General features: G+C 64.1%; 41 protein-coding genes and 1 tRNA gene. 22 read left to right on the forward strand and 20 right to left on the reverse strand.

Translation table 11 applies throughout. From position 1 onward, the window contains the following. Positions 1-173: 173 nt before the first annotated feature. Entirely contained in the window at positions 174-1,322 is a 1,149-nt protein-coding gene (locus AC3WJD_RS14360) for an IS30 family transposase (RefSeq protein WP_492747371.1), read from the forward strand. Positions 1,323-1,428: 106 nt separating this feature from the next. On the opposite strand, the gene murJ is transcribed toward AC3WJD_RS14360, so the two are convergent. Further along, entirely contained in the window at positions 1,429-2,985 is a 1,557-nt protein-coding gene (gene murJ, locus AC3WJD_RS14365) for a murein biosynthesis integral membrane protein MurJ (protein WP_492747372.1), read from the reverse strand. Between the two features lie 144 nt (positions 2,986-3,129). Then, complete coding sequence (gene secB / locus AC3WJD_RS14370; protein ID WP_492747373.1) at positions 3,130-3,642, reverse strand: protein-export chaperone SecB; 513 nt, start codon at positions 3,640-3,642, stop codon at positions 3,130-3,132. Between the two features lie 191 nt (positions 3,643-3,833). On the opposite strand from secB, the gene AC3WJD_RS14375 reads away from it, so the two are divergent. From AC3WJD_RS14375 to AC3WJD_RS14390, 4 genes are all read left to right on the forward strand, one after another. Further along, complete coding sequence (locus AC3WJD_RS14375) at positions 3,834-4,487, forward strand: Tim44/TimA family putative adaptor protein (RefSeq protein ID WP_492747374.1); 654 nt, start codon at positions 3,834-3,836, stop codon at positions 4,485-4,487. Positions 4,488-4,489: 2 nt separating this feature from the next. Beyond that, a complete protein-coding gene (gene mltA, locus AC3WJD_RS14380; RefSeq protein WP_492747375.1) occupies positions 4,490-5,725 on the forward strand; it encodes a murein transglycosylase A in 1,236 nt (411 codons plus the stop codon). Continuing rightward, positions 5,700-6,260: a Smr/MutS family protein gene (locus AC3WJD_RS14385; RefSeq protein WP_492747376.1), complete on the forward strand. Its 561-nt coding sequence runs from the start codon at positions 5,700-5,702 to the stop codon at positions 6,258-6,260. Before mltA ends, AC3WJD_RS14385 begins: the two co-directional genes overlap by 26 nt. A 90-nt stretch (positions 6,261-6,350) precedes the next feature. Further along, positions 6,351-8,030 carry a putative bifunctional diguanylate cyclase/phosphodiesterase gene (locus AC3WJD_RS14390; protein ID WP_492747377.1) on the forward strand — a complete coding sequence of 560 codons (1,680 nt, stop codon included), beginning with the start codon at positions 6,351-6,353 and terminating at the stop codon, positions 8,028-8,030. A gap of 2 nt (positions 8,031-8,032) precedes the next feature. Here AC3WJD_RS14390 and dapE read toward each other — a convergent pair whose 3' ends face one another. Beyond that, positions 8,033-9,181 (reverse strand): succinyl-diaminopimelate desuccinylase, encoded by a 1,149-nt coding sequence (gene dapE, locus AC3WJD_RS14395; RefSeq protein WP_492747378.1) that lies wholly within the window; start codon positions 9,179-9,181, stop codon positions 8,033-8,035. Between the two features lie 48 nt (positions 9,182-9,229). Here dapE and AC3WJD_RS14400 point away from each other — a divergent pair, with 48 nt between their 5' ends. Continuing rightward, a complete protein-coding gene (locus AC3WJD_RS14400; protein WP_492747379.1) occupies positions 9,230-9,679 on the forward strand; it encodes a cupin domain-containing protein in 450 nt (149 codons plus the stop codon). A 74-nt stretch (positions 9,680-9,753) separates the two neighbouring features. Further along, on the forward strand, positions 9,754-10,470 hold the full coding sequence (locus AC3WJD_RS14405; RefSeq protein WP_492747380.1) for a response regulator transcription factor: 717 nt from the start codon (positions 9,754-9,756) through the stop codon (positions 10,468-10,470). Between the two features lie 33 nt (positions 10,471-10,503). Here the strand turns inward: AC3WJD_RS14405 and AC3WJD_RS14410 are convergent, their stop codons facing one another. From AC3WJD_RS14410 to AC3WJD_RS14445, 8 genes are all read right to left on the reverse strand, one after another. Then, positions 10,504-11,175 carry a glutathione S-transferase family protein gene (locus tag AC3WJD_RS14410; RefSeq protein ID WP_492747381.1) on the reverse strand — a complete coding sequence of 224 codons (672 nt, stop codon included), beginning with the start codon at positions 11,173-11,175 and terminating at the stop codon, positions 10,504-10,506. Positions 11,176-11,307: 132 nt separating this feature from the next. Further along, positions 11,308-11,613, reverse strand: coding sequence for a GIY-YIG nuclease family protein (locus AC3WJD_RS14415; RefSeq protein ID WP_492747382.1), 306 nt, complete (start codon positions 11,611-11,613; stop codon positions 11,308-11,310). A gap of 131 nt (positions 11,614-11,744) precedes the next feature. Beyond that, the gene (yihA, locus tag AC3WJD_RS14420) at positions 11,745-12,389 is read right to left on the reverse strand and encodes a ribosome biogenesis GTP-binding protein YihA/YsxC (RefSeq protein WP_492747383.1); all 645 of its coding nucleotides are present in this window, start codon (positions 12,387-12,389) and stop codon (positions 11,745-11,747) included. A gap of 121 nt (positions 12,390-12,510) precedes the next feature. After that, positions 12,511-14,220, reverse strand: coding sequence for a membrane protein insertase YidC (gene yidC, locus AC3WJD_RS14425; protein ID WP_492747411.1), 1,710 nt, complete (start codon positions 14,218-14,220; stop codon positions 12,511-12,513). Positions 14,221-14,253: 33 nt separating this feature from the next. Further along, on the reverse strand, positions 14,254-14,466 hold the full coding sequence (gene yidD / locus AC3WJD_RS14430) for a membrane protein insertion efficiency factor YidD (protein ID WP_492747384.1): 213 nt from the start codon (positions 14,464-14,466) through the stop codon (positions 14,254-14,256). Beyond that, complete coding sequence (rnpA, locus tag AC3WJD_RS14435; protein ID WP_492747385.1) at positions 14,463-14,732, reverse strand: ribonuclease P protein component; 270 nt, start codon at positions 14,730-14,732, stop codon at positions 14,463-14,465. Before rnpA ends, yidD begins: the two co-directional genes overlap by 4 nt. Before the next feature lie 56 nt (positions 14,733-14,788). Further along, a complete protein-coding gene (gene rpmH, locus AC3WJD_RS14440; protein ID WP_119763803.1) occupies positions 14,789-14,923 on the reverse strand; it encodes a 50S ribosomal protein L34 in 135 nt (44 codons plus the stop codon). Positions 14,924-15,013: 90 nt separating this feature from the next. Beyond that, positions 15,014-15,349 carry a hypothetical protein gene (locus tag AC3WJD_RS14445; RefSeq protein WP_492747387.1) on the reverse strand — a complete coding sequence of 112 codons (336 nt, stop codon included), beginning with the start codon at positions 15,347-15,349 and terminating at the stop codon, positions 15,014-15,016. 95 nt (positions 15,350-15,444) lie between these two features. On the opposite strand from AC3WJD_RS14445, the gene AC3WJD_RS14450 reads away from it, so the two are divergent. From AC3WJD_RS14450 to AC3WJD_RS14470, 5 genes are all read left to right on the forward strand, one after another. Next, on the forward strand, positions 15,445-16,953 hold the full coding sequence (locus tag AC3WJD_RS14450) for a YifB family Mg chelatase-like AAA ATPase (protein ID WP_492747388.1): 1,509 nt from the start codon (positions 15,445-15,447) through the stop codon (positions 16,951-16,953). 153 nt (positions 16,954-17,106) lie between these two features. Then, complete coding sequence (locus tag AC3WJD_RS14455) at positions 17,107-17,487, forward strand: DUF805 domain-containing protein (RefSeq protein ID WP_492747389.1); 381 nt, start codon at positions 17,107-17,109, stop codon at positions 17,485-17,487. 53 nt (positions 17,488-17,540) lie between these two features. Beyond that, a tRNA-Leu gene (locus AC3WJD_RS14460) sits at positions 17,541-17,625 on the forward strand. Positions 17,626-17,787: 162 nt separating this feature from the next. Continuing rightward, on the forward strand, positions 17,788-19,014 hold the full coding sequence (locus AC3WJD_RS14465; RefSeq protein WP_492747390.1) for a tyrosine-type recombinase/integrase: 1,227 nt from the start codon (positions 17,788-17,790) through the stop codon (positions 19,012-19,014). A gap of 468 nt (positions 19,015-19,482) precedes the next feature. After that, positions 19,483-20,007, forward strand: coding sequence for a hypothetical protein (locus tag AC3WJD_RS14470; protein WP_492747391.1), 525 nt, complete (start codon positions 19,483-19,485; stop codon positions 20,005-20,007). Positions 20,008-20,639: 632 nt separating this feature from the next. On the opposite strand, the gene AC3WJD_RS14475 is transcribed toward AC3WJD_RS14470, so the two are convergent. The 5 genes from AC3WJD_RS14475 to AC3WJD_RS14495 all read right to left on the reverse strand — a co-directional run bounded on the left by AC3WJD_RS14475 (position 20,640) and on the right by AC3WJD_RS14495 (position 26,609). Further along, on the reverse strand, positions 20,640-21,272 hold the full coding sequence (locus tag AC3WJD_RS14475) for a 2-dehydro-3-deoxy-6-phosphogalactonate aldolase (RefSeq protein WP_492747392.1): 633 nt from the start codon (positions 21,270-21,272) through the stop codon (positions 20,640-20,642). Position 21,273: 1 nt separating this feature from the next. Continuing rightward, positions 21,274-21,681 (reverse strand): 2-dehydro-3-deoxygalactonokinase, encoded by a 408-nt coding sequence (locus AC3WJD_RS14480; RefSeq protein ID WP_492747393.1) that lies wholly within the window; start codon positions 21,679-21,681, stop codon positions 21,274-21,276. Then, positions 21,678-22,538, reverse strand: coding sequence for an SMP-30/gluconolactonase/LRE family protein (locus AC3WJD_RS14485; protein ID WP_492747394.1), 861 nt, complete (start codon positions 22,536-22,538; stop codon positions 21,678-21,680). The genes AC3WJD_RS14480 and AC3WJD_RS14485 overlap by 4 nt, the downstream gene beginning before the upstream one ends. A 306-nt stretch (positions 22,539-22,844) precedes the next feature. Beyond that, positions 22,845-23,750: an alpha/beta hydrolase fold domain-containing protein gene (locus AC3WJD_RS14490; protein WP_492747395.1), complete on the reverse strand. Its 906-nt coding sequence runs from the start codon at positions 23,748-23,750 to the stop codon at positions 22,845-22,847. Positions 23,751-23,810: 60 nt separating this feature from the next. Next, positions 23,811-26,609, reverse strand: coding sequence for a hypothetical protein (locus tag AC3WJD_RS14495; protein WP_492747396.1), 2,799 nt, complete (start codon positions 26,607-26,609; stop codon positions 23,811-23,813). Positions 26,610-27,076: 467 nt separating this feature from the next. Between AC3WJD_RS14495 and AC3WJD_RS14500 the strand changes: the two genes are divergently transcribed. The 6 genes from AC3WJD_RS14500 to AC3WJD_RS14525 all read left to right on the forward strand — a co-directional run bounded on the left by AC3WJD_RS14500 (position 27,077) and on the right by AC3WJD_RS14525 (position 34,956). Then, a complete protein-coding gene (locus AC3WJD_RS14500) occupies positions 27,077-29,842 on the forward strand; it encodes a TonB-dependent receptor (RefSeq protein WP_492747397.1) in 2,766 nt (921 codons plus the stop codon). A gap of 80 nt (positions 29,843-29,922) precedes the next feature. Then, entirely contained in the window at positions 29,923-30,309 is a 387-nt protein-coding gene (locus AC3WJD_RS14505) for a c-type cytochrome (protein WP_492747398.1), read from the forward strand. Between the two features lie 208 nt (positions 30,310-30,517). Then, positions 30,518-31,855 carry an MFS transporter gene (locus tag AC3WJD_RS14510; protein WP_492747399.1) on the forward strand — a complete coding sequence of 446 codons (1,338 nt, stop codon included), beginning with the start codon at positions 30,518-30,520 and terminating at the stop codon, positions 31,853-31,855. Next, positions 31,852-32,409, forward strand: a complete 558-nt coding sequence (locus tag AC3WJD_RS14515) for a gluconate 2-dehydrogenase subunit 3 family protein (RefSeq protein WP_492747400.1) — start codon at positions 31,852-31,854, stop codon at positions 32,407-32,409. The genes AC3WJD_RS14510 and AC3WJD_RS14515 overlap by 4 nt, the downstream gene beginning before the upstream one ends. Next, the gene (locus tag AC3WJD_RS14520) at positions 32,406-33,248 is read left to right on the forward strand and encodes a sugar phosphate isomerase/epimerase family protein (RefSeq protein WP_492747401.1); all 843 of its coding nucleotides are present in this window, start codon (positions 32,406-32,408) and stop codon (positions 33,246-33,248) included. Before AC3WJD_RS14515 ends, AC3WJD_RS14520 begins: the two co-directional genes overlap by 4 nt. A gap of 25 nt (positions 33,249-33,273) precedes the next feature. Beyond that, a complete protein-coding gene (locus AC3WJD_RS14525) occupies positions 33,274-34,956 on the forward strand; it encodes a GMC oxidoreductase (RefSeq protein WP_492747402.1) in 1,683 nt (560 codons plus the stop codon). A 48-nt stretch (positions 34,957-35,004) separates the two neighbouring features. Here AC3WJD_RS14525 and AC3WJD_RS14530 read toward each other — a convergent pair whose 3' ends face one another. The 3 genes from AC3WJD_RS14530 to AC3WJD_RS14540 are packed head-to-tail and all read right to left on the reverse strand — an operon-like array spanning position 35,005 to position 37,975. Beyond that, on the reverse strand, positions 35,005-35,736 hold the full coding sequence (locus tag AC3WJD_RS14530; RefSeq protein WP_492747403.1) for an SDR family NAD(P)-dependent oxidoreductase: 732 nt from the start codon (positions 35,734-35,736) through the stop codon (positions 35,005-35,007). Between the two features lie 38 nt (positions 35,737-35,774). Continuing rightward, positions 35,775-37,025, reverse strand: coding sequence for an MFS transporter (locus AC3WJD_RS14535; protein ID WP_492747404.1), 1,251 nt, complete (start codon positions 37,023-37,025; stop codon positions 35,775-35,777). After that, positions 37,022-37,975 (reverse strand): 2-dehydro-3-deoxygalactonokinase, encoded by a 954-nt coding sequence (locus tag AC3WJD_RS14540; RefSeq protein ID WP_492747405.1) that lies wholly within the window; start codon positions 37,973-37,975, stop codon positions 37,022-37,024. Before AC3WJD_RS14540 ends, AC3WJD_RS14535 begins: the two co-directional genes overlap by 4 nt. A gap of 156 nt (positions 37,976-38,131) precedes the next feature. Between AC3WJD_RS14540 and AC3WJD_RS14545 the strand changes: the two genes are divergently transcribed. The 3 genes from AC3WJD_RS14545 to AC3WJD_RS14555 all read left to right on the forward strand — a co-directional run bounded on the left by AC3WJD_RS14545 (position 38,132) and on the right by AC3WJD_RS14555 (position 41,069). After that, a complete protein-coding gene (locus AC3WJD_RS14545; RefSeq protein ID WP_492747406.1) occupies positions 38,132-38,854 on the forward strand; it encodes an IclR family transcriptional regulator in 723 nt (240 codons plus the stop codon). Between the two features lie 103 nt (positions 38,855-38,957). Beyond that, positions 38,958-39,884, forward strand: coding sequence for a dihydrodipicolinate synthase family protein (locus AC3WJD_RS14550; RefSeq protein ID WP_492747407.1), 927 nt, complete (start codon positions 38,958-38,960; stop codon positions 39,882-39,884). Between the two features lie 15 nt (positions 39,885-39,899). Further along, positions 39,900-41,069: a mandelate racemase/muconate lactonizing enzyme family protein gene (locus tag AC3WJD_RS14555; RefSeq protein ID WP_492747408.1), complete on the forward strand. Its 1,170-nt coding sequence runs from the start codon at positions 39,900-39,902 to the stop codon at positions 41,067-41,069. 45 nt (positions 41,070-41,114) lie between these two features. On the opposite strand, the gene AC3WJD_RS14560 is transcribed toward AC3WJD_RS14555, so the two are convergent. Next, positions 41,115-41,456 carry a hypothetical protein gene (locus AC3WJD_RS14560; protein WP_492747409.1) on the reverse strand — a complete coding sequence of 114 codons (342 nt, stop codon included), beginning with the start codon at positions 41,454-41,456 and terminating at the stop codon, positions 41,115-41,117. 600 nt (positions 41,457-42,056) lie between these two features. Between AC3WJD_RS14560 and AC3WJD_RS14565 the strand changes: the two genes are divergently transcribed. Then, entirely contained in the window at positions 42,057-42,446 is a 390-nt protein-coding gene (locus AC3WJD_RS14565) for a hypothetical protein (protein ID WP_492747410.1), read from the forward strand. Positions 42,447-42,829: the final 383 nt, after the last annotated feature.

The following is a 42,829-nucleotide window of genomic DNA, read 5'->3' on the forward strand; positions in this document are numbered from 1 at the left end:
ACCCTCCTGCATTGAAGCGTTCGCGACTTCGTACCATCCAGGAGGGTGACTACATCAATTACGCGGTGTCCGGATTTTGGTTCACTGCCGAACCCTCAATTGACCGAAAGTGGGTGGCGGGTTCAACTGGTCATCGCAACACCTTCTAATCATGCTGATGGAGGAGGTGTCCTATGGTGACGTCGCGGATCTGGTTCACGTCAGCGCAAAAGGCAGAGCTGTGGGAGCGCTGGAAGCAGGGTCAGAGTATTTCCTCGATTTCGCGGGCGCTGGATCGCAGGAACAAGACGGGTGTCCAGCGGATCGTGTCTTTGCACGGCGGCATCGCGCCGCCAGTCAGGCGCCGGGCGGTGTCGGCGCTCAAACTGGAGGAGCGTGAAGAGATTTCTCGCGGGATCGCGGCGGGACTTGCGGTTCGCGCTATCGCACGGGATCTCGGGCGCTCCCCCTCGACGATATGTCGCGAGATCGCGCGCAATGGCGGTGCGCCGGGCTACCGTGCGGCCCGGGCCGACAAATATGCCTGGCAGCGAGCGCTGCGGCCGAAGCGGTGTCGCCTAGCATGCAATGGACGGCTACGATGGCGCGTGGCGCAAAAGCTGGCGTTGCAGTGGTCGCCGGAGCAGATAGCGGGCTGGCTGAGGCGACAGTACCCGGACGATCCAGGCATGCGGATATCTCACGAGGCGATCTATCGCAGTCTCTTCATCCAGGCACGCGGCGTGCTGAAGAAGGAGCTGGCCGCGCATTTGCGCACCAGGCGCCAGATGCGCCAGGCCAAAGGCGCCAAGGGCCGGCATGGTCACGGGAAGATCGTTGATATGGTGTCGATCCGCGAACGCCCTGCCGAGGCCGAGGATCGCGCCGTGCCGGGCCATTGGGAAGGAGATCTTCTGACCGGCGCCAACGATACGCAGATCGCCACCCTCGTCGAGCGCCACAGCCGCTTCACCATGCTCGTCAAAGTGCCGAGGAAGGACTCGGCAACGGTCGTGACCGCGCTTGCCAGGCACATCCGCAGACTGCCGGAGGAGTTGCGGCGCTCTCTCACCTGGGACCAGGGCAGCGAAATGGCGCGTCACAAGACCTTCAGCGTCGCCACCAATGTGCAGGTTTACTTCTGTGATCCGCGCAGCCCCTGGCAGCGCGGCAGCAACGAAAATACCAACGGTCTTCTCAGGCAATACTTCCCTCGCGGCACTGACCTTTCCAGCATCTCGCAAGCTCAGCTCAACGCCGTTGCCCTGCGCCTCAATCAACGCCCCCGAAAGACCTTGGACTTCGAAACACCCGTCGATAAACTACGAGAGGTGTTGCGGTGACCGGTTGAACCCGCCACCACATTTCCGACATTCGGGCTCGGGGTTTGCTGGCAGCCCTCCGTGAAATTGGCTCAAGCGATTTCGGATCGGCGACGCTTCCCGCGCTTCAGGCTGCTTTCTTCTTACGCATGAGGACGAGGATCGCGTCGCGGTCCATGCCGCCGACGAGGAACACAACCACGAAATAGACGACCCCACCGGTGCCGACGAGCGCCATCACGCCCGCGAGCCGTTCCGCGACAGAGCCTGCAAACCAGCCGGCGAGCACGATGCGGACGCCCCAGAGCGCGGCGACCATCGCGAGACCGGCGGCGAACTGGCGTGCGATCCGGCCCCAGAGCCAGGGCTCGATGCGGAAATGCCCGCGCTTGCTCAGGATGACATAGAGCATCACGCAGTTGAGCCAGGAGCAGAGCGAGATCGCGGCGGCGAGGCCATAGATGCCGAAGGGGGGGATCAGCGCAAAGTTGAGAGCGATATTGGCGACGAGCACGATGCCTGCGGTCTTGACCGGGGTTTTGGTATCCTCGCGCGCATAGAAACCGGGCGTGATCACCTTGACGAGCACATAGGCGGGCAGGCCCGAGGCGATGATTGCAAGCACATTGCCAGTGACATAGGCGTCCTGGGCTGTGAAGCGGCCACCCTGGAAGAGGGCTGCGACAAGCGGGCCGGCCGCGACCGCGAGCGCAAGCGCGGCGGGCAGGCAGAGCAGCATCGAGAGGTCGACGGCGTTACCCTGAACCTTTGCGGCCTCCTCGGGCTCTCCTTTGGCGATGAAACGGCTGATGTGCGGCAGGATCGCGGTGCCGAGCGCGGTGCCGATCACGGAGAGCGGCAGCTGGTTCAGACGGTCCGAATAGTTGAGATACGACATCGAGCCTTCGGGCAGCCGCGTGGCGAAGAAAGTGTCGATCAGCTGGCTGATCTGGTAGACGCCCGCGCCCAGGGTCGCCGGGATCACGACGACAAAGAACTGCTTCACGCCCGGGGTCATGCGCGGCTTGCGGAGGCGCAGCGACACCCCTGCCTTGCGTGCGCCATGCCAGAGCAGGCCGAGCTGGAGAAAGCCGCCGACGGTGACGCCGACGGCAAGCGCGGTCGCGCTCTTCACCCCGCCATCGGGGACGATGAGCAGCGCCGCGAGCATCGCGAAATTGAGCAATGCTGGCGCGAAGGCGGCGGCCGCGAACTTCGTCAGCGAGTTGAGGATGCCCGAAAAGAAGGAGACGAGGCTGATCAGCAGCAGATAGGGAAAGGTGATGCGGCTGAGGAAGACCGTCAGCGCGAATTTTTGCGGCTCATCGGCATAGCCGGAGGCGATCGCCCAGACGAAGGCGGGCATCGCGATCTCGAAGAGCAGCGTGAACACGAGCAGCGTGGGAACGAAGAAGGCCAGCACCTCTTCAGAGAATTTCTTCGCCTCCTCCATCCCGCCGGGGCCGTGATAGCGCTGGCTGAACAGCGGGACGAAGCCGGCCGAAAAGGCACCCTCGCCGAACAGGCGGCGGAATGTGTTGGGAAGCCTGAAGGCGACGAGAAACGCGTCGGCCGACCCGCTGGCGCCCATGATGCGCGACATCAGCATCTCGCGCGCAAAACCGAAGACGCGGCTGACCATCGTCAGCCCGCCGATCGTGCCCATCGATTTGACGAGATTCATGGGCTTTCCTGTCCGGTCAGGCTTGCGACAACGGCGTCATTGCGAGCGAAGCGAAGCAATCCGGTGCGATGCCTGACGCTCGCTGGATTGCTTCGTCGCCTTGCTCGTCGCAATGACCGACAATCATGGGTGTAATGCCCGATATCAGGCCTGGCCCGCGGTCTCGATCTCGGCGAGCTGTTCGCCCTGCGCCTGGAGCTGGCTCATATAGAGCGCGCCGAAGTCCAGCGGCTCGAGCATCAGCGGCGGGAAGCCGCCATCGCGGACGGCATCAGCGAGGACGCGGCGCGCGAAGGGGAAAAGGATGCGCGGCGCTTCGGCGAGCAGGAAGGGCTGGAGCTGTTCCTCGGGCACGTTGCGCAGGCCGAAGAGCCCCGCATAGGCGAGCTCGACCTGGAACGCGACCTTGTCGGCGGCGGTCGCCTTCACGTCGATCTTGAGCATGACCTCGAAGACGTCGTCGGCGATCTTTTGCGGGCCGATGTTGAACTGGACGTCGATCTGCGGCTGCCCCTGCCACTGATAGACCGCCGGCGCGTTCGGATTTTCGAAGGAAAGGTCCTTAACATACTGCGAGATAATCGAAACCTGCGGAAGATCGTCCACGCCATTCGCCTGGGTCGCTTCGTTTTCCGCCGTGCCAAGTTCTTCGGCCATCATGTCCTGCCTTGATCGTATGAGAATTGGGTGCCGCGCCGCAGCGCGGAGCGTGCCGGGCGACTAGCAGGGGGCGCGGACAAGGGCAATGCCGCGCGCTCTCGCTTTTGCGTAAACCTACGCGTATGGCGGCCATTTGAAACAGTAGCGCGGAGCGCCTATATCGGGCGCACGGTCTGGACGGAGGTTGCGTGGTTACGGTTGTCATCCTGGCGCTTGTGTCGGTTTTCCTTGCCTTGCGGCTCTATTCGGTGCTCGGGAAGCGGACGGGGCATGAGCAGCACCCGCTGCCGCGCGCAGCCGAGGAGCGGCTTGGCCCCGCGCCGACCGGGGGCACCGTGACCGATATCAGCCCTGAAGCCTGCGTTGCGAGCGATCCCTCGATCGGTCCGGCCGCACAGCGCGGCGTCAAGGCGATCATGGGCGCCGATTCCTCGTTCGATCCCCCGCGCTTCCTCGAAGGAGCCAAGGCGGCGTATCGCGTGGTGCTCGAGGCCTATTGGTCGGGCGACGAGGCGCAGCTTGCCGAACTGGCGGGTGATGATGTCCGCGCGGCGTTTGTCGAGGCGATCACCGACCGCAAGGAGGCGGGGCACGTGCTTGACAACCGCCTTGTCGCGATCGAGCGGGCGATCATTTCCGATGCCGAGCTCGATAACCAGATGGCGCGCGTCACGGTGCGCTTCGATGCCGATATCGCTGCGGTGACGCGCGACACCGAAGGCAACGTCATCGCGGGCTCGCTCAACGACGCTGTGCCGACGCACGATGTCTGGACCTTCAGCCGTCATATCCGTTCCGACGATCCCAACTGGCTGCTGGTCGAAACCGACGAGGCGGCCTGACAATGCTTCGCCGGGGGGCGGGGATTGCGCTGGCGACGCTGGCGCTGGGCGCATGTGCAACGGTGCCCCGGCCCGTCGCCCCATCTTCGTCCACCCAGCCATCCAAGCCATCAGCCGAAGCGCCCAAGGTCGTGGCGCCCAAGGTAGAGCTGGTAAATGCGCTCGGCGCTGGCGTTTCCGCCGGACCTCCCATCGCGCAACTGGAGATGGCTGCCGAACAGGCGCAGCGCGCGCTTGCTGCATTTCGGATCAGTTGTCCTTCGCTCGTTAAACGCAGGGACACGAGCCTGCTCACCCAAAGCGCGGATTGGGTTCAGGTCTGCGCCGCCGCGAAAGCCTGGCCCAATGCCGACGCGGCTGGCTTCTTCCGCAACCATTTCGAGACGGTGCGCGTAGGCGACGGCAAGGGCTTCGCCACGGGCTATTTCGAACCGGAGATATTGGGATCGCGCACGGCCATGCCTGGCTATGTGCCGGTCTATAAGCGGCCCAATGATCTCATCGAGGCCGATCTGTCGCTTTTCAGCGACGGCCTCAAGGGCAAGAAGATTCGTGGTCGCGTCGAAAAAGATGCGTTGGTCCCCTATTACGATCGCAGCGCGATCGAGGATGGCGCATTGGCCGGCCGGGGGCTCGAGATCGCCTGGGCGGCGGATCCGGTCGAATTCTTCTTCCTGCAGATCCAGGGATCGGGGCGGCTCAAGCTGCCCGACGGCGGCGTGATGCGGATCGGGTATGACAACCAGAACGGCCGCGAATATACGGGGATTGGCAAACTCCTCCTCGACCGCGGTGAACTCCAGCGCGGCAAGGCGGGGATGCAGGGCATCATGGACTGGCTGCGCGCCAATCCCGAAAAGGGCCGCGCAGTGATGCGCGAGAACAAGAGCTTCGTCTTTTTCCGTGAACTGACGGGCCCCGGCCCGCTTGGCGCGCTCGGCCTGCCGGTAACGCCACGCGCGACCGTCGCTGCCGATCCGGCGTTCACGCCGCTGGGCGCCCCCGTCTTCCTGGCGCTCGATCGCCCGGAAACCGCAGGAATCTGGGTGGCGCAGGACACGGGCGGCGCGATCAAGGGGGCCAACCGGTTCGACACATTCTGGGGCGCGGGCGAAAACGCGCGGACGATCGCAGGGGGCATGGCGGCGCGCGGCGATGCCTTGCTGTTGCTGCCGCGCGGCACACTGACGCGGATCACGGGGGCAGGGGGCGATGGCGGGACGACGCCTCGACCCTGAAGAACGCGCTCTCTGGGCACGTGTGATCGCAAGCGTGACGCCACTGGCACCGCAACGCTTAGCCGCAGCGGCCGCCGAGCTCGTGTCCGAGCCCTCAGCCGTCGCGCCGAAGAAGCGGGCGCGCGTACCTGTAGCGTCACAGCAGCCCACGCCGCCGCCTCAGCCGCGCCCCGCGATCGGCGAGACACTCGACGGCAGCTGGGACCGCAGACTGTCGCGCGGTGCGATCATGCCTGACATGGCGGTCGACCTGCACGGCCACACGCTCGATTCGGCGTACAGGCTGCTCGATGCGAGCCTTGATCGCGGTATCCGCAGCGGCGCGCGCGTGATCCTGCTCATCACCGGCAAGCCGCCGAGTGCCGACGGGCGCGGAGAGAGACCGATGCGCGGCGCGATACGCGCGGCTGTCGGTGACTGGCTGGGTGCCTCGCGCCATGCCGCGCACATCGCGGCGGTGCGCAATGCGCATCCCCGTCATGGCGGCGCCGGCGCGCTTTATCTCATCCTGAAACGCTTTCGTCCCACCTTGTAAAGCCAAATTTAACAAGGTTCTGGCAGGAAACCTTAATCGGGGTAGCCAATGGGGTGGCTTTCCGGGTTCTGGGAATGTCGTGGGAGCAACATGGAAGGCGTATCGCTAAAGAGCCGCGCTATCGCCTTTGCCATATGCGTTGGCGCGGGTGCCTTCATCCTTTCGGTGCTTGCGGGGGCGGGGACGGCGAGCCACGCCGACAATGCCGCCAACGCGCTGATCGTTGCGATCATCTGCTCGGTGATGAGCTGGGCTTCGGCGGATCAGGCGCTTTCCGCGGTGGCCGACGCGGTCGACAGCGCGATCAAGCGGCTCTCGGCCGCGGCGCATGGCGATTTCGAAACGCCGACGCCCGAACAAGTCCGTGAATATCTGCCCGAACTCGCGGACAGCATGGATGCGCTGTTCCTCGAGACGCGCTCGACCTTCGACAGCATCCACAATCTGGCGATGTTCGATCCCGTAACCTCGCTGGCCAATCGCACGAATTTTCGCCGCGACGTCGAACGCGCGCTGGGCGAGCTGCCCGGTGAGTGCTGTTCCGCGCTGCTCTTCGTCGATCTCGACAATTTCAAGGCGGTCAACGATACGCTCGGCCACGCGCAGGGCGACCAGCTGCTCGCCAAGGTCGCCAACCGGCTGCGCGCGGTCCTCGCCGCCGAACGCCAGGCGGGGCGCGAGGGGCGTCTGCCCGGCATGATCGGCCGGCTGGCGGGCGACGAGTTCACGATGTTCCTCCCCGACATTGCCGACGCCGATGACGCGCGGCGCGTCGCGCAGCGCATCCTCTATGCGCTCAACGAGGATATCGAGCTTTCGGGCCATGCGATCCGGGTCGGCGCGTCGATCGGTGTCGCGATCTACCCCGAACACGGACGGTCGTTGACGACGCTGATGAAGGCGGCGGACGTCGCAATGTACCACGCCAAGGCGAACGGTCGCGCCCAGGCGCAGTTCTATACCGATGCGCTCGCCGATGCGCTGAGTGAACGGCTGCAGCTTGAGCAGGATCTGCGTCAGGCGCTGACGCACGCGCATTTCCGGCTGGCCTTCCAGCCGCAGATCCTGCTGGCCGATGGCGCGGTCTCCACCGCAGAGGCGCTGTTGCGCTGGGAGCATCCCGAAGACGGCACGCGCCTGCCCGGCGAATTCATCGACATCGCCGAGGAGAGCGCCCTGATCGTCGAGATCGGCGACTGGGTGATCGATGCGGTGGCCGCGACCATCGCACGCTGGGACCGCTTCGGCATCCAGCAGCGGCTCGCGATCAACATCAGCCCGCGCCAGATCGAGCAGCACGATTTCTTCACGCGGCTGCGCCAGCGCATGGAGCATCACGGCGCGCCCGCGCGCCTGCTCGAGCTCGAGATCACCGAGGGGCTCGCCATGACCTGCGGCGACGCGGTGTTCCAGGAGATGGCGGCGTTCCGTCGCGACGGTGCGATGATCTCGATCGACGATTTCGGAACGGGCTATTCCAATTTCTCGCGGCTGCGCGACATGCCGATTGACCGCGTCAAGCTCGACCGATCGATGATCGCGGATATCGCGGTGTCCGAACAGGCGCGCGCCATCATCCACGCGGTGATCGAGCTGATTCACGGCCTTGGCCACAAGGTCGTCGCCGAGGGCGTCGAGACCCGCGAACAGGCCGACGTGCTCAGGGTGATCGGCTGCGACGCGGTGCAGGGCTATGTGATCGCCCCGCCGATGGACGAGCACCAGTTTCTCGACTGGACGCGCGCGGAGCGCCCCGCGCTCGCCGGATAGCGTCAGGCGGCCGCGTGCCGATCGGCCTGCGCGTCGCGGATCACCAGCTCGAAGATCTCGGTCAGCGCGTGGATGTCTGCGATTGCGGCCGCCTCGTCGAGCTTGTGCATCGTCGCGTTGCACAGGCCGAATTCGACCACCGGGCAGAGTTTCGACAGGAAGCGCGCGTCGGAGGTGCCGCCCGTCGTCGACAACTCGGGCACCAGCCCCGTGACGCGGCGGATCGCGGCCGAGACGATGTCCGACAGCCGACCCGGCTCGGTGAGAAAGGCTTCGCCCGATATGCGCGCGACGAGCGAAGCGTTGGGCGACTCCTCCGCACAGATCGCGCGGATCCGCTCCACAAGCTGCTCGCCGGTGTGAAGATCGTTGAAGCGGATGCTCAATCGCGCCTTGGCGAGCGCGGGGATGACGTTGGTCGCGGGATTGCCGACCTCGATATCGGTGATTTCGATATTGGAGGGCTGGAACCAGTCATTGCCCTGGTCGAGCAAGATCGCATCGATCCGCGCCAGGATCCGGACGAGCGCTGGGATCGGATTGTCCGCCATATGCGGGTAGGCGACATGCCCCTGCGTGCCGGCGACCTCGATCCACATGTTGACCGAGCCGCGCCGGCCGATCTTGATCATGTCGCCGAGACGGTGGACCGAGGTCGGCTCGCCGACAAGGCAGAGATCGGGATGATGGCCATTGGCCTTCATCCACTCGATCAGCTCGACAGTGCCGTGGACCGCGGGCCCTTCCTCGTCGCCGGTGATGATCAGGCTGAGCGTGCCCGGTGCGTCGGCGGCGCGCGCGGCGGCCGCGACGAAGGCGGCGATCGAGCCCTTCATGTCGACCGCGCCGCGGCCGTAGAGCAACTCGCCGCGGATCTCGGGGGTGAAGGGATCGCTCGTCCAGCCATTGCCCGGCGGAACGACGTCGAGATGGCCCGCATAGGCAAGGTGCGGTCCGCCCGAACCGCGGTGGGCGAACAGATTCTCGACGGGGCCGTCGGGCGCCTCGCCCGCGACAAGGCGATGTACCGCGAAGCCGATCGCGACCAGCGCCTCTTCAAGCACGTCGAATACCGCGCCGGTCGCGGGGGTGATGCTGGGCGCGGCGATCAGCCGGCTGGCGAGGTCGATGGGATCGATGGACGCGGTCATGCGCTGCGACTAGCTTTACCTGTGGCTTTTGCCTAGCCGGAGGATGCCATGCCCAAGCTCGACCTCGCAGCGATTCTCCAGACCAACGCGACCGGCTACCCGCCCGAGCATGCCGACAAGGTGCAGGGGCGGTGGTATCGCCGGCTGGCGCCCGCGAGCGGCCTTACCGACTTCGGTGCGAGCCACGTCACGCTGAAGCCCGGTGCCTGGTCCGCGCAGCGGCACTGGCACGAAGGCGAGGATGAACTCGTGGTCATGCTGTCGGGCGAGGCCGTGCTCATCGACGATTCCGGTCGCCATCCGATGCGCCCCGGAGACGTTGCCGCCTTTCCGAAGAATGACGGCAATGGCCATGTGCTGATCAACGAGAGCGAGTCTGATTGCGTGTTCGTTGCGATCGGGCGCCCAGCGGCTACCGACTGCCACTATCCGGACATCGACCTGCATCTCGACAGCAGCAGCGGCACGTTTCGCCGCAAGGATGGAAGCGAATTCTGACCGTAATATTACTGGAGTGCGGCATGCGCACCACCTGTGCTATAACAAATCCGCAATGAAGGGCCGCATACGTAATGGGTAATCGAGTTCTCATCGTAGAAGATGAGCCGACGCTGCTTCATGTTCTGGAGGCAACGCTGGAATATGGGGGGTTCGAAGGCGTTATCGCGCGCACCGGGCGCGCGGCGGTAGAGCTGTTCGACTCGGGCGGGATCGACGCGGTGCTGCTCGACATGGGGCTGCCCGATCTGAGCGGAAATGAGTTGCTGCAACAATTGCGCCAGCGTTCCAATCTGCCGATCATCGTCGTTTCGGGGCACGATACCGAGCGCGATCGTATCACCGCGCTCGACCTTGGCGCAGATGATTTCGTTCCCAAGCCCTTCCTGCCGGGCGAGTTGCTCGCGCGCATCCGCGCGGCGCTGCGCCGCTATGAGACATCGGCGACATCGACCGGGGGCGCCACGACAGAGGGTGACACGCTCACCATCGACTCCATCCAGCCGCTTGTGACGATTGCGGGCGAGAGCATCTACCTCACGACGCACGAGCATAAGCTGCTGACGATCCTCGCGGCCCAGCTCGACCGCGCGGTGACGGTCGACGAAATCGTCACCGAGATCTGGGGCAGCGCCGACCCGCTGCATCAGGGCAATCTGCGCGTGCTGATCCACAAGCTGCGCGACAAGATCGAAGCCAACCCCAAGGCGCCGCGCTTCCTTCTGACGGTGCACGGCATCGGTTACCGACTCCGGACGCACAGCAAGGAAAGTGCGCCCGCCGCGGCTTGATGGGGCTACGCGCCGCCGGCAACCCCGGCGCGCTCAGGCTCCTTGGGCGGTGCGCTCGAACTTCTCGATGACCCATTCCTCTTCCTGCGCGCCGGCGATCCAGTCCTGCATGAAGGGATGCTCGATAATCGCGCGCATATAGGGTTCGGCGAAGCGCGCGACGGGAAGCTGGTAGGTGATGAAGCGCGTGATGACGGGCGCGAACATCATGTCTGCGGCGCCGAAGTCACCGAACAGGAAATCGCCGTCGCCGCCGAAGCGCGCGCGGGCCTCCTTCCAGAGCTGCATGATGCGCGTGATGTCCTGCATCACCTCCGCGGAGGGCGGCTGCGCCTCGTAGATCTGGCGGATGTTCATGCTGTGATCGCGGCGCAGCGCCGCAAAGCTCGAATGCATCTCGGCGCACATCGAACGTGCCATGGCGCGCGCGGCCTCGTTCTCCGGCCAGAACAGGGTGCGCCGGGTTTTCTCCGCCAGATATTCGATGATCGCGAGGCTGTCCCACACCACGACATCGCCGTCCCACAATATCGGCACCTTGCCAGAGGAGGGCGCGAACTCGTCGCCCTCGCGGCGCCTGTCCCAGTCCTGATCGTAGAGCGGGACGACGTTCTCCTCGAAGGGCAGTCCCGACTGCCGGACCGCGAGCCAGCCGCGCAGCGACCAGCTGGAATAGGCTTTGTTCCCGATGAAGAGCTTGAGCATGTTGGGCGTGATAGAGCGCGGCGGCCCAACTCTCAACCGTCACACTGAACTTGTTTCAGGGGCCATGCGGTCTTTCGTTGTGCGTCAGCGTTTTCGCGTGGATGCTGAAACAAGTTCAGCATGACGATGAGGTTAAGGCAGGGGCGCGAAACCCCAGTCCTCGGCCAGGTCTCGCCACTGCGGATTGGCCTGTTCGATCAGGTTGATCTTCCAGTCTCGATGCCATCGCTTGAGCTGCTTCTCGCGCGCGATGGCGCCCTCCATGTCGTCGAACATTTCGAAATGGACGAGCCGTTTCGAATTGTAGCGCGAGGTGAAGCCTTTGATCAGGCCAGTGCGATGTTCGTGAATGCGCTTAAGAGGGATGGACGTGACGCCGATATACAGCGTGCCTCGCATCGCGCTTGCCAAGATGTAGGTGCAGGGACTGCGCTCCATATCGAAACGCTAGCGTCACAAAATCCGATCGTCATCCTGAACTTGTTTCAGGATCCATGCGATCTATCCGTTCACACCGACGTTTCCCTATGGATGCTGAAACAAGTTCAGCATGACGGTTACGCGGGCGTTCAAGTCAGCGATTCGATCACCGCGGCGCGCAGCTCGGCCATGCCCATGCCCGTTTCGCTCGAAGTCGCGATGATCTCGGGATGCGCGGCGGGGCGGGTGCGCGCCTCGGCGGTGGTACGTTCGATCACGGCGGCGAGTTCGCTGGCCTTGATCTTGTCGGCCTTGGTGAGCACCAGCCGGTAGCTGACCGCGGCGTCGTCGAGCATCTTCATCACGTCGCGATCGACATCCTTGATGCCGTGGCGGCTGTCGATGAGCACAAGCGTGCGCTTGAGCACCGAACGGCCGCGCAGGAAGTCGTTGATCAGGAAGCGCCACTGCTTGACGACGTCCTTGGGCGCCTTGGCAAAGCCGTAGCCGGGCATGTCGACGAGGCGGAGCAGCAGGGGGTTGCCGACGTCGAAGAAATTGAGCTCCTGCGTGCGCCCCGGCGTGTTGGACGTGCGCGCGAGGCCGTTGCGGTTGGTGAGCGCATTGAGCAGCGAGGATTTGCCGACATTGGAGCGCCCGGCAAAGGCAATCTCGGGCACGCTCATGTCGGGCAGGAACTTGAGCGCGGGCGCGGACTTCAGAAAGGCGATGGGCCCCGCGAAAATCTTGCGCGCGGCCTCGATCGCTTCCTCGGTTCGTTCCGTAGCGCTCATTGACGCAGGTCCCCAAACGTCATCCCCGCAAAAGCGGGGATCCATGAACGCGAAATCGTCCGGAGAAGACGGTGTTCCTGGATTCCCGCTTTCGCGGCAATGACAAGGAAGGGGATCGGCCTCACTTCGCGACCGCCTGGCTCAGCGAGGGGTGGCGGCTGTAGAGCCACTTCTGCTGCGCGATCGAGAGGATGTTGTTGGTGAGCCAGTAGAGCTGCAGGCCCGCCGCGAAGGGCGCCATGATGAACATGAAGACCCAGGGCATGATCCCGAACACCTGCTGCTGCACCGGATCGGCGGGCGCGGGGTTGAGCTTGAACTGCAGCCACATCGAGATGCCGAGCAGGATCGGCAGCACGCCGAGCGCGATCATCGAGGGCGGCGTGAAGTTCAACAGGCCGAACAGATTGACCGGGGTGAGCGGGTCGGGCGCCGAGAGGTCCTTGATCCACAGCACGAAGGGCTGGTGGCGCATTTCGATCGTCAGCAAGAGCACCTTGTAGAGCGCGTAGAAGACGGGAATCTGCAGCAGGATCGGCAGGCAGCCCGCGAGCGGATTGATCTTTTCCTGCTGGTAGAGCTTGAGCATCTCCTGCTGGAGGCGCTGCTTGTCGTCCTTGTGGCGTTCCTGGAGCGCCTTCATCTTGGGCTGGACGGCGCGCATGCCCGCCATCGACTTGAACTGCTTCTGCGCGATCGGGAACATCAGCGCACGGATGATCAGCGTGAGGCCGATGATCGCGACGCCGAAATTGCCGAAGACGCGGAACAGCCAGTCGAGCAGGTAGAAGATCGGCTTTTCGAACCAGTAGAACCAGCCCCAGTCGATGCCGCGGTCGAACTGCCTGATACCGAGTTCATCCTCATAGCGGTCGAGCAGCGCCACTTCCTTTGCCCCCGCGAAAAAGCGCGAGGTGCTGCTGAGCGCCTTGCCCGGCTGCACGATCTGCGGTTCACCGGTGAAATCCGCCTGATAGGCCTTGTCGGAGCCGACCCGGAAGGTGGCATTCATCGGCGCGCCCTGATCGGGGACGAGTGCGGTCAGCCAGTATTTGTCGCTGAAGCCGAGCCAGCCGCCTTTGGAGGCGTTCTGCACGCCGGTATTGCCCGCTTCGTCGACATCCTCGAAATTGATGCCGTAATTGGCCGATCCGTTGAACACGCCCATCGGACCGGTGTGGATCGTCCAGCTGTCGGGATCCTTGGAGACGCCCTGACGGCTGACGAAGCCGAAGGGCTGGGCGGCAACGGCGCCAGCGCCGGTGTTGGCGACGGTCTGCTTGACCGTGAACATATAGTCCTTGTCGACCGACAGCGCGATCTCGAAGCGCTGGCCCTGTCCGTTGTCCCAGCTGAGGGTCACTGGTGTGGCGGGGGTCAGCGTGGTGCTATTAGCGGTCCAGACGGTGTCGGCGGTGGGGGCGACGAGCCCCTGGCCCGTCCAGCCGAAGCCCGCGAGATAGCTGTCCTTTGCGCCGGCGGGCGAGAGCAGCCGGATCGGCGGCGAATTCTTCGCGATCGTCTCGCCGTAGCGCGTGAGAATCAGATCATCGATGCGCGCGCCCTTGAGGTTGATCGAACCCTTGAGCGCGGGCGTGTCGATCTTCACGCGCGGCGCCTCGGCTAGTACGACGGCGCTGTCGCGCGGCGCCTGCGCGGCGCCCGGCACCGGGCTCCCCGTCGCATGGGGGACGGGCACCTGCTTGCCGTCGACAACCTTGGTTGCAGGCGGATTGGCGGTGGGGAAATAGCGGTCGGAGATGAACGTCCAGCCCAACAACACAAGTGCCGACAGCACGATCGCCAGGATCATGTTGCGATTATTGTCCAACGTCATTCCCCCAAATCATGGAATAGGCCCAAATCATGGAACAGGATCGTAGCCCGAGCCGCCCCAGGGGTGGCAGCGGGCGATGCGCCTGGCGGCAAGCCAGGAGCCTTTGAGTGCGCCATAGCGGCTGAGTGCGGTGATTGCATAGGCCGAACAGCTCGGCTGATAGCGGCAGCTGGGCGGCAGGATCGCCGAGGGGCCGAGCTGCCACAGGCGGGCGACACCGATGAACAGTTTCGCGATCACGGCCGCGCCGCCTTTGCGAGCGCCCTGGAGAGTTCGCGGCGAAGATCGGAAAAGTCACGTTCCACGCCGCCGGCACGCCCGATCAGCACATGGTCTGCGCCTGCTATGCCCTGATCGGGCAGCAGCTCGCGGATGAGCGCACGAAAACGGCGCTTCATCCGGTTCCGGACGACAGCGCCGCCGATCTTCTTCGTAACCGTGATTCCGTAGCGAACGAGCGATTCGCCATCGTCGCGCGTGCGCACGAGCAGGACGAAGCCCGGCATCGCCACACGCTTGCCGCCGTTCGCCGCCAGATAGTCGGCGCGACAGCTCAGTCCGATCAGGCCGACAGAACCTTGCGGCCGCGGGCCCGACGGGCACGGATCACGTTGCGACCGCCCGGGGTCGCCATGCGGGCGCGAAAGCCGTGACGGCGGGCGCGCACAAGGTTGCTCGGCTGGAAGGTGCGCTTCATCGCTCATTTCCTCAAACGTCAAAATAGAAAATGGCCGCCTCAGGCGGGCGGCCGCTGTTGGGGGGCGGATATTGAAATCGGGGGAGGAAGTCAATCGGATTCGGCCGCCTGCTGCCGCGCAATCCGGGCGCGGCGTTTCGCGCTGCGGCGCCTGAGGCTCCAGTCGGCCCACTCGCCATATTTGGGGTGGCGCTTCTTGAACGCGACATAGCGTTTCTTCGCCCATTGCGAATTCTTGAGCGCAAGGCTCGCGCCGATGGCGAAGACGACGATTCCGCCGGGGCCGGGAAGCGGTGCGACGACGGGCGCCAGCACGATCAGCGCGCAACCGAGCAGGAACAGCGCGTAGCGCACGCGCTCGTCGCGGACCATAGCGGAAAGGCGTTGCTTCAGCCACATGTCGGCGATGTGGGAAGCGGCCTGCACGCGCGCAAGGCGCCGCCTCGCCGTTCGTCGAAAACACGTCTCGACTCCGCAACGATCTGCCGCCAGACTGCGTCGGAACAAAACGGGGGCGGAACATGGTATCCATTGTTTCGACAGTGGCTTATCTGGGGCTGGAAGCGCGCGCGGTGGAAACGCAGGTGCAGGTGGCCGCGGGCGTTCCTGCATTCGTGGTCGTCGGGCTTCCGGACAAGGCGGTGGCCGAAAGCCGCGAGCGCGTTCGCGCCGCGATCGCCGCGATCGGGCTCTCACTTCCCCCCAAGCGGATCACGGTCAACCTTTCGCCAGCCGACCTTCCCAAGGAGGGATCGCATTATGACCTGCCGATCGCGCTCGGCCTGCTTGGCGCGATGGGGGTGATCGATGCCGAAACACTCGCCTCCTATGTCGTCGTGGGCGAACTGGGGCTCGACGGCCGTGTGGCGTCCTCGCCGGGCGTGCTGCTTGCGGCGCTGCACGCGTCGGAGGCGGGACAGGGGCTGGTCTGTCCCGCGGCGCAGGGGGGCGAGGCGGCCTGGGCAGGCAATGTCGAGGTCGTCGCTGCCCCCGACTTGCTGAGCCTCCTCAACCATTTCAAGGGAAGCGCGCCGCTCCGCCCGCCAGTGCCCGGTGAGGTGGCGCTCAACGGCCACGGCCCCGACCTGCGCCAGGTGAAGGGGCAGGAAACCGCCAAGCGCGCGCTCGAGATCGCCGCGGCGGGCGGACACAACCTGCTGATGATCGGGCCGCCCGGGGCGGGCAAGTCGCTGCTCGCATCGTGCCTTCCCGGCATCCTGCCCGAGCTTGGGCCCGCTGAGGCGCTCGAAGTATCGATGGTCGCATCGGTCGCGGGCGAACTGACCGATGGCAGGCTGATCCGTGCGCGCCCCTTTCGGAGCCCGCATCATTCGGCGTCGATGGCGGCGCTTGTGGGCGGCGGGCTGCGCGTACGGCCGGGCGAGGTGAGCCTGGCGCATCTCGGTGTGCTGTTTCTCGACGAATTGCCCGAATTCCAGCGCGCGGTGCTTGATTCGCTGCGCCAGCCGCTCGAAACGGGAACGGTGAGCGTCGCACGCGCCAACGCGCACGTGACCTTTCCTGCGCGCGTCCAGATGGTCGCGGCGATGAATCCGTGCCGCTGCGGGCATCTCGGCGATCCTGCGCTTGCCTGCGCGCGGGCGCCGCGCTGCGCCGCCGACTATCAGGCAAAGGTCTCGGGGCCATTGCTCGACCGGATCGACCTGCATGTCGAGGTGCAGGCGGTAACCGCGGCCGATCTCGTGCTTCCGCCTCCCGCCGAGGGATCGGCCGAGGTCGCGTCGCGCGTCGCAGCCGCGCGGACGATCCAGACCGCGCGCTATGCCGGGCAGGGCATTCGCACCAATGCCGAGGTCGACGGCGAAATGCTTGAAGATGTGGCCACGCCCGACGAGGCAGGGCGAAAGCTGCTCGCCCAAGCGGCCGAGGCGATGCGGCTCTCGGCGCGCGGCTATACGCGGATCCTGCGCGTTGCGCGCACGATCGCCGATCTGGCGGGTAGCCAGCGCGTAGGCCGCGTCCATGTCGCCGAGGCGCTCAGCTATCGGCGGCAGGCGCCGCGCAACTGAATTTTCTTGCCAGCATCGGCGATTGGCATAGTCTTCGCGATATCCACGACAAGGTGGATGAAGCAAAGGGGGAGTGAAGCCATGGAATGGGCAACGTTACCGCTGAAGAAATATGCCGAATTCACTGGGCGTTCGCGTCGCAAGGAATATTGGATGTTCGTACTTCTGGCTGTCGTCGTTTATGTGTGCGCGATGGTCATCGACCGGATGCTTGGCATGTCCCAGATGGTTGCCGGCCTGTACGGACCCGCTTATTTGCTGACGGCGCTCGCGTTGCTCGTGCCCAGCATCGCGGTCAGCGTCCGCCGGTTGCACGATACTGATCGGTCAGGCTGGTGGCTGCTCATCGTCATCGTTCCGCAGCTGATCTCGATGTTTCTGATCCTCTCGGGCAACCTCGTGGTCGGCGGCACGATGAGCATGGTGACGCTGGTCTGCGCCGTTATCGTGCTCGTGTTCATGGTGCTCGACGGGGTCAAGGGCGACAATCGATACGGGTCCGATCCGAAGGCCGGTGAGGTGTCTGCCGAATAATGACGCCCGGTAGTTGCGGGCGGCCCCAGTCTCGGCTAGGGCCGCCCTTCGCTGCCCCTGTGGCGAAATTGGTAGACGCATTCGACTCAAAATCGAACGCCGCAAGGCATGCTGGTTCGAGTCCGGCCAGGGGCACCAAAAATCTTTCCGTGTACGTCCACTTGCGTCCGTAAGCGGTATGTAAAACAAGGGTTTTTTGGCGTATCCTGTTCGGCCTCGTCCGGGCGAAATTACGCCTATCCGATTCATTTGATGGTATCTGGATGGGTTTTGCCCGGTTTGACGACCGGAGATACCATCATGCTCTTGACCGCCCTGGCCGTGAAATCGGCAAAGCCCCGGTCGAGGCCGTACAAGATGTGCGACTATCTTGGGCTCTATCTGCTCGTGACGCCGAAGGGCCAAAAATACTGGCGTCTCAACTATCGCTGGATGAGCCAGCAGAAGACGCTGGCGCTTGGCGTCTTTCCTCAAATCACCTTGAGCGAAGCCCGGAAGCGGCGCGATGCCGCCAAAAGATTGCTTGCGGACGGCGTTGACCCATCCGAGGAGCGCAAGCTCAAGACCCTGGCCGCGCAACTTGCCGCAGCAAATACCTTCAAGGCCGTCGCCGAAGAATGGGTCGCGAAAGCGCAAAAGGAAGGACGCGCTGACATCACGGTCCATAAGCTGCGATGGCTGCTCGGGCTCGCCTATCCATCGATTGGCCGCAGGCCCATATCAAGGATTACCACTCCCGAACTCCTGGCGGTCATCAGGAAAGTGGAGGGCAGGGGGCATCATGAAACCGCACAGCGCTTGCGCAGTGTGTGTAGCCGGGTGTTTCGCTACGCGATCATCACCTCTCGCGCCGAGAGAGACATCGCTGCTGATCTTCGAGGCGCACTGACAACGCCCAAAGTGACTCACCGTGCGGCGATAACGACGGTGGGCGAGGCCGGCGAATTGCTCCGCGCGATCGACGGGTACAGCGGGCATTTCATGACGAGGATCGCATTGCGTCTTGCGCCGCATGTCTTTGTTCGACCGGGCGAACTGAGAATGGCACAATGGAGCGAACTCGATCGGGAAAAGGCCATTTGGACCATTCCAGCCGAAAAGATGAAGATGCGCGTGCCACACAGGGTGCCACTCTCACGCCAAGTCGTTGCTATTCTAGCAGAGATTGAGCCCATCACGGGTGACGGAAGATACGTGTTTCCATCGCATTGGAGCCCGATGCGACCGATGTGTGAAAACACATTGAACACCGCGCTGCGCCGGATGAGCTATGCACAGGACGAGATGACCTCGCATGGGTTCAGGGCGATGGCGGCCACCCTGCTGAACGAGATGGGCAAGTGGAATCCCGACGCCATCGAGCGGCAGCTGGCGCATGCAGAAGCGAATGGGGTGCGCCGTGCCTATGCGCGTGGAGAATTCTGGAGTGAGCGCGTGGCGATGATGCAGGAATGGTCGGATTACCTCGACATGCTTCGCGATAGGGCGCGGATCCTGCAGCCGAAATTTGGTGTGAGGTGTGACTGACTTTGGGCGCACTCCAGTCATAGCACACGACCTGATCTGAGCCGCATGGCTCGCGCCATCCGCGCTCCCGCGCGGGTTTGCTGGTTGGCCGGTCCGGCCTGAGCGGGATGGGCGTCGCTTGCCCTTAGCCCCGCCCGGGCGTGCCGCAACCCGCTGACGCGGGTCCTCCTCTGCGTTGCGGCCCTACACCCCACCCCATCGCGCAAGCGCGGTGGGGACCCCGAGGGGATGCGGCCCGCCCTTCATGGGCGGGGCTGCCGGTCCGCTCCTGTCGCCTAACCCCAACTTTCCGGTCATTCAGCGCGCCGGGCGCGCATCCCCAAACCGGACATGGCAGCTACCTGCGGTTTTCCGAAAAAAGCTGCCTTTCCGGACTCGCCAACATTGCAGACATAACGGCAGTGTGTGATCTTATGGTGGGGGTGACGCGATGATTGAGAATTTTTGGTGAGGCGGGCAGCGGCAATCGTGCTGCTGGTCATCGGGCTCTGTTGCGCGATGGTGTCACTTTTCGCCATTTTGGGGCACGGCTCGGTCGAGCACACTGTTCAACACAGCAAGCAGATTGCAGCTCAGTTGCGGAAAACCGCAGCATTCGCGGAGGCGTATCGCCAGCAACATGGACGATTGCCGACCAACGAAGAGCTTCTCGCGTGGTCGAAGGATCAACCTCAGCAGCGGGGCACGTATGTCATCCTAGAGCCTGGAGTTGGCCAGTTTGGAGAGGAAGCTGTCGCGCAGCTAGGGAGGCCGCAAAAGGACGATTATTTCATCGGAATGTGGCGCGGTGAATGGATGGAGTATTATGCACCCTCATCGGGAAGGACCACGCTCAGGTTCGATGAAGGCGACTACTACGTTCTTGGCAGTCGCAATCGCGATATGATTCTTGGGGGGCTGCTGACCCTTGTGACACTTGCCTGCTCAATCGGGCTGTGGACTGGCAGACTGACACGGCTGTCAATCGTTCACCTCGGGCTGAACGTCCGCTAACCCGACAGCGCTAACCCTTTGACGCCTCTGGACACCTCCCAGAAGCGGTCGTCGTTCTCAATCTGAACGTATGGCAGGAATTGGGAGCCAGAAATGGCCCCTGCTATGACCGCTTAGTTGGCGGTTGCTGCCAACGCCGCTAACGAATGGGCGATGGCAGCTGAGCCAATGTCTGCTGCGAGGTAAGTCGATCTGCAGCTTGGACAGTGATGCCATGACAAGCACAGGACAGAATTGGCGTCAGAGGCCTAATCGATGTGGATCGTTGGCGAACGGCGACTTGCCATATGCACGACGGAACTGACCGATGGGTGCCGCCTCGACCTCGACCGGGATGCGCCCGGGCGTCTCTTTCCACGCGACAATCAGGCGGTCGATCGCGGACAGCTGCCAGCTCCATCCTCGCTGGCAAAATCAAAATACATGTGGATAAGCATGGTGCGCGTGATGCACATCACGACGGTCGCTAACTCCAACCGTAAGTCTGAAAGGCTTCAGCGAAGTTGCTAAGTGGAGTGGACGTCAATTGCTGCGCTTGATGTCCAGGCATCGGTCACGTCCGCAGGCGCCCTCATAAAGGACTCGCATCGCTGCTTCATCGCCCATCTGCGCCATCCAGCTCCCTTCCCCCTCTACTCGTCACTATCCACGCTGTTCCAGGCGGCGACAAGCGCGGCGGCGCGGTCCCGGATTTCACTCAGCGATCGCCCCGGCGCATAGAGCGAGGAGCCGATCCCGAAGCCACTCGCCCCCGCGCTTCGGAACGCCGCCATATTGGTGGCATCTACACCGCCGACAGGCAACACCGGAACCGTCACCGGCAACACGGCGCGCAACGCCTTCACGAATGCGACGCCGCCGATTTCCGCCGGGAAAAGCTTCAGGCCATCCGCGCCGGCCGCAAGCGCATCGAAGGCTTCGCTGGGGGTATAGAAAGATGGCAGCGAGACAAGTCCTTTCGCTTTCGTCGCGCGAATGACCGCGGGATTCATGTTGGGCGAAATGATGATCCTGCCGCCGGCCGTGGCGACGGCATCGACATCCTCCACGCGCAGCACGGTCCCGGCGCCGATCAGGGCACGATCGCCGAATCGCCGCTGAAGGATGGAAATGCTCTCCAGCGGATCGGGCGAGTTGAGCGGGACCTCCAAGCAGCGAAAGCCGGCTTCGATCAGCACCTCGCCCACGGCCTCCGCCTCGCCCGGGCCAAGCCCGCGCAATATCGCAATGAGAGGCAGATGGGTCAGCAGGTCGGTCCAGTTCATTTTATTTCTTCTCCAGCAGGATGCTGCGGCCGATCATGGAAAAGCCACGCATTGAGGCGCTTTCGCCGTCGATTATCGAAAGCTTGCCTGCGCCCGCCTCACGCAGGGCAGTGGCGTATCGATCGGCAAGGGGGCGGGCGGTACCAAGTGCATCCGGATCGGCAGGGCAGGGAAGATAGGGTGCTTCGCGCCAGCCATTGCGGCTGCCGATCATGCCGGCAAGCACCAGCGGAGTCTGCCCGTCGATCCAATCGTCGATGAGATTGCGCAGTACGTCCGCAAAATCGCCGCCCCGGACCGAGGCAATGCCCGCATCATTGGCGCGGTGGTCGGTTGCGCGGCCATCAGCCTCGAAGCGCCAGGCCCGCAGCCGGGTGGCGCCCCAGTCGATGCCGATAAATGCGCTCATCCCGCGAACACCGCGGAGGCGATGCCCCGGACACCCGCATCGACTTCGAAAAGCGCGCCAGCATGTTCCTCATGCTCGGCGCCGAGCGCGGCGGATGTGACGAACAGCCGGTCGAGATTTTCGCCCGCGAATGCGCAACTCGTGATGTTGCTCGCGGGGAGAGCGATTGAGCGATCGAACGTGCCGTCGGGCAGGAAGCGGCTGATTCGCCCCCCGGCCCAATGGGCGATCCATACCCCGCCTTGCGCATCGGTGGTCATCCCGTCCGGATAGCCCCAATCATCCTCGAAGCGAAGGAACACGCGCTTGCCGGTGATCGCGCCATCGTCCGCCAGGTCGAACGCGTAGACCGTCCTTATGCCGCTATCGGTATGATAGAGCGTCCTTCCATCCGGGCTGAATGCGGGACCATTGGCGACCAGATAGCCGTCGTCCTTGCGCGACCATGTGAGGTCGGCGTCGAGGCGGTACAGCGCGCCGCTGGCGTCCAGATCCCGGTCGTCCTTGCTCCCCGCCCATATCCGCCCGGCCGGATCGACCTTGGCGTCGTTCAGGCGGTTACGCGGCCGGTCGGGCTCGGGATCGCCGATCGGCTCCACGGCGAATGGATCGAGCGAAAGGCGCGCAAAGCCGCTCTTGAGGCCGATGATCAGGTCATCGCGCCCCGCGCGTTCGAGTGCCCATCCGATCGATTCATCGAAAGCCCAGCTCTCGATCGCCTCGCTTGCCAGATCCATGCGGTGCAGGGCAGGCGCCAGAATGTCGACCCAGAATAGCGCCTGGTGGGTAGGCGACCAGAACGGTCCCTCCCCGAGAATCGCCTTTTGCGACGTGTTGACGATGCGGAATTGGCTCATTTTCCGTCCATAATTTCAAATCACGGAGGTGAAGCGCCGAACGCGGCGATGTGCCGCTGTCGGGCGTCCGGCATCAGCTCCCGCACATCAGATCGTGCTGCGTCCGCTGGCGCCGCGGGCTGATCGCAGGCGGCGGTCGCGGTAGTGCCCATGAGGAGTCTCTCATTGAAGGAAACTCGATCGTCAGACCGCGGCACCTCCCCGCCCAAAGCCGATGAATATCACGCTACCAATCTTGCCAGCCGGGTGAGGTGATCAGCAGCAAATGCGTGATCACCCAGATTGGCTGGCCGCTTGGTTAAATGCCTAGTTCGCCTGGCTCGCCGAGCCGATACCATGCTTCGTCAGGAACGCCTTGATGGCAGTGTAGGCTTTGAGATTCTCCTCTCGAGTGAATCCCCCGTGCCGGCCTCCTGGAATCGTGACAAGCTCTTCATCCACTCCCGCCTTTTTTAAGGCCTCGTGCAGGCGAACCGAGTGCGTGTAGGGCACGGTTGGATCGGCGTCGCCATGCACTGAAATGACCGGTGGCAAACCGGGACGAACATGGCTTAGCGGAGACGCTCGTTTGGCGATCTCGACACGGTTCGGCAAACTCCCCAGCCATTGGACAGCATAGGGTTTCATATTTGCGCCATGCAGAAGGTCTGCCACATCCGAAATGCCATACCAGTTCACGATGGCCGCAACCTTTAACTCCTCCGTTCCTGGGCATTGCCGGTCCATTCCGGCGGAAGAGGGCATCAGGCCTGTCGTTAATGCAAGATGTCCTCCGGCGGAGCCGCCGGAAACCACCAGCTTGCTCGTGTCGAAACCATATTCCTTGGCATTGCGGATGACCCATCGGAGTGCGCACAGGGAATCCTCAACAGCCGCTGGCGCTGGCGAAACGCGAGCCAATCGATATTCCACGTTCACCACGTTCCAGCCCATTTCCAGATAGGGCAGAAGATTGAATGTGGCCATTTCCTTGCTGCCGCCGGTCCAGCCGCCACCGTGAATCCAGATCAGCGTCGGTTGGGGGGTGGTGACATCGTACCGGGAATAGACATCAAGTTTCGCTTCGAAATTGTTGGCGGTCAGATACGTGATGTTCGGGACAATGCGATACCGCGCTGTAACGCTCTCCGAGAATGCCTGACCCGAAGCCGTCGCCGACGGCAGGGCAAATGCGCATAGAATCAAGGCAAGGAATCGCGCAAAATGGTTCATGTGGGCCTCTCAAATTTTTTTGGGTTTTATGAGGTCGCCGCCGACTTCCTCGCTAAGCGGTCAGGGCCGGAGCTTTATCGTCGGCACGCTGTAGGTCGATCCGTCTTGGTGCTCGACGCGCAGTTCCAACGAGATCGGTTCCGTGCCGATGTCGAGCGGTGCGCTGAACTCGAACGGATATCGCGCGTCGGTGATCTCCTTTCCACCCGGCATCCGGAGCGTGGCGCGGCGAATTTGACGGTCATCGCCGCTCAGCCAGACGAATGCGCTGGTGGCGCTCGGGGTGAGCTTTAGCAGCATGGAGCTGACGCTGCCGACTGGCGTTTCGATCCGTTCGAAACTCTCTCTGGACGCCAGCTGCTCCTGTGCGAAATAGTCGCGCTGCAGTCGCGTGTACGGGTGCGCATCGGGAATTCGGACGAACGTCACCTTGCCCGGCGCTACGGACGCGCTGAATACGCCGTCCATTACCGTGGCTTCGCGAGCGGCTGCGCCATCGGAAATCAGTGCGCTGTACGGCCGCCCCGCTTCCAGAGGCACCCGGTCAGTGTCGATGCGGATTCGCGCGGTGACCGGCGCCGCGCTTTCGTTCGTGAGCGCAATGAGAAGGCCGTCCGGACCATAGCCCGTCAGATAGCTCACCGCGGGAGAATCGACCTTCAGTACGCCCGTGGGCATCCACAGCCGCGCCTCGTGGCCGTACATCCGCCCGGGCCGGTCGCCATAGACCTTGGCTTTCAGATAGGCATAGCCTTCGGCGTAGCGCGAAGGGAATGTGATGGCGCCGCCGCTTTTGGTCTCGAAGTCCGAGACGAGATAATCGTAGAGCATCGCGATGTGCGGCCACACATGGTTGTAATACATGTGCGAATAGGTGAATTTTTCGAAGGGACGCAGCGGATAATCCCGGCGCTGGAAGGCTGCGGAGAAGGCGCTGACGTAGGAATAGGTGGGAAAGTTGGCGTAGCGGCCTATCACCGCCGAGCGCGCGATGCCCCTGAGGAACGGATCGCCGGATGCGTCCGCCACCCGCAGGAAATAAGGCGCGTACATCGCAAGCAGCACCGCCTGATTGTAGGCATGGGTGTTGGCAGCCTCGGGCGTGAGCCCGATTTGCGACAGCTCCCACGCGGGCACGACCTGCTTCGGCGAGTCAATCGGACTGTGCTTTGGAGCGGTGAAGCCGTTGGCCTCGCCTAGTGGCGCGCCCTTTTCGTCCACCGTTACATTGCCATCGGGAATCCTGGGATAGAGCCACGCATAGGTTGCGTAGAGCTGCGCGCCTTCGACCGCGGCGTTGAGATAGCGCTTGTCCTTCGTCTCCTCATAGAGCTCGAACAGGTCGACCCAGCGCGGCGCATAATCCGACCAGAACTGCCCGCCCGACGCGCCGTAGGACGAAATTTCGAGCCGCACGTCGGAGAAGTCGGTCTGCGGCGTCGCGATCCGGGACTGGATATAGGCATCGGCCTTGGCGCGTGCCTCCTTCAGAAACTTCGCATCGCCCGTCAGTCGGTAGAGCGCAAGGCGTTCGGCGAAGGTGCCGCCCTCGCTCACCAGTGTCTGGTTGAGCTGGCGGTGCTTGCCGGCCATATCGAGAGCCGCGGCGCCGAACACCGGGCTGCGCCCGCGGAACATCTGGTCGAGCGCCACCATCTCGGAGACCTCGCCGGTTGGCCCCGCCATGCGATGCGACGGCGACTGCTTGGTCTCGCCAGGATTGAGCGCGAACAGGAATTTCTCGCGCGACAGCATATATTCGGCGACCGGCAGAGCGCGACGGCGATAGATCTCGGGATCATCGCGGATCAATGCCGTGCCCAGTGGGTGCAGCGCCGAAACGACCTTGACCGTGCCCGGCACATCGGCGCGATAGTCAAAGCCCTTCAGATCCGCGTTCCAGCCCGAATAGGTATCGTTCATCGCGAAATCGACCATATTGTCGATCGTCTCGTTGAGCGATGTCCTGCGGCTCTCGCGCCGGTCGCGGAAGCCGTAGAGGTCGGTCGCGACGTGGCGATAGGTCTCGTACCAATTCCGGCGGCTGAGAATCACGCGCGCCGTGAATGCGAAGGGCTTGCCTGCCTCCATCATCGATCCTGCTCCGCCAAGGACAGGGGCGAACACCGCCGGCTGGGCCAGGCCCTGCTGGTTACGCAGCATCACGCCGAAGCGTGAATTCTCCTTCACCGGTAGGCGGAACGGGCTTTCCGACGCATCTGGAGCGATGCCGTTCAGAACCCCGCGCTCGACATGGAAGGTGAAGGGGAGGCCGCCCATGCTCTCGGTGGAGAGCAGTGGCGCGCGCGGGAAGCGCCTTTCCTGCCAGACGAGCGGCTGGTGGATGCGCTCGGCCTTTGCCTGGGCGATCGCCGGGGCGCCGGTATAGCCGATGCTGTACCAGCCGCGGCGGCTGGGGGTGAATACGAAGCGCAGCATTGGCTCCGATCCGTCGGCCGGCGCGGCGAGCGTCGCGCTGAGCGAACCCTGCTCGACCGACCCAAAGCTCCAGCTGATCGTCCCATCGCGCTCGCTCGCGCCTGAAGCGCGCAGGGTGATCGTCCGCCCGGCATCGAACATCACGTCGGTCTTCTCGGTCGAGCCCGGCTTGTTCCACATCGGCAGCGCATAGCCTTCGGCGAAGCTCGCATTGTTGAGCGAGCTGCTGAAGCGGTACTTGGGGTCGGCATCGGATACGACGAGCGTGAACACCGGCTCAAGCCGCCGCGTGGCCCCTTCGTGCGACACCTCGACGCTGCGGTCGGCAAGTAGCCTGAGCCGGTAGGTTTCCTTCGCCTCCGCGGCCGGGCACAGCATTGTCGTGGCAGTGAGCAGCGTCGCCAGGTGCAGGGTACGCATGGGTTTTTACCTCTCCGATTTGTTCGTTGAGCCTCGCGTCGCTTTGGCATTGACGCGATAGGCAAGATCGCCCGAGGATGCCCGGCGGACGTAGATGCTCAGCCGTGCGCTCGGAGAAGCGAGCGTCCAAACGGTCTCGCCCTCGGCCGCCCAGGCTGTACCGATGGTCGCCGGCAGCAACAGGGCTGCAACCAGGCTCCTCAAGATCGTTGGCATTTAAGCTCTCCAGAAGAGTGCTATAGTAGTCACATCAGGCGATTGTCAACGCGATCAGCCATGCGCTGCGCCCTGCTTGATCGACACCCATTAAATAAGAATATGGCGGTGGAGCAAAGCAGTATGTTAGGCGACGGCCAGTCTTCAGAAATCGAGTCGTCTCGACGATCATGATTGACAGATAGCTAAATTAGCAACACTGTGCAGATCGAGCTGGCAGAGTGAACTGCCACCATCGGGGAGGCTGTTGAATGACCGTTGGCCGAAATATCGCCCTTGGGTTCTTGGGCGTGGCGTTGAGTTCCACTTCGACGTTCTGTTATGCGCAGGCCGCGCAGGGCGGGGCTGCGGCGCAGACGCAGGGCGAAACCCGGAAGCCGGGGGAATCCCAGAAGCCGGGTGAATCCCAGACGCAGATCGACGCGACCGCGGCGGACCAGGACATCCAGGATATCGTCGTCACAGGCATTCGCGAGAGCCTTGCCCAGGGCATCGACATCAAGCGCAATTCGAACCAGATCGTCGATTCGATCGTAGCCGAGGACATCGGCAAGCTTCCCGACCGCAACGTCGCCGAATCGCTGTCGCGCGTCTCGGGCGTGCAGGTCGACCAGGGCATCGACGAGGCCAAGGACATCTCGATCCGCGGCCTTCGCCAGAACCGGCTCGAGTTCAACGGCCGCACTCTGGTCAGCCCCTATGGCCGGGGCGCCGATGGCCCCGACGAAGGCGCGTACAGCGTCATGACGCTGATCCCGTCGGAACTGGTCTCGCGACTCGACGTGACCAAGCTGCCCGCCGCATCGCAGGTCGAAGGATCGATCGGTGGCACGGTCAACATCCTCACCCGTCGCCCCACGCCCGACCGCCCCTTCTTCATCGGCGGATCGGTCGAGGGCGTGTACAAGGAAACTGCGGACAAGCTCTCGGGCCGGATGACCGGCTTGATCGCAGCGTCGCTGTTCGACGGCACACTGGGGGTGACGCTGGGCGTCAACTATCAGAAGCTGAACATCCGCAACGATGCCACCGACAGCTTCGCCGGCTGGCGCCCGTTCGACGCCCGCTTCAACAACAACCCGGCCGGCATCAATTTCGATCCGAACGGCGACGGTTCGCCGATCTACTGGTATAACGATATCCGCTACCAGGTGCTGGAGGAGGAGCGCGAGAAGTTGGGCGTGACCGCCGGGCTCAACTGGACGCCGTCATCGCGCTTCACCGCCTATGCCGACTTCCTCTACGCGCATGCGAACACCCTTCGCGACCGCAACTGGCTGTCGATCCCGCTTTCGCCGACCGGCAACAGCTACACCGCGGTCACGGTCTCCGAGAACGAGAATTTGATCGCGGGGACGATCCGCGCGACCCTTCAGGGCAATGGCGAGGTCATCAAGCTTCCGACCGACATCTATTCGGGTGCGGTGGGCGGCCGCTGGGACGCCACCGATCGGCTCAAGGTCGCGGCCGAATTCGCCTATACCGAGGCGAGCCAGGACTATACCCAGTCCTATCTGCGCGCCGACACCAAGACGACGCAGCTGATCGCGTTCGACTTCCGCGGCACCAACGTGCCGTCGATCAGCTTCCCCGCCAATCTCGACCTCACAAATCCCGCGAACTTCGGCTTCCGCACCTCGTTCGACAATCTCTCGCTTTATCGCTCGAAGGAGAAGTCGGCGCGGATCGACGCGACCTACGAGTTGGATGGCGGCTTCATCAGCAGCCTGCAGGCTGGCTTCCGCTTCAGCCAGGTGGATTCGGAACGCGACAGCTATCGCGACCAGTCGATCTTCACGATCGCATCGACGCCCATTACCAATTTCCCCGGCAACTGGCGACTCGCTGTCTACCCGGACCTGCTCAAGGGCGCCTCGGGCAACTTCCCGCGCGCCTTCGTCGTCGGCGTACCGCTCGGCACCTCGAAATTCGCGTGCGAGGCCATCGTCAAGACCTGCAAACCGGAGCTCTATGATCCCCTCACGTCGTTCCGGCTCGAGGAGCCGACCTACGCCGCCTACGGTCAGGCCAACTTCCAGTCCGAGCTGCTGGGCACGCCGTTCACCGGCAATGTCGGTCTGCGCTATGTGAGCAACGGCGTCGATGCATTCGGGTGGGCAGGCAGCCGCGCGAACCCCGGCAATATCCGGCCGAACAACGTCAAGGTCCGCTACGACGACTGGCTGCCCAGCGCAGCGCTGCGCTTCGAACTCGATTCCAGGACGCTGCTGCGCTTCGGCGCCGCGCGCGTCATGTCGCGTGCCGATACCGCCGCGCTGACACCGTCCTTCTCGGTTGCCGAGGCGTCGGGGACCGCCTCGGTGGGCAATCCCGAGCTCCAGCCCTTCCGTGTGAACCAGCTCGACGCGTCGCTCGAATATTATCCGTCACGTGGCGCGATCTATTCGGTCGCGCTCTTCTACAAGGACGTGGAGACTTTCCTCTACCAGGCCATGTTCAACGAAGTGATCCCCGGCTTCACGCCCGATCCCGTGCAGTTCCCCGAAGGCACCTTTCGTGTGACGCGGACGGTCAACGGCCAGGGCGGCGAGATCAAGGGGCTCGAGGCGCAGATCAGCCAGCCGCTAAGCTTCCTTCCGGGCGCTCTGAGCGGTTTCGGCGTCAATGGCACCTTCTCCTACATCGAGAGCAGCACGGGGATCGAAGACGAGCGAACCGACGAGGATCTGCCGATCCCCGGCCTCTCCAAATACAATGCCAACCTGGCGGGCTTCTACGAAGCGGGACCATTCCAGGCGCGCCTGGCGTGGAACTGGCGGAGCAAGTATCTCTATGGCCTCGGCGCGGGCGGCAGCGGCATTTTCTACAAGCCGTTCAGCAGTCTTTCGGCATCACTGCGCTTCGACCTAACCAAGGCGTACCAGATCTACTTCGAGGCGAGCAACCTCACCAATGAGCCGGTACGCCGCTACGGCGTTTTCGAGGAGGCCACGCAGACCTATCGTCTGGGCGGGCGCACCTTCACCGCCGGGCTCCGGGTACGCTTCGGCAAGTGACCCCTATGCCGCGGCGTTCCCGGAGGGCCGGCGGCAACGGTTACACGCGGCGACCGATCGTTTCCAGGCCGGAGTGGATAATGAAATTTTTGTTCGGATGGTTGCCGACGGCGGCATTGATCGCACTCGCGCTGGCGCCGCAGTCAGCGACACAGGCCGCTCCCGATCCGGGTGCGCTGACCTTCGCCCAATGCCGGGCCTGCCATGCGGTCAAGGCCGGCGCCAGCAGCGCAATGGGTCCTAACCTCCACCGGTTGTTCGGACGGCAGGCAGGCTCGGCGCCGGGCTTCAACAACTACAGCCCCGCGCTGAAGGCCTCGAAGATCCGCTGGAGCGATGCGACGCTTGACCAGTATCTGGCCGCGCCGACCCAGAAGGTGCCGGGCACACGCATGGTGGTGCGTGTCACTGATCCGGCAAAGCGCAAGGCGTTGATCGCGTGGCTCAAGGTCGAGACCGCGAAGTGAGCCGTCCTTTGGCAGGAGGCATTCGATGAAAGGCCCCGCAATCTTCCTCGTGCAGTTCATGGGAGATGCGGCGCAGCGCACATGATCCGCCGGCCCGAGCGCGCGTTCGACGACTTCGCCGCCGGCAGCGATCCGGCGCTCAACCGGAGGCTGCTCGGTCTCGACTGAGCAACGTGCCGCATAACGAAACATAGTAGGAGGGGACGGCGTGGAAGCAAAAGGGGTCAACAAGAGCCGATTGTTCTGGCTGGCGGTGCTCGCGCTGTTCACCGCCGCTGCCAGCGCCGCGATCCGCGCGGCGATCGCGAGCAGCCTCAAGGCTGAGTGGATCGATCCGATCGACCCGATCGGGGCGGGTGAGCTGATCGGCGCGGCGCTGGGTTCGGCGTTCCTCGGTTTCGCGATCACGCTGTTCGTCACCAGCGCCTTCCTCGATCAGATCGGCATGCGCCGGATGCTCGTCGGCTGCGGCCTGTGCTTTGTCCTCGGTACCGGCCTGATCGTGGGCGCGGGGGCGATCGCCAGCGGCACGTCGATCTACACGCTGGTGTGGACGGGGATGCTGCTCAGCGGGATCGGCTGGGGCCTCGCCGAGGCCTCGATCAACCCACTGACCGCCCAGCTCTATCCGCAGGATACGACGCACCGCCTCAACGTGCTGCACGCCTGGTATCCCGGGGGACTCATCGTCGGCGGCCTGGCGGGCTTCTTCCTTTCCTCGGCACTCCCATGGCAGGGGATCATGGCGCTGGTGTTCGTGCCCGCGGCCCTGATCGTCGTGATCGCGGCGTCGACGAGCTTCCCGCCGCCGCTGCGCAGCGAGAGCGGCGCCGGCTTCGGCGAGATGATCGGCGAGGTCTTCCGCCGGCCGAGCTTCTTCATCTGGTTCATCGCGATGTTCCTGACCGCGGCGTCCGAGCTGGCGCCGGGTCAGTGGATCGACGTGGCACTCTCGAACCGCGTTGGCATGCGCGGGATCCTGCTCCTCGTCTATGTCAGCGCGCTCATGTTCGTCTTCCGGCACTTCGCCGGCCGCCTCGCGGGCTATCTGTCCAATCCGGGCTTGCTCTGGGTTTCGAGCCTGCTCGCGGCGATCGGCCTGTTCCTGCTGTCGCGCGCGCAGTCGCCGGTCGCGGCGATCGCGGCTTCGACCGTCTGGGGCCTCGGCGTCTGCGCGATGTGGCCGACCATGCTCGCCTCGGTCGCCGAGCGCTATCCGAAGGGCGGCGCCTGGGCCCTTGGGCTCGTCGGTTCGGCGGGCGCGCTGTCGAGCTTCTTCGTGCTGCCGCGCCTCGGCGCGATGTTCGATGCCGCCAAGGTCGAATTTGCCGGCGGCCCCGCCGCTTTCGAGCAGCTGTCGGACGAAGCACTGCGCGGTGTCGAAGACGCCGCCGCCTCGCTGTCGTTCCAGCGGCTTGCGATCGTCCCGCTCGTGCTTCTCGTGAACTTCGGGCTGATGTGGCTCAATGAACGGCGCAGGGCGCGCCCGGCCGCCGCCGCCCCGGAGGCAGCGCTGAATCAGGACGCAACGGAGGGCGCGCGATGAACATCGACCGCAGGGATGCGATGGCGGGCATCGTTGCCATGTTCGGATCCACGCTGTTCGCGCCGATCGCGCGCGCCGCGGAGGGGGTGCCTGCGATCACCGACGGCCCGCCAGGTGCCGCGGTGTTCACGGCCGCGCAGCGCGCGCTGGTCACCGCGCTGAGCGAGCGCGTGATTCCGACGACCGACACGCCGGGGGCGATTGCAGCCGGGGTTCCGCAGTTCATCGAAAAGCTGCTCGCCGACTGGGCGCTGCCCGAGGACAGGGTGCCGATCCTCGCGGGCCTTTATGCGATCGATGCGTGCAGCCGCCGCGACTATGCGGTCGCCGCCGACAAGGCGACGCCCGAACAGCAGGACGCCTTGCTGACGCTCGCGATGGACAACAAATTCCCGGGCGGTGCGGACTTCTTCGAGAAGTTCCGCCAGCTCGTTATCACCGGCTACTACACCTCGGAAATCGGCATGACGCAGGAGCGCGAATATGTCCCGGTTCCCGGCCGGTACGACGGCGCCTTCCTCTATTCCAACGTCAACAAGGTCTATTCGTCATGATGACCACGCGACGGCAAATTCTCAGTGGCGGCGCCGCACTGGCGACCGCATTTGCACTCGGCCCGCTGCAGGGGAGGCCGAAATCCGGTGCGCCGCCCATCGGATTGCAGCTCTACACGCTGCGCGAACTGTTCGCCGCCGATCCCGTAGCGACGCTCGAGAAGGTCGCCGCGATCGGCTATCGCGAGGTCGAGTTCGGCGGCGGCGGCTATGACAGGATGGACCATGCGCTGCTTCGTCGGACGATGGATCGGCTCGGCCTGAAGGCCCCGTCCATCCATATCGGCTATGATGCGCTCGCCAACCAGTTCGACGCGTCGCTCGCCATGGCGCGCGCGCTCGGCGCGGACACGATCGTCCTGCCCGGGATGGAGGAGCGGTTCCGCAATGGCGCGGCGTGGCGTCCCGCCGTCGCCGACTTCAATCGCTTCGGCGAGCGGCTGAAAAAGGCGGGGTTGGGCTTCGCCTATCACAATCATGATTTCGAATTCACGCAAAAGGCGGGCGACCAGAGCCTGTTCGACATGCTGGTCGCCGAACGTGACCCGGCGCTGGTGAAGATCGAGCTCGACCTGTTCTGGGCGGTCAAGGCGGGCGAGGATCCCAAGGCGCTGATCCGCCGCCTCCTCGGTCAGATTTACGCTTATCACGTGAAGGACATGACCGCGGACGGCGCGATGACCAGCGTCGGCAAGGGCGTCATCGACTTCGCCGACATCTTCTCGCTGAACGACGTTGCTGGCGTGCGGCATTTCTACGTCGAGAACGACCAGTCGCCCGCACCCTATCTGCCCGACATCACCACCAGCTTTGCAGCACTCAGCCGGCTTCGCGCCTGAAACGATCAAGAAGGAATCTATTGCAATGGCAGCGACGGACCAATTCGACGCGATCGTCATCGGCTCGGGCGTGAGCGGTGGCTGGGCAGCAAAGGAACTCACCGAAAAGGGGCTGCGCGTGCTGATGCTCGACCGCGGCGTGATGGTCGAGCATGGCGAGAATTACGATTATGACGGCAAGGCGCCGTTCGAGATCCCCGCGCGCAACATGATGCCCAGGCAGCTCATGGAAAAGGACTATTTCATTGCGCGCCACGGCTATGTTTCGCCCGGCGGTCAGAAATTCTACAACAACGACCGGCTCAATCCCTACGCCTATGATGAGGGCGAGAAATTCTACTGGATCCGCCCCGGCGCGGTGGGCGGCAAGTCGCTGATCTGGGGACGCTGGTCGTTCCGCTGGGCGCCTGAGGATTTCGAGGCGAACAAGCGCGAAAATGTCGGGATCGACTGGCCGATCCGCTATGATGACCTCGCGCGCTGGTACAGCTATGTCGAGAAATATATCGGCGTGTCGGGCTCGCGCGAAAACCTGCCGCAACTGCCCGACAGCGAATTCCAGCCGCCGATGCCAATGAACATCGCGGAGAAATGGGTGAAGAAGCAGCTCGAGGCGACCTCGCCCGGCCGCAAGCTCATTCACACGCGCCTTTCGAACATGACCGAGGACAAGCCCGATCAGGGCCGGTCGAAATGCCAGTTCCGCAACCAGTGCGGCCGGGGCTGTTCGTTCGGCGCCTATTTCTCGACGCAGGCGGTGACATTGCCCGCCGCGCGCGCAACGGGCCGGCTGACGCTCCGCTCCGATGCGGTGGTCAGCAACCTCGAATATGATGCCGCGCGCAAGCGGGTGACGGGCGTGCGCGTCATCGACGCCAATACCGGTCAGGCAGAAATCATTCCGGCGCGGCTGGTCTTCCTGTGCGCCTCGGCAATGGCCTCGACCCAGATTTTGATGAACTCGCGCCCCGAAGGCAGCGGGCGCAGCCACTTCGACGCGAGCGGCACGCTTGGCCGCTATGTCATGGATCATATCCTGCGCGTCCGCATCTTGGGTGAGATTCCGGGGATGAAGGAATATATCGAATATGGCCGACGCCCGGGTGCGGTCTATATTCCGCGGTTCCGCAACGTGGGGGGCGAAGAGGGCGTCGGCTTCAGACGCGGCTATGGCTTTCAGGGCAGCGCCTATCGGGCCCCGGCAGAGCCCAAGGGCTTCGGTGCTGATATGAAGCACGCGATGCGGCAATACGGGCCCTGGAAGTTCGCCATGGGCGCGTTCGGCGAGTGCCTGCCCTATGAGGACAATCGCGTATCGCTGCACCCGGACAAGGTCGACCGCTTCGGCATTCCGCTAATGCGCTTTGACGTCACCTTTCGCGACAACGAACTCAACATGATGAGCGATGCCCGGATGGAAGGCGAAGCGATGCTGAGGCGGGCCGGGCTCGTCAACGTGACGAGCGAACGCAAGGAGCATGTGCCCGGCGACGCGATCCATGAAATGGGCGGCGCGCGCATGGGCGCCGATCCGCGGCAGTCGGTCCTCAACCGATGGAGCCAGGCCCACGACGCCACCAACCTGTTCGTGACCGACGGCGCGCAGATGGCATCGGTATCGTGCGTGAACCCGTCGCTTACTTTCATGGCGTTGACCGCGCGGGCGGCCGATCACGCGGTCAAGCAGCTGCGGGCGGGCGCCATCTGAGCGCTCCCCTGGCGGGAAGCCGGTTACACTAATTACGAGCGCGATCGATCATCGCCGCGTGATGCCCGCTCCGCCGTCGATTCCCACAACTGTCCCGGTGATCCAGGCGGCGGCATCGGAGGACAGAAAGAGGATGAGGTCGGCCACCTCATCGGCACTGCCGAGACGTCCCAGCGGATGCCTGAGCACGTTCGCAGCGCGGGCGGCGGCAGGATCGGGGGCGCGGTCGAACGATGCGCGCAGCATCGGTGTGTCGACCGACGCCGGCGCGACTCCGTTGGCGCGGATGCCACTCTCGGCGACTTCGAGCGCGAATGTCTTCAGGAAAGTCTCAAGCGCGCCCTTGGACGCGGCATAGGCGGCGAGGCCGGGCGCTCCCATTCGCGCGTTGATCGAGGAGACGAAGGTGAACACGCCCTTCCCTGCCCGCTGCATGTCGGGCGCAAAGGCCTGCACGAGCCGTAGCGCGCCGCCGACGTTCACGTCATAGACACGCAGGAAAGCGTTCGACGACGATTGCAGTGTGCCCGCGAACTCGGTGGTCGCAGCGGCATGGACGACGATCGTCGGCGCGCCCAGCTGGGAGCGGATCCCATCAGCCGCGACGGCGACCGCGTCATCGTCGGCCAGGTTGCACGCGATCGCCGCGTCGCCGATCGCGGGTGCGTGAAGGTCGAACGCGGCCACGCGGGCTCCCGCAGCAATGAAGCGCTCGCATACAGCGGCACCGATGCCGCCAGCAGCGCCGGTCACCACGGCAATCTCTCCGTCAAGCCGCATCGTCATTCTCCAGGTTTAAACTGCCGCCGCAGGCCACGTTAAGCACCGCTCGATTGTAGGCGGCCAACAGCGTCGCCTGCCTCCACCGTCTTGCCGGCGGTGGCGCGGGCGATTAGCCAGCCGATCGGGTGGAGCGCTGCCATCACGAGGAAGACGGTGGCATAGTCGCGCGTCGCGGCGAAGGCCCCGACGAGTTGGGTCGAGACGATGCCCCCGATCCCGCTCCCCGCCGCAATCAGGCCGAAGATCGTCGCAACGCGCGCCTGTGGAAAGCGGTCCACAGCGAGCGTGGTCAGATTGCCCAAGAACAGCATGTGCGAAAGTGCGACGATCGCGGCAAGCGCATAGGTGAGGGGCAGCGACGGCTGGAACGCGATCAGCGCGCCTAGCGGCGCCATGCCGGCGCCCATCGCCATCACTCTGAGGCGGGAGGCGATGGGCGCCTTGCCGCGACGAACGTAGCGACCCGAGAGGAGTCCGCCGCCTATGCTGCCGACGTCGGCCGCGAGGTAGACGATCCACGCGGTCGCAGCGATCGTGGCAAGCGGCAGGCCGCGTGCGTCGCCCAGATATTTGGGGAACCAGAAGAGATAGAAATACCAGACCGGATCGGTGACCGTACGCGCAAGCGCGAGGCCCCACACCGACTTGTCGGCAAGGATCACGCGCATGGAGGGCTTTTCGGCGGCCGTCCCAGTTGCAACCTCGCCCGGACTGCCGTGGCGCAGCGCGAGCCATGCCCCCAGCCAGACGAAGCCCAGCGCGCCGGTCGCAATGAAGGCCGCGCGCCAGCCATAGCTGAGCGCGAGCCAGCCGATCAGCGGCGGCGCGATCGTCGCGCCGACCATCGCGCCGGCGGTATAGATCCCGACCGCGAAGCCGCGTTCGTGCGGCGCATAATGTTCTGAGACCGCCTTGGGCGCGGCGACATAATTGCCCGCCTCGCCGAGACCCAGCGCGAAGCGCGCCGCGCCAAGCTGGCCGACACTGTGGACCAATCCCGTCACCATGTTGGCGATCGACCACCATCCGACGAATAGCGCCAGCGCGAGCTTGGACCCGAGCCGGTCGGTAATCCAGCCGACGACGAAATAGGCGAGCGTATAGGCGATCAGGAAGAGCTGGACGACATGCGCATAGCCGATGTCGTCTATCTTCAGGTCCTTCTGGATCACGGTCGCCAGGATCGAGAGCGTCTGGCGGTCGACATAGTTGAGGACCGTCGAGAAAAAGAGCAGGGCAAGGATTGCCCAGCGCACGCGCGGCCGCACCGCACCGGCCAAGCTCATGCGGGCATCCGACGCGCGGGCGCTGCGAGCGCGGCGAGGCCGGCAAGACTTGCGACATGGCCATCGGCCACCTCGTGGTCGATCTCCATCCGGTCGAGCACCGCGCCATAAAGCGCGCACAGGGGCGTTGCCCCGATAAGGGTCACGTGATCGACCGGCCCATCGGCCTCGGCCAACGCGGCAATCGCGTCGCGAACCTCGCACCCGATCAGCAGTCCGGAGAGATAGGCGCGTGCCTGTTCGGCCGACAAACTGCCCGTGACGAGCAGGCTGCGCGTCGAGAACACGGCATGTTCGAACGCAAGCCGCCTGTTGCTGAGGGCGGTCCGCACCCCGCGCCCGAACGCCGGATCGTTCGCCGCAACTGCGCTCCCCGGTCGGGCCGGCGTCATGCCACGGCCGACCAGGCTATGCGCCACCAGCATCTCGAACATCTCGCCCGTCATGCTGGTGAAGAAGCTCGTGACCCGCGCGTCCTCGACACTGCACCATTTGGCGTGCGTGCCGGGCAGGCAGAGGGTGCGCCTCCCCTCGGCCGGCGACGTGGCCAGCCAGCCGAAGACCTGCGCCTCTTCGCCACGCATCACGTCCGGCAGGCCGAAGATATTGGTGCACGAAAGGCCCGGCACGATCGCGATCGGCACGCCGCGCACCTCGAACCGGGTCAGCCGCTTCGCGAGATCGTCCGGATCCGCCGGGCATGGCGCATATGGGCAGTCGACCCAGCCGACATTCGAGCCCACCATTCCCGCCAGGGCCACCGGCAGGGGGCCCTCCCGCGCGATCCACGGCCCCGCGACTTCGAAGAAGGCGGATTCGGGATCGTCGCAGAATTTGATACCGGGACCATTCGCGGTCTCGATCACGCGCGGGGGCTCACCGGGCTCGCATAGATGCAGGCGCATGAAGCTCGAGCCCCAGTCACCCGCGATGAAACGTCCGTCCGCCACATATACCTCCTCGCACGTCGGCCCTTGGGGCACTATTTGACGGCACATTGTTGCGAAGTTAGCGACAAGTCAATCGGCGCCTGCCATAGTCGATTGCGCTCGGCAGTCGCATGGATCATGTGTGTTGCGCGAGCGATAACGAGAGGAAAGCCCACAGTGCGGCCCAAGCCCAACGCCCAGCCCAACCAGAGCCTCATCGATGGCATCGCCACGCTTCAGGCGCTCGCCGTATCGCCCGAGCCGATCGGGAACCGCGAGCTCGGACGCAAACTCGGTTTCAACCCGACGCGGGTCAACCGGTTGCTCAAGACGCTCGCCTATCTCGGCATTGCGCGCCAGACCGCAAACCGCAAGTACACCGCGGGACCCGGAATGCATGTGCTTGCGGCACAAAGCCTTTTTGCGTCGCGCTTCGTGCAGAACGCCATGCCCGCGCTCGAGGAGCTCCGCCGTTTCGAGCTCACCATCGCGATGGGCGTGCTGTGGAACCATGATGTGAGCTACCTCTTCCACGCCCCGCCCGGGATGGAGACTGCACAGGCGCTGGGGCGCATCGGCCTGCTTCCGGCCAGCGAGAACGGGATCGGTGTGGCGTTGCTCGCCGGGTTCGACGACGCGCATGTCATCGGGCTCTACGAAGGCGAGGAAGTACCCGGCTATCCCGGCGGGGTCGGGGACTTGCTTAAGACCCTGACCGAGACGCGCGCGCAGGGATACGCGCGCGTGCGCGTGGGCGAGAACCAGGACCGGCATACGATAGCGATCGGCGTCTCCGACCCTGCATTCGCGGCCATCGGCATGTCGGGCTGGATCCCGGAAGAGGCTACGTCCGAAATCGTCACCGCACTGCGCGAGGCCGCCACGAAGATCGCCGAATGATCGCGGAACTGTTGCGATAATCGAAACATTTTTATTGCTAAATTAGCAATGGTGTGGTTGGACATCCCTGCGTCTGGGAGGCGCGCGCCACAAAGGGATGAACATGTCAACGATCACCGGTGCCTTTCCTGTCCTGCCGACCATCTTCACCGACGAAGGTGTGATCGACGAGGCCGGGACGTGCGCCGTCGCCGATTGGGCGATCGGCTGCGGGGTGGACGGCGTCGTCTTCCCTGGCCTCGCCAGCGAATATGATCACCTCACCCTCGATGAGCGGCTTCTTCTGATCGCACTGATCGGTGATCGCGCAGCCGGGCGCGTCGCCTTCGTCTGCGGCGGGGGGGGCAAGAGCGACGCGGAAAGCGAGGCGATGATCGTCGCTGCGGCGCGCGCCGGCGCCAGCGCAGCAATGGTCGTGACGCCTGCGCGCTATGCCGACGACATGGAAGGCCTCGCCGGCTTCTACCGCCGGCTTTCGGCGGTCGCCAACGTGCCGATCATGCTTCAGAACGCGCCGGCGCCAATGGGCCTCGGCCTCTCGCCCGCTGCGGTGCTCGACATCGTCCGCGCGGCGCCGGGCATCCGCTATGTAAAGGAAGAGACGGTTCCGTGCGGTCAGCGCATTACCGCGCTCCGCGAGCAGGGCGAAGGCCTGCTCGACGGCGTATTCGGTGGCGCCGGCGGCCGCTACATCACTGACGAGCTCGCGCGCGGCGCGGTAGGCACCATGCCCGCAGTCGAAATCGCCGACCTTCACGTTCAGCTCGTCGCGGCGCATCGCGACAGCGACTGGAGCAGGGTGCGCTGGCTGTTCGAGCGAACGCTGCCGCTGCTCAACATGCAGGCCATCTATCGGTGGCGGCTGACCAAGGAAGTTCTGCGCCGCCGCGGATTGATCGCCACTGCCTTCGTGCGCGCGCCCGGGCCTTCGCTCGACACGCAAGATCTGAGCGAGCTCGACGAACTGCTTGGCAAGCTCTCGGACCTGTTGACGCCTGGCGAAGCCTTCGCCCAAGGTCGCGTCGGCTGATCGGAGGGGAGCCCGATGGACGACCGGATCGAACGTATCGAAGCCTTCGTGGTCACGATCCCGCGCGATACCCCCTATCTGGGGCCGCTCGGCGCCGGCGAGGAAGTCAACGCGCGCGGCTATTTCGTCCGCAAGTCCAACCGCACCATCTATCCGACGCAGGACCGCTCGGTGGTGGTCCGTGTCACCACGCGTGACGGCGTCGTCGGCTGGGGTGAGACCTATGGCCTTACCGCCCCGCAGGTGATCGGAACCTTCATCGATGATCTGATCGCGCCGATCGTCACCGGCCGTGATCCGTTCGATGTCGCAGTGCTGTGGGAGGATCTCTACGACATATTGCGCGTGCGGGGTTATGGCGGGGGCTTCTATCTCGACGCCGTCGCCGCCGTGGACATCGCGCTGTGGGATATCTGCGGCCGCATCGCCGGGCTTCCCGTCCGCAAGCTGCTCGGCGGCGAGCGACGCCAGGCGATCCCCGCCTATATTTCGGGGCTGCCGCGCGCGACGCTCGATGACCGGGTGGCGCTGGCGAAGAGCTTCGCCGACAAAGGTTTTACTGCGTTCAAAATCGCTGCCGCCGTGAGCTGGGACGGGCTCGACCGCGAGCTCGAAGCGCTGCGCGCGGCACTGGGATCCGAGGCGCGGCTGATGGTCGACTTCCACTGGATGCACGGTCGCGGTGACGCGACGGCGCTGATCCGTCGGCTAGAGCGACACGACCTCGCCTTCGCGGAGGCACCGGTGAAAACCGAGGATGTGGCCGGGCTCGCGCACGTCGCTCGCTCGGTGACCACTCCGATCGCCGCGGGCGAGGAATGGCGGACCGTCTATGATGTCGAGCCGCGGCTCACGGCCGGCGCGGTTGCGATCGTCCAGCCCGAAATGGGGCATACCGGAATCACACAGTTCATGCGCATCGCCCAGCTTGCGGGCGCACACCACATCCCGACCATCCCCCATGCGACGATCGGCACCGGCATCTTCCTCGCCGCGAGCCTCCAGGCATCGGCGGCGATCCTCGACGTGCCGATGCACGAATATCAGCATTCGATCTTCGACCGGAACGCCGCGCTGCTCGAGGGCACGCTCGCCTGCGAGGCCGGCGCCTATCGCCTGCCCACAGCCCCCGGTCTGGGCGTCGCGCCCGGTGAAGTCTTCTGGCGCTACGCCGAGGCGATCTGAGAGGCGCTGTCGCGTGCCGCCTGTTGGTCGCTCAGCACCCATCTTCTAGTTGACCCCTATCCCGTCGTCATCGAGCGGTTCGGGGGATTTGAGCGCGTATTCGTGGTCGCCAAGAGCCCGCTTAGCGTTGTTTTCTTCGATGACGTCGAGGAAGTGCTTGGGACAGCGGTAGAAGAAGCCGAAAGGCTTAATGATTGTGCTATCTACGGGGTACTGGCCATTGCGTTGAAGGAAGCTGCTGAACAGCGATAGCGCAATGTCCGCTCGCCACGACAAATCGGTCGGTTCATCGTCCCTGAACGGAAGTCCGCTTTGCAGCAGCAGAATCAACGCGTTCAGCGTCTGAAATGTGGGCGACAGCTGCCATCGGCCCGCCGCCGTTTCCACCGTTTCCGACTACACATCCTGTCGTCCAAGGGGACCGACGGAAGCAGGTCAAAGGGACGTCGGACTAAGTGTCGCCGGTTCGATGTGGTACCTTGTTCGGTAGAATTTTGCCTTTGGTTCGGCGCGACGGCACCTGAACGGGGTTCTTCTTTTTCCATTCGGCCCATGTCATTGGGCCGTCGGGCGTCTCGATCAACTGATCGTCTAATGATTCAGCCATGGCATACATCTTTGCGTTATTACCCCAACCATGAACCGTTTTCGGGATTCCGTCGAGTGGGGCGAGGCCTAGGATCACGGCGTGGCTTCGTCTGGATCGGCTCGGTCGCCACCCGCTCGGCTTGGGATAACGGCGACTGTTGCGGGCGATGAGGAGCGGTGGGAAGCTCTTCGCGCCGAACCCACGCATAGAGATGGAGCTGGCCGATCGGCTTTCGAAATCGCACGAAGCGGAGCCGTACCCTCGGCTGTTACCTGCGGTCAAAAACACGCGTTCAAACATGGCGCGAATGGCGCTACGATCATTCAAGACTACCGAAGGCTCGGATCCGGCAAGTGCTACGACCGTCAAATGACATCACCTCCGCTTCGGCGCCGCGGATGGCTGCGGTTGCCGTTGCAAGCGCCGTTCTGTGGATTTCGATCACCGCCATCGTCATCCGTTGGCTTTCCCATTTGGGCGTTTGGGACGCGACCCACGGTCTGCCAGGATTGGTGATCGGTTTTCTGGCGTCAGCACTTGCATTCATGATCGCCGCGACTGTGAGCGAACATTTTGTCAGCTTTACTCAATGGGTCACTATCATGAGCACGCTGATATTGGCGGCAGTCCTGCCGATGGCGATCAGCCTGTTGTTTCCCGAGGTCCGGTACGCTCATCGCTGGACGGTCCTCGGGGTTCTGGGCTCATGCGTGTTCGCATTCGCCATGGTTCGCATGAGGATGGGCATGCGGCGGATTGCACCCTCTGAAAATGAACGCCGACGTTGATCTCAAGGCGGGCCCGCGCGAGCGTCAATCCTCAGTCTCACGAGTCTCCCATATACAGGTCCGTGGCCTGGATTTCGGCATATCTTTGGTATTGGCCGATCAACTGATACGCTTCGACAATGGCAAGATTCGCAGCATTCGAACTGGATACCGGTGAGCAGGTCGCGGTAAATGCGGACAATGTTCAATACGTTCGTCCGTATCCGACATCCGGCAACCCGGCCTCACGAATCCACTTCACGGAAGCCGAGACACTAATAGTGGTCGGAACAGTCCAGCAGACTGTGGCTAAATTAGAGTCCCGGACCTAGCACTACTTTGGCAGAAATGTGATTTTTGGGATTCCCTTGGCGCGAAATGCGTGATTCATGGGGAGCCAGCTG

This window comes from Sphingobium sp. FW306-1B-F04DB, assembly GCF_058781925.1.

Coding starts and splice junctions, on each gene's coding strand:
- AC3WJD_RS14530 (WP_492747403.1), bottom strand. CDS start 35,736: ATGCGGCTTGACGGAGAGATTGCCGTGGTGACCGGCGCTGCTGGCGGC.
- yihA (WP_492747383.1), bottom strand. CDS start 12,389: ATGAGCGCTACGGAACGAACCGAGGAAGCGATCGAGGCCGCGCGCAAG.
- AC3WJD_RS14480 (WP_492747393.1), bottom strand. CDS start 21,681: ATGAGCGCATTTATCGGCATCGACTGGGGCGCCACCCGGCTGCGGGCC.
- AC3WJD_RS14565 (WP_492747410.1), top strand. CDS start 42,057: ATGGCTGCGGTTGCCGTTGCAAGCGCCGTTCTGTGGATTTCGATCACC.
- AC3WJD_RS14505 (WP_492747398.1), top strand. CDS start 29,923: ATGAAATTTTTGTTCGGATGGTTGCCGACGGCGGCATTGATCGCACTC.
- AC3WJD_RS14500 (WP_492747397.1), top strand. CDS start 27,077: ATGACCGTTGGCCGAAATATCGCCCTTGGGTTCTTGGGCGTGGCGTTG.
- AC3WJD_RS14555 (WP_492747408.1), top strand. CDS start 39,900: ATGGACGACCGGATCGAACGTATCGAAGCCTTCGTGGTCACGATCCCG.
- dapE (WP_492747378.1), bottom strand. CDS start 9,181: ATGACCGCGTCCATCGATCCCATCGACCTCGCCAGCCGGCTGATCGCC.
- AC3WJD_RS14360 (WP_492747371.1), top strand. CDS start 174: ATGGTGACGTCGCGGATCTGGTTCACGTCAGCGCAAAAGGCAGAGCTG.
- AC3WJD_RS14515 (WP_492747400.1), top strand. CDS start 31,852: ATGAACATCGACCGCAGGGATGCGATGGCGGGCATCGTTGCCATGTTC.
- AC3WJD_RS14455 (WP_492747389.1), top strand. CDS start 17,107: ATGTTCGTACTTCTGGCTGTCGTCGTTTATGTGTGCGCGATGGTCATC.
- murJ (WP_492747372.1), bottom strand. CDS start 2,985: ATGAATCTCGTCAAATCGATGGGCACGATCGGCGGGCTGACGATGGTC.
- rnpA (WP_492747385.1), bottom strand. CDS start 14,732: ATGCCGGGCTTCGTCCTGCTCGTGCGCACGCGCGACGATGGCGAATCG.
- AC3WJD_RS14535 (WP_492747404.1), bottom strand. CDS start 37,025: ATGAGCTTGGCCGGTGCGGTGCGGCCGCGCGTGCGCTGGGCAATCCTT.
- secB (WP_492747373.1), bottom strand. CDS start 3,642: ATGGCCGAAGAACTTGGCACGGCGGAAAACGAAGCGACCCAGGCGAAT.
- rpmH (WP_119763803.1), bottom strand. CDS start 14,923: ATGAAGCGCACCTTCCAGCCGAGCAACCTTGTGCGCGCCCGCCGTCAC.
- AC3WJD_RS14465 (WP_492747390.1), top strand. CDS start 17,788: ATGCTCTTGACCGCCCTGGCCGTGAAATCGGCAAAGCCCCGGTCGAGG.
- AC3WJD_RS14405 (WP_492747380.1), top strand. CDS start 9,754: ATGGGTAATCGAGTTCTCATCGTAGAAGATGAGCCGACGCTGCTTCAT.
- AC3WJD_RS14400 (WP_492747379.1), top strand. CDS start 9,230: ATGCCCAAGCTCGACCTCGCAGCGATTCTCCAGACCAACGCGACCGGC.
- AC3WJD_RS14550 (WP_492747407.1), top strand. CDS start 38,958: ATGTCAACGATCACCGGTGCCTTTCCTGTCCTGCCGACCATCTTCACC.
- AC3WJD_RS14450 (WP_492747388.1), top strand. CDS start 15,445: ATGGTATCCATTGTTTCGACAGTGGCTTATCTGGGGCTGGAAGCGCGC.
- AC3WJD_RS14520 (WP_492747401.1), top strand. CDS start 32,406: ATGATGACCACGCGACGGCAAATTCTCAGTGGCGGCGCCGCACTGGCG.
- AC3WJD_RS14475 (WP_492747392.1), bottom strand. CDS start 21,272: ATGAACTGGACCGACCTGCTGACCCATCTGCCTCTCATTGCGATATTG.
- AC3WJD_RS14415 (WP_492747382.1), bottom strand. CDS start 11,613: ATGGAGCGCAGTCCCTGCACCTACATCTTGGCAAGCGCGATGCGAGGC.
- mltA (WP_492747375.1), top strand. CDS start 4,490: ATGCTTCGCCGGGGGGCGGGGATTGCGCTGGCGACGCTGGCGCTGGGC.
- AC3WJD_RS14410 (WP_492747381.1), bottom strand. CDS start 11,175: ATGCTCAAGCTCTTCATCGGGAACAAAGCCTATTCCAGCTGGTCGCTG.
- AC3WJD_RS14490 (WP_492747395.1), bottom strand. CDS start 23,750: ATGAACCATTTTGCGCGATTCCTTGCCTTGATTCTATGCGCATTTGCC.
- AC3WJD_RS14390 (WP_492747377.1), top strand. CDS start 6,351: ATGGAAGGCGTATCGCTAAAGAGCCGCGCTATCGCCTTTGCCATATGC.
- AC3WJD_RS14495 (WP_492747396.1), bottom strand. CDS start 26,609: ATGCGTACCCTGCACCTGGCGACGCTGCTCACTGCCACGACAATGCTG.
- AC3WJD_RS14385 (WP_492747376.1), top strand. CDS start 5,700: ATGGCGGGACGACGCCTCGACCCTGAAGAACGCGCTCTCTGGGCACGT.
- AC3WJD_RS14485 (WP_492747394.1), bottom strand. CDS start 22,538: ATGAGCCAATTCCGCATCGTCAACACGTCGCAAAAGGCGATTCTCGGG.
- AC3WJD_RS14525 (WP_492747402.1), top strand. CDS start 33,274: ATGGCAGCGACGGACCAATTCGACGCGATCGTCATCGGCTCGGGCGTG.